We start from the raw sequence: 57,671 nt of genomic DNA, 5'->3' as shown, positions 1-57,671 counted from the left end.
TTGGATGAGCTTTTCTAACATGGGATGGGGGAGATCTGATAGGTCAAGCAGGTCGGGATTATGGGGGTTGGTTCCTTCAAAAAGCAAGATTTGATTTAAAAGTACAAGGTCATCTTGCTGGTTTTGTGAGATGAGGCCGAGTAATTTTTCAGCTAGAGACTGACGGCTTTTTAGATAAGGGAGTTGTTTATTTCTTGTGGCCATGAAGGCGATAAAAAGAGCTTTAATCTCATTATCGGTAAAGCGAACAGAGGGAAGGACAGAGTTGTTCATGACAAAGTAACCCCCAGCCCTTCCCACTTCAGCGACAAGTGGCATCCCCATGGCTTCAATTTCTCTGATATCTCGAATAGCTGTCGAACGAGAGATGTTAAATTCTCGCATGATTTCGGAAATGGTAAAGTAGGCCCGGTTGTTGATATACCGCATGATTATATTAATCCGTTCAACTTTTTTCATCGGGGCCTCCTAAACAGTATCATTTTTTGACATGATTTAAGACTATTATAAACTCATCAAGGGAAAAGACATATCATTTGATCCAAGTAAAAACGAGGAGGTTTTTGGATTATGGCAGATTATACTCTGGTAGAAAAGGATGGCTTTACCGTTTTAGGTATTGGATTTGAGATTACGAGCGAATTCAGAGATTTTGCAGGCATTAACAAGGAAAAAGCAGACTTTTGGTCGGCAATTAAACAAGATGGAAGGCTAGACACTTTAAAAGCAATCGCCACCAATGACTACATTTTTGCCGTAAACGAAGCGGTGAATAGCAAGATGATGCATTATGCTGGCGTCATGACGGAGGAAACGCTGCCGGAAGCGACTAGAGTGATCCAATTTCCCAAGGGGGAATATCTGGTTGTGAAAGGGGAAGGAAAGACGTTTGATGAAGTGAGTAATATGCTTACGGGCATTGCCTTTGGTCAAGTCTTGCCTGAAGCAAAGGATTTTGCCTATGTTGGAGGGCCAAATACAACGGTCGAGATGGGGATGCGAGACGGCTTGGTAATCGGTGAAATCTGGATTCCGGTTGTTAGGAAATAAAGAGGAGGCATGGACTTGTCCTATATCGTTGATTTTAAAAATGTGTCTACGGTTGGTTTAGAGTCTTCACCTGTAGCAGAAGCTCTCGCTGGTTTACGTGCGAATGAAGCCCGTTACTTTATGAACAAATACAAGCATGAATTTACGGTTGTACCAGCCAGCGAAAGCCAGGAGACTCTTGATTATGTGAACCGAATTTTGAAGGAAGAACGTAATATTGAGTTTTCGGCAAAACCTTTGGAGACCTCGCGTTTTCAAGTGGAAAATATCCAATTTGCCTACGTCTTTTATGAGGATGGTCTGGGGATCAATGTCATGTATACGGTTGATGACCCTAAGAAGCGGGCTGTTGGTTTTAAGCTTTCTGAGGGGATGGAGGTACCTAAGGAGCTAGAAGAGAAGTTTAAGTTTGCTAGGCAGAAGTCTAAACTGGCTGGAACCATTCGGGGCTCGTTTTTTGTCATCAAAGGAGAATATTAAAGCAAGCCTCTAGCCGCTGTTTCAAGGCACGTATTTGTGCTCTTGCAGCGGCTTTTTCATGTGAATTCGGACTTTTCCGGGTGGCGCCCCAAAACACCCAAATTTAGACCAAAAACCAATTGACTTAACAATATGCCTCGTGATACATTGTGCATACACAAAATGCACAATTTGTTGAGGAGGGATGGAATGCTGGCCTTAGACATTCGGAATTTAAATAAAAAATACCCCAACTTTCAGTTAAAAGACGTATCGTTTCAATTGGAGAAGGGTTATATTATGGGTTTTATCGGTGCCAATGGCGCTGGAAAAACGACCATGATCAAATCGATCTTGAACATGATTCAAATCGATAGCGGAGAGATATGTATTTTGGGCAAAAACATCGCTGAACACGAAATCGAATTGAAGCAGGACATCGGATGCGCATTCAGCGGTGTCGATTTCTATACGCGCAGCAAGATTAAAACGCTGACGAATATCACGAAGAAGTTCTATAAGAATTGGAGCGATGAAACCTACTACAGCTATCTTAAAAGATTCAAATTGGACGAAAACAAAAAAATCGCTGAATTGTCCACGGGAATGAAAGTAAAGTACAGCCTGGCTCTTGCTTTATCCCATGGCGCGAAGCTTCTCATCTTGGATGAACCGACAAGCGGACTCGATACGGTCGCAAGGGACGATCTGTTGGATATTTTTCAAGAGCTCATCGTTGGCGGCGAGATCAGCATTCTATTCTCCACGCACATTACATCCGACTTGGAAAAATGCGCAGATTTCATTACCTTCATCGAAAACGGGCAAATCATCGCCAGTTCGGAGAAACACGATTTTATGGAGTCCTATCGTTTGCTCAGCGGCAGCGAGAGTCAGTTGAACGAAGTGAAGGAACATTTGATTTCCTACAAAATCAACTCATTCGGCTTTACCGGATTGATTCATGCCAAAGACTTCGATCCATCCTCCGAAATAAAGTCGGCAACGCCAAGCCTAGAGGAGATCATGATTTATTTCGCGAAAAAGGAGGATGCGTATGTATAATTTGGTGATGAAGGATTTGAAATTGGGAGTAAACCCTTGGTTCTTCACATTACCCTTATTTATGGGTGCCTTGACACTTATTCCTGGTTGGATCTATTTTATCGTTCCATTTTATTTTTGTTGGATATCGGTACCGAACATATTTGGCGGATTTAAAACGCAGAACGATTTGATGTTTAGCTCGATGATGCCCGTAAACAAAAAAGACATCGTGAAAGCCAGGATAACCGTTGTTGTCATCTTGGAATTATTGCACCTTGTCTTTGCCATGATATTCAGCATATTTACGCTTCGCTTATACCCGCATCTAATCTACTATTTCTTCGCGCCGCACATGGGTTTTTGGGGATTATGTTTTGTCATGCTCGCGATTTTCAACATCGTATTCCTACCCATGTATTACAAGACGGCGTATAAGTTTGGCGCGGCATCGGTCGCAGCGATTACGGCCGCTATGCTTTTTGCCGGAGTTGCGCAATGGGTCGGCATCCAGAGTCCGTGGGTGAACGACATTTTCAATGGCTCTGGGGCTGACAATACGCTGCTTCAACTATCCATTCTGATCGTAGGCATTGTGATATTTATTGCATTCACTCTAATTGCCTACCGGATTGCGGTGAAACGATTTCTGAAAGTAGAGATATTATGAACGTATCGATTTCGAACACGTCCGAAAAACCGATTTATCAGCAGCTTTACGAACAAATAAGCGCCCAAATTCTGAAGGGCGAGCTGGAAAGCGGCTACTGTTTACCTCCTATTCGTCGAGCTGCACTGGAGCTTGGCGTTAGTGTCATTACGGTAAAGAAAGCTTGGGAAGAACTCGAACGAAGCGGGTTGATCCATACCGTAACAGGCAAAGGGTGTTTTGTAGCCGGATTCTCGTCTGAGGAGATGCTGCGATTACGCAACGATTTGATCTTAAAGCAAATGGAAAGCGACACCTTATACTACAAATCCTTTGGCCTCACACTAGGTGAAGTTATGGAGTTGTTGAAGAAGATTTATTAACAGTCCCTCTATACTGTTCGGTCACCGGAACTGGATTGTCAACACCAAACTAGACAAATTCCTTTTTAACTGAGCTAGCGATTCAAACTTGCGATTTTTCACGAACTCCGCTTTGATCGGTTTAAAGGTTGCTTCCGCAACTGCATTGTCATAAGGACAGCCTTTCATACTCAATGAACGTCTGATCTTGAATGTGGTTATCACTTCATCAATCGTGAGATTATTAAACTCGCTGCCATGATCCGTGTGAAAAAGCTGGATTTGACGCAGATCTCCTTTTACGCTTGCAAATGCTTGATAAACAAGTTCGGCATCTTTGAATTTTCCGCAGCTGTAACATTTACCAAATCGGATGTACCGGAGTTGATTGACAAACTTAACGCTTCAAAATATAGGGCGGTTTATTTGGACAATGAGATGTATCTGCGTATAACAAATGATAACTCCATACTGATTAGTAAGGATAACGGGTCAGTTTGGAAAAAATATGATACCGACGGTGTCGACGCAAAAGATTTTGCTAACTGGCTTCTGAAAAATGATCCGATTCCAGGCTATTCAATGAAAGAAATCCAGCGTCGCTTAAGAAACGGGGCAGAAGTAAAACATTTAGTGTTTGAAAATGGAAAGGAAATGTATTTTGTAATGGACGGGAACGGCGTACAGATTGAGCTTGTACAGCCTGAAAAAATAGCTTCTGTCCTGATTGATGGGCAGAGAATGATGATTACTTCTGAGAGACTTCCCATGCCTATATCAACACAGATGCTGAAGTCATTTTATAACTTGTTAGTCTCCAGCAACATACTGACAAAAAACCAAGCAGAACAAGATTATTCGGAAAGAATAAAGCATCTTAAAGAAAATGATACGATCTTTACGGTAACGAAATAAAGGGAATTACCAATCTCTAAATTGTCAATCAGCGTATTTTGGCAAACAATAGCTTACTTCCATTTACTTTTGGTAATTCGATGGTAAACATTTCCAATATTGAAGAAGTAGAAGTGTAGGATTATACAAGGTTAAAAGATAGAAGAGGCGGACAGTCGCAAAAAACCCCACATGTGTAGGGTTTTTTGCAAAAATTACAGATCCCAAGGGTTGGTCTGTAACACTTCGATAATTTTTTAATATTATGTAATACGTTTTAGTTAGGCCTATCCTGGTCTGAATCACCTTTGGTGAAATATATATTGTTTTCTAAAAGATTTAATTTCCGTACTGATTTTCCATAAAAAGATATCACTGCATTTAAATTTACAACGGATAAATCTATGGGTAGGAATCTGGATGGTAAGACGAACTGATCATCTTCTGATGTAAATTCCTTTTTAAAACCAACTGATTCTAGTCCAAAATTAAACATATCTGTCGTGCAATAGAAATCTGCGAAAAGAACATCCTCTTCAGTTCCAATCTCTACAATTTTGTTAGCTAGTGCAATAGAAGCATCCTGATTCTTCGAAATAAATTCAACTATACGTAAATTCTTTGCAGTATCATTGACTATTCTTTCAACCCTTGCAACAAACAAGCCTTCATAATTTCCAAGTTGATCTTGGACAGTATACACTAAGTATTCAAAGGTTGGATGGTTTAAATATCTCCAATTAAGAAATTCATAATTACGTGAAACACTAATAGTCTTGGGAGCGATATGCGTATAGTAAAATGTATTCCATTTATTTTCATCCAGGTCCCTATTAACTATTTTTTCCCCGAATTGTGAAACCTTTTGAACGATATTGTAATTTCTTAAATAATATTCATTTCCATTTAATAATACCTCAGCGGTTTTTTTCTTATTAAAAATGCCAATCATCCGCATTAGTTTATGTATGGGTTGCATTACATAATCCTGTGTAATAGTGGGAGGAGAAATACGCATTGCTAATTTACTAAGAGCTATTCCAAAACTGCAGAAAATAGGATATAGCTCAAAAGGTTTTCCGAATATTAGCAAACCGGCCATGGATTTTCTATATTCTTCCAATACTATAATATTTGTTACGTTAGATGCCAACTCTGTCTTTCCATTTACGTTAAATTCATATAACATCAAGCCGCCTAGCCCAATAATTTTGCCATCTTCCCATACACCTATAGCTCCATAGTTATCCTTTCCAATATACTTTTCATGCATAGGATTGTTATAAAACATGAAGTCAAGAAGAGCTCTGTCACGACTTAAAATGTGTCCCTTTTTCCATATTTGGTCAATTGCTTCCATATACATAGGAGCTTCATCTTTCTTAAATAGCCTGATCTCCATTACTCCATTCCACCTTTTGCTGCGGATTTATTGAAGTACCGTCATAATAGGCCTTCGAATTTTGGGATGCCCCTCTTATCCATTTAGGGAGATCATATCATTGACGTAAGATCCGGTAAATAACAAAACTCATTTCAATCGTAACTCGAAACAAAAAATGTTACTATAAAAGGTTAGGTTAGTATAAAGTTTTATGCAAAATCAGTCGATATTAAGTTTATAGAGATTTTTACTTTGGATTATCGTATAGTTTAACAGACATAGTATTATTGAAGGAGGATTTTATTGTGGATTTACAAACAAAATTAAACTTATTAGAGGAAATGCTAGATCTGGACCAAGGTTCATTAGAGGTAACGACAGAGCTTGAATCATTGGAAGATTGGGATTCAGTTGCGGCAATTTCTTTAATTGCTCTTGTTGATGAACACTTTGATAAGACAATAAGTGGAGCAATGATTAAAGAGTTTAAAACAATTCAGGATATTATAAATATAATGGAATGAGGATTTAATCCACTTGAATCGTTCTGTATTGATTTATTGAATGAATGTATTGGGCTTTCCTAAATGGTGCTCTTATCTTTGAGTAATGTTGTTCGAAACATCATTCCAGCAAAGACTTAGAGCACTTTTCCTATTATTCAAGAGATATCGTTAACATAGAGGGAGTAGAGCTTAGTGGCAAATGCTGTTTTTACGAATATACATATTGGCGGCATAGCGTGTGCTGTGCCTGAGAAGGTCGAGAAAATTACCGATTATATTGACCAATTAGGGGAAAATGAAGTTTACAAATTTATAGAAACGACCGGAGTCAAGGAACGTCACTGTGTGTCTGGTAATCAGACTACTTCGGATTTGTGCTTTGTCGCAGCTGAACAATTAATGAAAGAGAAACAAATTGATAAGGAGAGCATAGATGCATTAATTTTTCTTACACAGTCTCCAGATTATATTCTACCTGCGACATCACATGTCATTCATAAAAGACTTGGATTATCAAAGAATTGTATAGCATTTGATATTAATTTGGGCTGCTCGGGATATGTATATGGATTGTATTTAGCTTCTACCATGCTACAAGGTGGAAGTATTAAGAGAATATTATTCCTAGCCGGAGAAATCTCAGTTGAAAATCCGGAAGCCTCCATCAAGGATGTAATCCTTTTTGGACATGCTGGAACAGCTACAATTATCGAGCGTGGAAATACGGAAATGAAATGCTTGCTGAAAGCCAATGGAGAAGGCTACAGTTCATTAATCGTACCGGGCGGAGCCGTAAGAAATCCAATTATGGGTGGTAAAAACTATTATAAACAAACAGCCATGCATATGGATGGGGCTGAAGTTTTTGGATTTACGATTACTGAAATACCAAGAGCTTTTAAAGAATTTTTCAACCTTTACGGCGGAGATATTCATGACTATGATTATTGCGTATTTCATCAGGCCAATTTATTCATTCTTAAACAACTAGCAAGAAAATTAAAGCTGCCTCTTGAAAAAATGCCAATTTCCTTAGATAGATATGCTAACACAAGCAGTGCATCGATCCCATTGGGGATTGTTGATTTATGCGAAAGAGAGCAGGTTCCGGAGACGATTAAACTCATCACATCCGGATTTGGCGTAGGTCTATCGTGGGGAGTAACCAGTTTCGAAGTGGAATCTAAAAATGTTTTACCTATGATATATACCAGTGATTATTACGAGGAGGCCTATCGTGGATAATCTAGGTGCTTTTAATCCATTAGATTTATCAAATAGAAAAATACTCGTTACAGGAGCTTCTTCCGGAATTGGGAGGGCAACTGCTATATATTTATCAAAATTAGGAGCAAGATTAGTCATTACGGGAAGAAACCAACAGCGACTGAATGATACGATGCAGCAATTATCGGGAAGTGGTCATCTTCAGATAATTGCCGATTTATCAGAATTGGAAGATATGGGTTCATTTTTTGATCAGGCAACGAAAGATGGCGTAAAACTGAATGGGTTGGTTCATTGTGCGGGTATTACAAAAGTAATACCGCTAAATGGGTTGACTAGAATTAAGATGCTTGAGGAAATGAATATTAATTACTTTACGTTTATTGAACTTGTCCGTCAATACGCGAAGAGGAAATATAGTGATGCGGGAAGTATTGTGGGCATTTCATCAATTGCAGGGGATAGGGCTGGACAATGCCAAACGAGTTATGCCGCATCCAAGGCGGCTATGGATATCTCCGTTCAAACGTTATCCATTGAACTAGCCAAGAAGGGCATTAGGATCAATACGGTGTTGCCTGGTTTGCTTCGTACAGAAATGGTTCTACGTGATGAATATATCGGCCCTGATCTGGATGATGTGAGTAAATTCCAATTATTGGGGTTGGGAGAGGCTGATGATGTTGCTGGTGCATGTGCATTTTTAATCAGTGATATGTCTAAATTCATTACAGGCCGCCGGCTATTTGTTGATGGCGGCAGTTTCTAATAATAACAGAAGTGTAGGGGAAAGCGTAGGACTTTTTACAAATGTGAAACGAGGGAGAACAATAAGCAAACATGATAAATCCGCTGGATTTCTCTAACAAAAAAATACTTGTCACCGGAGCATCATCCGGAATTGGAAAGACAACAGCAATCTACCTATCCAGCTTGGGTGCATCGCTAGTTTTGCAAGGTAGAAATAAGGAAAGGTTGTACGAAACCAAAGAGCTTCTGAACGGAAAAAATCACATTCTGATAGAGGCTGATTTGACTGAAGTTGACAATGCGGGGGATCTTTTTGAGCAAGCTGTATCTGATGGGGTCAAACTGAATGGGTTAGTTTATAGCGCAGGTATAATTCCTATCATACCTTTACCACAATTAACCCGTGAAAAAATGCGGGCAATCATGGATATAAATTTCTATTCTTATATAGAGATGGTGCGACAGTTTGCAAAGAATAAATATACGAATGGCGGAAGTATTGTGGCAGTATCCTCAATTGCCAGTGTACAACCTGAAGCGTGTCAGACTATCTATTCTGCAACCAAATCCGCTGTCAATGCTGCAACACAATCATTATCTTTTGAGTTAATAAAAAAGAATATTAGAGTAAATACTATTTTCCCCGGAGTAGTGATGCCGGAGAATGCCACGGTAGATGATCATTTGGCTCAGGTGGCGAGTCCGCAATTACTTGGATTGATTCCTTCGAATGATGTAGCTGGTGCGATAGCATTTTTACTAAGCGATATGGCAAAATTTATTACGGGAAGAAACCTGTATTTTGATGCAGGTCGATTTTAAGTAGCTTCTATTGTAAGGTGAAAGGGGGGAAAGTCACAATGCCAAGCGCATTGTTTAATCATATCTTAGTAAGCGGAATAGCTTGTGCTGTTCCATCCAAACAAATGGACAATAACAATTATGCAGAAGTATTAGGCGAAGAGGAAGTTAAAAAGTTTATTAAAAACACTGGAGTTGTACATAGGCATGTCACTCACGAAAAACAAACAACCTCAGATTTATGCTATGAAGCCGCAAAAAATCTTTTAGCCCATAAGGGATATTCAGCAGAAAGTATAGATGCGATTATTTTTATATCACAAACTCCAGACTATATTCAACCTGCTACTTCGCATGTTTTGCATAAACGTCTCGGGTTATCGAAAAATTGTTTATCCTTTGATGTTAATTTAGGCTGTTCCGGATACGTTTATGGAATGTTTTTGTCTTCAAGTCTTATACAAAGCGGTGCTGTAAATCGCGTTCTTTTACTGACAGGGGATATCCTAAGAAAAAACAAGGAAACCAATATTAAAGATGAGATGTTGTTTGGAGATGCAGGTTCTGCCACTCTTCTTGAAAGAGGCAATACAACTGTCCGTTCCTTGTTACATTCAAATGGTGAAGGATACACCGCTTTAATCACACCGGGAGGAAATACTAGAAGGCCGCTTAAGGATAATGAATCCTATTGGGAAATTACAAAGCCGGAAATGGATGGGGCGGCAGTTTTTGAATTTACGATTACAGACGTACCACAGGCATTTGATGAGTATTTCAAGACATTTGACGGGTCTATGGATGATTATGATTACTGTGTTTTACATCAAGCCAATTTATTTATGATGAACCATATTCGAAAAAAATTGAAGGTCGATCAATCGAAGCTGCCGATTTCAATTGACAGATACGGTAATACAAATGGCGCAAGCATTCCGATTACGATTGTTGATTTATGCAGCAGAGAAGCTGTCGCGGATAAACTGAAATTAATCACATCTGGCTTTGGTATCGGGCTTTCTTGGGGTGTTGTATCTTTCGAAATTGAAACCAAGGACGTACTTCCAATGATCTATTCTGATAGTTATTTTGAGGAGGCGTATTATGGAGGACAGTAATTTTAACCCTCTTGATTTTGCGGGGAGAAAGATACTTGTTACCGGTGCCTCGTCTGGGATTGGAAGAGCAACGGCAATTTACTTATCAAAGCTCGGTGCACAAATCATACTGAGTGGCCGCAATGAAGAGCGATTAAATGAGACTATGCTGCAGCTTACGGGGGGAAATCATCAGATTCTTTCTGTAGATCTATCAAAAGAAGAAGAATTGAGTCCATTTTTCGATCAAATGGTTCAAGACGGAATAAAATTGAACGGAATGGTGCATTGTGCGGGGATTCCCTATGTAATGCCTTTGCAGAGTCTTAGTAAAAAACGCTTATCCGATGTGATGGAAACGAATTTTTTTCCGTTTATTGAGCTCGTTAGGCAATATGCTAAAAAGAAATATTCAAGCGGGGGAAGTATCGTCTGTATCTCTTCCATATTATCTGTACAACCGCGGGCATATGAGACGGGATATATTACTTCCAAGGCCGCAATGAATGCTGCTGTTACAAGCCTGGCATTCGAATTAGCTAAAAAAGAAATACGAATCAATGGAATTCTTGCAGGCAATATTATGACGGAAATGGTACAAGAAACACTTAAAGAGTATGCTAACGAAGAAAATTTTAATAAAGTTATCGAACAATCCTTGCTCGGCGTGGGTAAGCCTGATGATATTGCAAGCGTATGCGCATTTTTATTGAGCGATATGGCTAGATTCATTACAGGAAGAAATATGTATGCGGATGGAGGCTTACTATGAATGATGTGAGACTATTTAAAGATAGTAATGGAATTTGGAATACCACAAAGGATATTTTAGATAAGCTGAAAGAAGTAGGAGCTCATGAATGCGATATTTTATTTGTACATACGGACGTTGCATTTGGCGCTTTAAATCCGGAGTTGAAGAGAAAGCAATATTTGGGTTACTTATATGAAATATTACAAGAATTAAACGTTGGGACGCTGGTATTTCCTACGTATACCTTTAGTTTCTGCAACAAAGAAATATATGATGTGCGAAATAGCAGAACATCAATGGGAGCATTAAATGAATATATCAGGAATCAGCCGGGTGCCGTACGATCTATTGATCCAATTTTGTCGATGACAGCCGTTGGCGATAAAGCAAATATGTTTGAAAATATCGGTAAAAGTTCACTCGGAATAAACAGTGGTTATGATATTCTACATCAACAAGAAAAAGTGAAGTTTCTCTTTTTTGGTGCGGAAATAGGCGAATGCTTCACTTACATTCATTATGTAGAAGACATTATGAGAGTTCCCTATCGTTTTGATATGCATTTTACCGGAACAATTATAGATGCAAAAGGAAACCAATATGAGGATGACTATATATTGTATGCTGGGTGTGCTGGTGTAAAGCCAGCTTGTTCGTATTATTTTGAGGATTATTTATTTGAAAATGGTTTCTTACAAAAGACCCATATTGGTAATAAGCCGATTACTTGTATTTCAAAAGATGATGCTTATCGAGAGATTCGAAAAAAATTAGAAAGTGATATCCATTACTTTTTAGAGCAGCCTTTTACAGATGAAGATCTAGTGCATGAATACACGAAAGGTAAAAATGGAGAAAGAATTATTTCTTGTTAAGATGTTCCTAGATAATAAAGGAGGCCACGGTTTTGAAAACAAACATCATTGATTACTTAGAAGAGGCTTCTGCAAAATTTCCAAATAAAACGGCGTACGTGGACAGCTTTTCAGAAATTACTTTTAAGCAACTAAAGGAAAAATCAAAAGCAGTAGCATCTAAAATAACAGAATGTAAAACCACAAGACGTCCAGTAGTGATTTATATGGAAAAAGGAATTAATAGTATCGTGTCGTTCTTGGCAGTTGCTTATAGCGGAAACTTGTATACACCTCTTGATCATGAGATGCCGATTCAGCGAATAAATAATATTATGGATACTCTTCAGCCATTTGCAATCATAACAGATAGATCTTCGTTAGAAACTGCAAAACAGATAAAGTCCAATGCTGAACTTATTGTGTTTGAGGATGCATTAGAAACCAAGGTAAATGAAGAGCTACTACAAAATATACGCTGTAGGATGATTGATACAGACCCGCTGTATGTATTATTTACTTCTGGTTCAACGGGTACACCAAAAGGAGTAACAATCTGTCATCGATCGGTCATTGATTATATTGATTGGGTGAGTGAAACTTTTCATATAACTGAAGAGGAGCGGTTTGCAAATCAGTCTCCTTTCTATTTTGATAATTCGGTATTAGATATATATTGTACATTACGTAACGGAAGTACAATGTTTATCGTACCGAAGCAATATTTCTCCTTTCCAATCAAACTGGTAGAGTATCTAAATGAGAATAAGATAAATATTATATTTTGGGTGCCCTCTGTTTTATGTTTGGTTGCTAATCTGAGAACATTTCAAGCCAGTATTCCACAGTACTTGAAGAAGATTCTCTTTGCAGGAGAACCCATGCCAAACAAGCAGCTTAATATTTGGAGAAAAAACATTCCTGATGCTCAATATGCTAATTTATACGGGCCAACTGAAATAACAGATGTTTGTACCTATTATATTGTTGATAGAGATTTTAAGGATGATGAACCCCTACCAATGGGGATTCCTTGCAAGAATACGGATATATTGGTTCTGAATGAACAAAATAATTTGGTTGAGGTTGGGGAAATAGGAGAGGTTTGCGTTAGAGGAACATCTTTGGCACTAGGTTATTATAATAATCCAGAAAAAACGGCAGAAGTCTTCGTGCAAAACCCTCTGAACAAATCGTACACCGAGATAATTTATAGAACCGGGGATCTGGCAAAGTACAATCATCGGGGAGAGCTTTTATATGTTTCTCGTAAGGATTTTCAAATTAAGCATATGGGACATCGAATAGAGTTAGGTGAGATTGAAACGGTTGTCAGCTCTCTCGAGAACATTAACTTATGCTGCTGTATATATGATTCTGTAAAATCCAAAATTATCTTATTCTACCAAGGACAAGCAGATAGAGACTATATAATGGAAAAGATAAAACACATACTTCCCAAATACATGATACCGAATGTCTTCCAAAGGTTGGATGAAATGCCGATAAACAATAATGGAAAAATTGATCGCCTGAAACTGAAAGAATTAATGTAATCGATTTAGTTTTTAAAAAGTAAAAGGGAATTGGTGTCTGGTATGGATTTTGAAACATTGGTTAAGAAAATAAGTGAAATCCGTAAGTGCAAAGGGTTTTTAACCAATACTTTTTTCACGATGCAGCAACTCAGGGCTATGCTCGATCTGGATCATGTCACCATAATGTTGACAGAGAATGCTGTCGTTATTTTAATGGAAGAGGATCAATTGATTCGATTGTTTTTTTATGTTACTGATCTCGCATCCCTTCAACAAATCAAAAGTGCTTTGAGTGGTTTCAAAGGGAAGCCAATTATTGCAGATATTATTGGAAGAGATAAGCAAGTAGAGAATATAATAAATGGATTGAAACTCTATAATTTTCACAAGCATTCTACAATGATTAGAATGAAACGCCCCGGACTAGAAAACCAATATAAAGAAGTGTCCAATGTTACTCTAGCAACACAAGGTAGAGTGGATGAAATCATGCACCTTCTTTATTCGGAATTTGATATATATATTTCTCATCCCCCGAATAGAGAAAAGCTGTTAAGGGCGATACAAAATAATGAAGTTACACTGGTTATTCAACAAAATGAGATAGCAGGACTCGCCTATTTTGAAAGATTAGGAGAAAAGCTGATCTATCTTTATCAGCTAGTTGTGGACAAGCGTTTTAGAGGACAAGGGATAGCCGATCATTTATTAACGTATCAATTCAACCAATTATCTAAAGATGTAATATGTCAGCTATGGGTTGAGTCGAATAATACTTTTGCTATCAATAAATATGAGAAATATCATTTTGCACCAGACGGACTGGTTGATTCTATCATGATATTCAATGGAGAAGACAATGGATAAAATTTATGGGATATTAACTGAATTGCGACCGGAGTTTGATTATAGACAAAGCAATGATTTTATAGCCGATGGCTTATTGGATTCATTCGACATTGTTTCTTTGGTAGCTGAACTCGATGAGAAATTTAATGTAACAATCGATGCGCTTGATATTGTTCCTGAAAATTTCAATAGCGTTGAATCCATCGCTAATGTAATTCGAAAACATGGGGGAGCGATATGAAAACCATTTTTCGGGGTAAGAAAATAACAGGTATGTTGGGTGTACTTCCACAAACCGAAGTAAGGTTTGAAGATGAGGTGCATAATTATAATTTCCCTGAACAGCAGACCCTACGATTAAAAAAAGTTATGGGGTATGAGAAACACCGCATTGTGAAGGAGACCACAGCAAGTTCTGATTTCTGTGTCTTTGGCTTAAACTATATGTTGGAAAAAGAGCTTGTAAAAAAGGATGAAATCGGCGGCATAATAGTCGTCACGACGACACCCGATTATCTTCTGCCCCATGTAAGCAACGTCATCCACGGTGAATGCGGATTAGCGAATGACGTAATCTGCATTGATACTAATCAGGGCTGCGCTGCATTCTTGCATGGATTGATGCAAGCCTTTATGTTATTGGAACATATGGGGGATAAAAAGGTTATTCTATTTACGGTAGATACGCTAAGCAAAAAAGTATCTGTGAAGGACAGAAACAGTTATCCATTAATAGGAGATGCGGCAGGAATTGCTGTTGTGGAGAATGATCTCAATGCGAAGGATATCCATTTTACTATGTATAATGACGGGAGCCGCAGAGATGCATTGATCATACCTGCCGGAGGTTCAAGATTGGCAAGTTCTGAAGAAACAGCAGTCCTTAGGGATCTGGACAATGATGGGAATTTACGCAGTCTGGACAACTTGAAGATGAAAGGGTCTGAAGTTTTCACTTTTGTCCAGACGGAAGTCCCGACCTTAATTGGTGAAACACTAGGTTTTGCTGAACAAAGAAAAGAAGATATCGATTGGTTTCTATTCCACCAGCCCAATAAGTTTATGCTGAAAAAACTGGCGGACAAACTGGAAATCCCGTATGAAAAGCTTCCAATGAATATCGTTGAGAATTTTGGGAATCCAAGCGGCGCATCCATCCCTATAAATATCGTACATAACTTGGGAAAAGCCGTCGTTGACAACACCTATCAATGTTGTTTGTCTGCATTTGGGTCTGGGTTAACATGGGGAGCAATGACTATTGAGCTAGGGAGAATGGATTTTTGTGAAATGCTTATTTCAGATTACTGATTGTGAAACGTATAGTTACCCATTTGCTCCTATAGACTCAAGAATGTATCTAGTGATTTCGAATGACAAGGCTCTCATTATAGACCCTTGCGTAAATACTGATGCATTACAGCTGTTGAAGGATACAAATATTACGAACGTAATCGTATTGCTCACACACGAACACTATGATCATATATCTGGGGTTAACTGGTTGAGGGAAAATTTAAACTGTAAGGTAATTGCTATAGATCAATGTGCACAAAATTTGTCTGATCCTAGACGCAATGCTTCTGCCTATTTTGATGCACTTTTATTTTTTTACTCATCCGAGACCAAAATATCAGGTGAAAGTATCCAGCCATATAGCTGCAAAGCGGATGAGACTTTTCATGATTATATGTGTTTTAACTGGGAAAATCACAAAATCGAGATCATACACTCACCGGGTCACTCTGATGGAAGTGTATGTATTTTAATAGATAATAGGTTTGTATTTACTGGCGATAGTCTAATAAACGGTAAACCAACGATTACAAGGTTGCCTGGGGGAAGTAAAAAGAAATATTCTGAAATCACGTTGCCGTTTTTGAAGTCCTTACCTAAAGATTCTGTTATATTTCCTGGACATGGGGAAGCAGGCTACATTCATGAATTCTCAATTGAGTATCTATAAAAGTTAAACTAAAATCACCTTAAATGAATTTTCAGCAGAAGGAAAAGTACGATTGAGACGAATTTATACCGTTATTGTAGGCAGGGGTTAGATGGAATGCATGGGAGGGAACAATAAGTAAAAACAAGAATGACATACACGAAAAATTTCGTGAAAAAGTTATTACAGAAAAACTGAATAAAGAAGGTAAAAAGTCTGTTTGAGCAGGTGGTTGAATTAGACCAAAGCATCGCACTTCTTTGAGACTGGCGTATAGCTTTGGCCCAGGAAGATGCCACTCGAATCGCATATCCTTTTCCTCGATAATCCTCCAATGTCTCCACCCCGGCCTCCGCTGCTTTATCACTGCTTCTTGCGCTAAAACAGACTGAAACAGCCATGTCGTTTTCCGTCACCATGTATCTGTATCAGGTTAGCGGATCATCCCTTTATATAGTACATCATGGGAAATTTTTTCGTCGCTTTCTGTTGCAAAAGGCCTTCAACTTCACTTTTATGGAACGGATATCTCCATATATTAAGATCTGCAAAAAGAGTACGCTACACACGATAAGGAAAGAAATGTAGCCATCAAAAAACCCACGTAAAAATCAAGGCTTTTACGTGGGGTAGATGGTGTGCAAGCAGTTTTAGACTCGCGCTGCCCATATTTCAATTTCTATTTTTATTTCTGGTAATCCTAATTCAGAAATATAACCAATCGTCATAGCCGGATAATTACTCCCGAACAACTCTTCCCATTTTGCATAAAGATAATCCCAATCGATTTTTTGGGTAGCCCATATATTCACTTTGATAATATGCTCTGCTGTTAGCTCCTCTGAGTGTAATAGGGTTTGTATATTGTTAAAAGTATTCTCAATTTGTTCGTTCATACGATCGGGAATTTCACCATTCTGATCTGCCCCGATTTGACCAGAAGCAACATACAACTCTGCATTTCTTGGAATTTTCGTAATGTGAGTGTAGTTACCTACTGGGTTGTACATACCTGCTGGGTTTCTCCTGATTATTTTTGCATTTTCCATTTTACATTACCTCGCAATCTAAAGTTTTTCTGCCATTTTCACTAATCATTTTTGGACAGACTTCACCCGTAAAAATGAATTCTAGAAAAAAACAGCAGTAGAGTATCCATATCCAAAAGATATACACTTTAGAGACTTTTTCTTCATGGATGGAATACTCCTTTCTAGTAGATACGAAGTGAATGGTATTAATAGAATTGTAGCTAAAATAATAGGTTGAGTCAAAATCGCATCCGCCAGCAGTTTTAACAGACAGTAAGAAGCTGGAGAGAATATCCCTTTGGATTGGTGACGACCTATGTGTACCAGCAAGTTGTGAGCGCAGAATCATACCACAAGTAACGACAATTTTATTAAACATGGACAGAACGAAGCCCCTTCCATCTTGCCTTCGAAGGGGCTTCGATCTCAAACTTACAAATGTGACCCACCGGTAGCATCGATCATCTGACCCGTTACCCACCGGCCGTCGATGCGGAGAGGAAAGCGACTATATCTGCAATCCCTGCTGGACGAGGAAGAATGGTGCTTTCACGTTAACAGCAAATACCTCATCGAATGACTCGTCGATCCATCTCTTCCCCATTTTCATTGGACTTTCGTTGAAAAATTGCTCGATTCCAGCAGGGATATGACCGGCTTGAAGTACGGCTTCAACAGCGGTATGTCTTTCCTCCATAAGATCGTTGAAAGTAGGCGATATGTAAATTTGTAATTTTTTTCTCGTAGACCCACCCAAATGAAAGAAATCGTATAAATAGAATCTATCACTCTCTCACTTTATTTGTCAGAATTGACTGGGGTTTTCATGCGGCAAGCTTGGGGTGCTGGTTTTCCCGTTTTGTTCCAAAGCATTCAAGCTGTTTTTGGCAAGTAAGAAATGTAGCAAATGGCAATTAAAAATGTACCACTTGCCAACCCCTAAATTATTTACCGTGTAATAGCGATTCTTTGTATCGATGGCTTTCGCCATTGAAGACGATCAAATGAGAGTGATGAATCAAGCGATCAATAACTGCCTCTGTTAAAATTGGATCACCAAATATATGATTCCATTGGCCAAACTGTAGATTGGTCGTGATAATAATACTTTTTCTTTCGTAGCACATGGAGATAATCTGAAATAGCAGTTCTGCACCTTGTTTATGCAGAGGAATATACCCCAGTTCGTCGAGTATTAACAGATCTAGCTTCTCAATATGGTTAAAGAATCGGCTCAACGAGCCAGTCTCGTGAGCGTCTAGCAGCCGATTGACTAATCCAGCGACAGTAAAGAACTTTATCTTTTTCCCTTGCTGCTGAATGGCATTTAAGCCAATCAGAGTGGATAAGTACGTTTTCCCCGTTCCCACACCGCCATAAAAGATCAGATTTTCTTTCTCCTCTATAAATCCACCATGAAGGATATGATCCTGCGTGAGACCTTGTCCCATCTGAATATGACCCCATTCAAATGGCTTTCCTGTTATTCTTGGCAAGGAAGATTGTTTAAAGAGCAGATTGATTTTCCGTACTTCTCGTTGTTGTATCTCGTTTTCTAGTATTTTGAGTAAGTACTCTTCATTTGTAGTAGCTTCAACCTCATGGAAATGTTGCCGAACCCAACTCAACTTGAGACGCTTTGAATATTCTTTTATCAATGCATCCACTAGTGATGACCTCCCGTTCCCTTAAAAAATTCATTGTAATGGGCTAATCCTCTAGTGGCTGTTGGAACGGCAGGAACAAAACCTTTCGGTTGGATGGTATCCCTTTGTCCACGGCCATTCATGAGTTGATAATAGATCTGCTTAATAGAATCAACGGCTGGGTGACCATTCTCAGAGGCAAGCTGCAAAGCTTGCGTGGGTATTTTCATATCATCGTTTTTTAAAATGACGGATAGTAGCTGGAGAGCTTCTTGCTTCTCTGGGACCGTGCAATTCGAGAGATAGACTTGCCATTCGATTGGCAATTGTTCATAAAAACTTGTGTATTTAATAGCAGTTGGCCGTTTTGCCATCAATATCAAATATGGCTGCCAAATCACTGATTTTGGCTCTTTGCCATACAGCCTGGGATGCTGTACGATCAGCTCATATTCTTCAGTTAAAATATCGACTCGGTCAAATGAGATCTTTGCCAAAACCATACATTTGGCAAAACGGGGAGACGTTGAGTAGAGTTTATTTTCGACTCGGATATATCCGTATTTATCCGCTTTTACTCGTTCATATCGGATACAATCAAACTCTTTGGCAGGTAATTGAAGAAGGTGTTCCTTGTCTGCCAAATATAGTTCGGAAAGCATGGTTTCTTTCACATAATGAGGTCTCTCCCGATCTTTCTCGGCTTTTTTCCAAAGGGTTTCGTTTAGCTGATCAAGATTGTGTATCTGCAACTCAGGAAGCAGGAAGTTGTTGCGAACGTACTTGACCATCGCCTCTACGTGCCCTTTTTCATTGCCACTACCGGGATTGCAAAACTCGTATTCAAAGTCATAATGAAAAACGAAGTTTTGAAATTCCTCCGTCAGTTCACGCTGACCATTTGGCATGATCTTTTTCACCGCTGGTGATAAATTATCAAATCGAATGACCTTTGGAACTCCACCTATATAGTGAAAGATACGCTTTAATCCCTCCAGAAAGCATTCTCGATTCTGAGACTGGAAAACTTGAAAGTAGAACGTGTTGCTATAAGGAAACGAGAGAACGAGGAATGGCAAGGTAACACTTTCTCCCTGATATTTGAATGGTGCTTCTCCAAAATCAACTTGAGCTGATCCAGGTCTCGTTTCCAATGGCAATGCCGCAGCATCAGTTGTCTCCGCTAACTGGTGCTTACGTTGGGAAACATATTGTCTGACAGAGCGAGATGATCCTGTAAATTGGTATTCCTCCACTAATTGCGTGAACAAGCGTTGTGCTGTTCTTCGGAACTTCTTTTTCTTGTTCAAGTCCTCTTTGATCCATTGATCAAGAATAGGTTTAACGGGCTCCATGACTCTAGCTTTTCGAATTTGCTTGGGCTTTTCTTGTAGATTGAAATCATCCATTTCTGCATACTTCTGAACCGTCCTTGAATCACGATTCATTTGTTTGGCAATCTTGCTATAAGCTCGCCCTTTTTTGTTTGCCTCATGCCTGATATAATTAATTTCTGCCACTGCTAACATCTCCTAACTTTATACCTCCCGTCGTCTGTAATGCCCAACAGGAGTGTATTTTGATAAGGGGATGTTGGCAAGTGGTTTTTTAATTTATGCAGCCCCTACGGGTCTGCATAAATTAACTGCCATAACCTACATTTTTAGTCTGCCATAAACATTCAAGCGAATCGCCTGTTATTCGTTATCGGATTTCCATGGGAGTTTGGGGGAGTCTATAGTGTTGCAGTTGTTTATGGAGCTAATAATGGAAAGAAGGCTACATGGCCGGCTATCCAGATGGTACTTTCCATCCCCAAAAGACATTGACTCGAGCAGAAACGGTCACCATCATCAATCGTTTGCTGAACCGTTCACTGTTAAGTCCGGTAAATGGACAAAGCTGGCCGGATGTACCTCCAACTCATTGGGCGTACAAAGATATTGAAGCTGCAACCAAAAAGTAAAGGGGACGCTCTTTCCTAGGGCATGAGTCCGGTATTGTACTGGACTCATGCCTTTTCAATTTGTTGAAAGAGTGATGAAAACATTGCTTACAGAGGGTGTGCCCTTTTATTTCCAAGCGACTTGACAGGGGTCACCGTCAACAAGGTCACATCATGCAAAAATTCAATTATTTAGAAAGCGACTCTGCAATTTTCTTCAATTCCTCAACAGAAGTATTTGCTCTAAGCGTATACACAACGCCGTCTTCCTCCCACACCAATAGAGGAAGCTGTTTTATTTCAGGATGCGTAAAGCTTAACAGAGGAGCATTTCCGATGAAAGCAGTTCCTTGTACAAGCTGGATGGGCTTCGTTTCTGCGGTATATTCTTTTGTAAGGCTTCCTTTTTCATAATCCAGAGAAAAGTAACTTCCTGTTTCCGCGGCTGCTTGATCATAAATCGTGATTTTACGTTCGCTTTTATTGATGCTGCAGCTTATTGCAACGGATTCTTGTTTCACGCTTGATGGAAGATAGGAAGGTATTTGGATAGGTGAGCCGAACAGTTCTGAAGCGGATGTGGTATTTAACCCGCTTAACACTTGTTCCTCGCTCGATTCTTCTATTAGCTTGATTTGAACGCCTTTTTTCACGGACTCCGCTATCTTTAGCAATTCCTCTTGGGAGAGCTTGCTAACCAATCGATAGATGACCCCTTTTTCCTCTTCCCAGACTAAAACATTTACATTCCCGAAGTTTTCCTCTTGCGTCCCTTGGTAAGATGTTCCCTTATTCGTGGCGATCATGGTCAAACCTTTACTTTCTGCAGCAATATCACCGTTCCACATTTCCAGATAGAAGGGAGCTGCCGCTTGACTGAAAAAGGAAGCCACTACATGTTTGGTTTTTTCCGAAAAGTTTAGATTAATGGATGTCTTGTCTCCCGGAATGTAGCTGGGGAAGTGCAGTTCGAATCCCCCTTTCTTGGAAATTGCAGTAACCTTGTCTTGCGTGATTGACGAGATAGGTTGTTGCGACAGCTGTGCTTGGTTGGCAGATGATGCTGAAGCTTGTGCAGATGGCGATTTCCAATCGGTTGCCGTACTTGTTGGGGCAATCGAAGTGATCAACAGAGCACCTAGCACAAAGGCAGTAACTTGCTTGTTCATGTTCGTTTTCTTTTTCATGACCGAATTCCTCCGTAAAATGTGACTTGGCTTACACAACTCATTACTGGATCAAGAGCGCAATTCTTACAGTAAAGTTTAAAACTGGTGGGATGGTGTAAGTTTTTGGCTGGTTTTGTCGTATGGGATGGTAAGGGAGTGGAAAAGGAGGAACATCGATGGATGAAGATCAGGACTGGGTCCTTCAGATAATAAACGGTAACAGACAGGCGTATGCTCATTTAATTACCAAATATAAAGATAGAATTTACAACGTACTATACCGAATGGTTCATTCAAGAGAAGAAGCAAAGGATTTGACCCAGGAATGTTTCATAAAAGCGTTTCAGAAGCTTGCCAGCTATGATCAAAAGCGAGCGTTTTATCCGTGGCTTTGTCGAATTGCGATCAACCATTGCATTGATATACGGAAAAATAAAAAACTTGAAACGGTATGCTTCCATGATGTCGATCTACTCTCACTAACGAATGAACAAACTCCAGAAAGTATCTATCTTCAAAAGGAGTTTGCTTCGGAAATGCAGGAAATGCTTGATGAGTTGCCAGAGGCCTATCGCCTCGTCTTGCTTCTCCGTTACAACAATGACCTGTCTTATCAAGAGATCAGCGAAATTCTTGGTATTCCGGTAAGCACGATCCAGGTCAAGCTGTATCGCGCAAAACAAAGATTGCGAGCCAACACCATAAGAGGCTCAAAAAAGGGGTGGTCCCTGTGAAATGTCAAGCATGTCAGGCTTTGTTACCTGCTTTTGTAGACGGAGAAACGGGAGTGACCGATGAACGTAGAGTGAAAGCTCATTTGCAGCATTGTCGCGAATGTCAAGCTTTATATGCACGTCTAAACGAAGAGAATGGATTGATCAGAGATGGATGGTCGATGGAGATGTTGCCTGACGATTTTGCCAAAGAGGTGATGCAGCAAATTGAAGACGAAGGTATTGAGGTAGAACGAACAGATGAAAGACTGATTAAGGGTCAGGAGTTGACGAGGCAAAGAAGTCGTAAAGTAGTTCATAAAAAAGGAACATTACGTATTTCTTACTTTGTAACTGCTGCTGTTCTGTTTATTTCGTTAGGGGCCGTTATTTCACCCGCGTTTGCCTCATTCCTGTCCTCCTTTTTCCAAACGATGAAAGGAGAGTTAGGCTTGAGGCAGGCGGTAAACCAGGGGTACTCTACTGAAATTAATCAGACAGTGTCAGATAACGGGATCACGTTACGGGTTAAGGAAGTAGTAGCCGATCCTACACGAATCGTACTCTCGTATGTATTGGAAGATTCAAATGGGCAGATTCTCCCGGATTTATATCTCCCTTCCTTCGGATCAAACAAAATATTTGTAACCGATCAAGAAGGCAAGGTAATTCCGTCTTATGCAGTATTCCGGAGAACGAGCAACTACGCAGACTTAATGTTTCCGCTGCAAGATCCACAGTCACAGGTTATTGTCCATTTTGAGATAAAAGCGATCGGTTCGATAAAACAGCAACCTGTAAATCTGAATATGTCCATTCCTGTTGATCTGAGTCAAGGAAAGGCAGCGACGAAACAAGTAACGGTTAGTAAGCAGTACACAAACGCAAATGGCATTGACGTTGAAATGAGACACGTAACTTATGCACCAAGCGCGACCCAAATTCATTTGCGAGCAGATTGGTCGAAGAGTTCAAAAGAAACATTACTGCAACAGGTTGAAGAACTAAAAGCAAAGAAAGTAAAGACAGATGAAGCAATTTCACTGCTCACGGATTATTCAATTGGATTTACAATTGAAGATAAAGAAGGCAAAATTCTCGCTGATTCCCGTAAAAACAATTATGAAGCTGAGAACGGGTTGATTTATACCTACATGAAACCGGATGAACTGCAACCAGGCATTATCGAATGGTATCATTCCTTTGCGCCATTTGGGGAGCATCCAGAAGATGTATTTTTCCATCTGGATGAAATGATCGTTACCCAGAAAGCGGAATTTTCATTAGCGATTCCCCTTCATGACAAAGGCAAATGGGGCGGGGAATACGAAGGAAATTACTATGAAGTACAGGAGGTAAATGAGGAAAAACCGGTTAATTCCTCAATGTCTTCCTACATTCTCACGATTGATTCCATCTTGAAAATTGACGACTTCCCAAAATGGTTCGTCACAGATACAGAGGGAAGGGCGTACGAAGTCGAATATGATTTGGAAAAAACAAACAACTATTCAAATTCGAAGGGAGACCATACCGTACAAACGTTAATCGTTAAAGAGGTACCCAAGGGGGTAAATGAGTTGATGCTGGGCCTTGTCTCTGTGAAGAAACAACTACCCAAAGTGGATTGGAAAATAAAGCTTCCTAGGTAAACTCTTCACCTGCTTTTCCAAAAGACAACCGAGGTACTCTAAAAATAATTCGGTTGTCTTTTGGTCTGTATATGAGAGCGTAAAAAGTTTTGTGTAAATGGTTAAACTTCCCATTATTCGATGTAACTTTTCTTTTCTTAAAAACCCATTTACACAAAATAATTTACAATCCCGATAGACACTATTTTCTTACGTGCTTTTAGGGCATGAGTCCGGTATTGCACTGGACTCATGCCTTTTCAATTTGTTGTAATCCTACATCCAGCTTACAGCCCAAACTTTTTTTTCTTGCGGACAAGGGTGGCCAGGTCGATTTGAAGTATTTCGGCACACCGTTTCATGGGACGATAAGTGGTTAAATAGGAAGCTAATAGGGTCTTTTCATATTCATTTACCATTTCTTTTAGGGAATGCTTTGGGGCCCTTGCAGCCCCTATGTTCTGGGATACAGGAGACGGCTTGTTCTGATAAATAGTAGGCGGAAGCAAGGATTCATGGATGAAATCGTCATCGGATAAAATGACGAGCCGCTCCACTACATTTCTCAGCTCACGAACGTTTCCAGGCCATGAATAGGCAAGAAGCTGATCGATGACATGGGGGGGAAATGCTTTTTCCCTGCCATGTTTTTTGTTAAACATCTTAAGAAAATGCATAAGCAATACAAAAATATCCTCCGGCCTCTCCCTTAGCGGCGGTATGTGGGTGGGCAGTACGTTGATTCGGAAGAAAAGATCCTCGCGGAATTTTTTTGCTTGGATCAGCTCTTCCAGGTTTGCGTTCGTGGCCGCGATAATCCGGACATCGATGGGAATCGATTTCGTTCCACCCACTCTTTGAATCTTCATATCCTGCAAAACCCCCAGCAATTTCACCTGCAAGGAGAGGGGCATCTCTCCGATTTCATCCAAAAATAAGGTTCCCTTATCGGCTACCTCGAAAAGCCCCGCTTTCCCCCGTCGTGCCGCGCCTGTGAAGGCACCCGGTTCATAACCAAATAATTCGGACTCGAGAAGATTCTCCGGAATGGCCCCGCAGTTGACTTTTACGAAGGGGCCTTTGTCATGCCGATCACTGATAAAGTGGATATAGTTGGCCAGCACATCTTTTCCCACCCCGGATTCTCCCAAAATCAGGACAGGAGTATCGATGGAAGAAACTTTTTGGGCAAGGGAAACGATCTTTTCCATTGTCGGGCTGCGGTAGATGATCTGCTTCCCATCCATACTCGGCACTTGCATTTCCTGCAGTGTTTTCCTGAAGCTCTCGGTTAGGCTGTTCGTTTCGTCAAGCTGTCTTTTTAATCGATTCAGCTCGGTTAAATCTCTTATATTGCTAATCACAAAAAGCAAATTTCCCTCTTCATCCATGACAGGAGTAGACGTAACCAAGGCTTCGATCCCTGTAGAATATTGGTTCAGCTTGGTAATCGTCTTCTTGTGGATGAATGCTTCCTTCGATACCGCCAGCTTGACGAAGCCTTTTTCCATTACTTCATCGACGGTTAAGGTATCTAATAAATGGGGGGCTAATCCCGATATGCGCAAATAAGCTTTATTGTGCCAGATGATTCTTCCGGACGGATCCATTATCGTGATGCCATCATAGGAACTATCAATTAAATGCGAAAGTAATAATTGTGACTGGTAAAGCTTCTCGGTGATTCGAGTTTTTTTGATGCTTGTCATGGAATCAATCCTTTATTTTACGTGTTTGAATAGATTTTATATTTAGAAAACTATATAGGCAAGTATGCGCAAATAATTAAAAAACTTGAGCGCTTTTGCATATGCGAAAATGCATATATCCTTGAAAGCGCTTAATTTCCTGTGCATAAACTTTTGGCGTGATATTTGCAAAGTACATTCTTTAAATGGAGAGGGGTTGTGCATATGTGGGAAATAAGCCATAACCAAAGCTTGAAAGGTCAAGTAGCCATCATTACAGGAGCGGCACGGGGAATTGGCGCAGCCTGCGCTAGAGCCCTGGCTCGAAACGGATGCCATATTGTCATAGTCGATATTATATCCGGTGAAGAAACTGTACAAGCCATCCAATCGGAATTTCCTGATATCAGGGTCCTGGCGATGCAGGTTGACATACGCAAGAAAGAGGAAGTACAAAAGGCTGTTACCGAAACGGTTGAACGCTTGGGTAGAGTCGATATCCTGGTCAATAATGCCGGCACTGCCTCTCGACTGGGATTGGAGGAAATGACTGTGGAGGATTGGCAGCGCGATATCGATACGAACCTCCTCGGGACTTTCTTGTTTACGCAAGCGGTGATTTATCCTTATATGAAGAACCAAGGCTACGGCAAAATCATTAACATCAGTTCGATTTCCGGCATGATTGGGGGGGTTACGTCTGCCCTTCCCGGCAGCGATCGGGGAAGATCCGGCCCGGCTTATGCCGCTTCCAAAGGAGGCATCATCGCCCTGACGAAGTGGGTGGCCAAGGAGGTAGGTGAGCTGGGTATTTACTGTAACAGCATTGCCCCAGGGTCCGTCGTCACGGAACTGACCAGAGGAGTGGAGTATCCTTTGGATCAACAGCCGATCAAGCGGATGGGCGATCCGGCCGATATTGCCGAGGCCGTCGTCTTCTTGGGTTCTCCCGCTTCCAATTATGTGACCGGTCAAGTTTTGAAAGTGTGCGGAGGGCTGGCTATTGGATAACGTAGCAGGGCAATCCATCATGACTACTGGTGCCGACAGAGGCATCGGGTTAGGCCTGGAGGGGGAGGATCACATGTCTGCCAAAAGGCCGTCGGTCTATAATCGCGATCAAGGGGTCATTTGGGGAACCCTGGCAAAAGGCCAGGATTTAATGCAAGGGCTGCTCGAGGAATGCGAGTTCCATGGGGTCGATACCGGCATGGTGACCTGTATCGGATCCCTTGAACAGGCCCATTACGTATACGGGATCAAATGCCCGGACGGACAGCCCGCCTACAGCGATCCCGTGACCATCCAAGGCGTCATGGAAATCCTTCAAGGCACGGGATTCATCTGCCGCAATCAGGAAGGGGAACTTGACCTGCATTTTCATGGATTGATTATTGATCAGAACGGTCAGATACAGGGAGGGCATTTTCTCAAGGGAAAGAACATTATCTTGGTTACGTTGGAATATTCTATCCTTGTTGGACAGGAAATAGATGCTGTACGGGCGTATCGCCCTGAACTGGGCTTTCAAACAATTCAATATCGAAGGAAGTGATGATGGCATGGAAACGATAGCGAGCCTTGCCAGAAAGACCTGCCTTAGCTGTGCAAACAAGCCGGCGCTATCCAATGGAAGGACTACCTATTTATACAGGGAGCTGTGTGAGCGGACCGCCCGCCTGGCCCAAGCCCTGCTTGACCGCGGCTTGCAGAAGGGGGATCGGGTCGCGATCCTGATGTCAAACCGATTGGAGCATATCGAATTGGATGTAGCCATTGCTTGGGCGGGGCTGATTAAGGTTCCACTCAATTACCGACTCCATCCAAAAGAGCATGAATACATTCTGGAGCATTCGGGGGCCATCCTGTTGATAGCTGAACCCCATTTGTTACAGGGAATCGAGACATTGGGTCCCATTGTGACCACAGAGGAATACGAGGAGTGGATTTCGCCGTATCCCGACACCATTCCGGATATTGAGGTGGACGAAGACGATACCTACGCCATTATGTATACATCCGGAACAACCGGAAGGCCCAAAGGTGTAATGCTTACGCATCGCAATTTCATTTCCGGTGCGCTTTCTTTGATCATGGGCTGCGGGATTACTCAGCAGGATGTGATTGGCCATGTCGCTCCACTCACCCACGGCAGCAACTTCCTGGCTCAATGCGCTCTTTTATTAGGATGCAAGCAGGTGGTATTCAATAAGTTTGAACCGGAGGATTTTCTTGAGGCCATTGAAAAGGAGAAAATTACTACAGTCTTTCTCGTGCCGACGATGGTAAATCTGATGATTCATGAAGAGAGCTTCCGTTCGCGAGATCTTTCCTCCCTAAGGACGATCAATATGGCAGGTGCCCCGATGGCCGCGGAGAAAATCAAGGAAGCATTAGAACGGATCGGTCCTAAAATTGTCGAAACGTATGGACAGGTCGAGGCTCCCATGACCATTACCATGATGCCGAGGGACGAGTTGGCAAATAAGCCCGATTCTTGCGGGGCAATCGGTCCTTTTGTGGACGTGAAAATTGTAGATGACCTGGGGATGCCATTGTCCGATGGAGAGATAGGCGAGGTCATTTGCCGGGGATCGCTCGTGATGAAGGGGTACTGGAATCAGCCAGAGGCCACAGCCGAAACGCTAAAGGACGGATGGCTCCATACCGGGGACCTGGGGTGGCTTGATCCGCAGGGATTTTTGCATCTTGTGGACCGCAAAAAGGATGTGATCATTAGCGGAGGAGCGAATGTGTATCCGCGGGAGGTCGAAGAAGTGCTGAATCTTCATCCAGCGGTCAAGGAGACCTGCGTATTTGGCATCCCCGATGAGAAATGGGGAGAAGTTGTGTACGCCCATGTAGTGCTGAGAGATGGCCAAAAGGTGACAGAGCAGGAGCTGATTGAGCTGTGCCGGAATCACTTGGGCGGATATAAAAAACCAAAAGGGATTCACATCGTGGATCAGCTCCCGAAAAGCTCTTACGGAAAAATCATGCGCAAGGAAATTCGTGCAGAGTATTGGAGGGCATCCCAATGAGAACGGTTTCCGTAACAGGCATCGGTATGACGAAGTTCGGCAAGCATGATCGCAGCATCAAATCGCTCGGCGTGGAAGCATGCCGGGAAGCGTTGCGAGACGCCGGCCAGCCGAAGATCGATGCAATCTTTGTGGGCAATTTCATGGGAGGAAGCTTGGCCAGACAAGAAATTCTGGGCTCTATGCTGGCCAGCGAGCTGGGATTGGGTGCGATTCCCTCCGCCAAAATGGAAGGAGCCTGTGCTTCCGGAGGGATTGCCTTCCGGCAGGCCTACCAGCTCATCACTGCCGGAATCTATGATCGAGTCCTGGTTGTGGGGGTTGAAAAGATGACACTTGCCGGAACGGAGGCGGTGACACACGCCATTAACACGGCAATGGACAATGACTCCAATGAGGGACCTGCCGGATTGACGTTCCCGGGATTTTTCGGCATTGTGGCCAATCGTTACTTCTATGAAACAGGTGCACACAGGGAGCATTTAGCCATGGTAGCCATGAAAAACCGCCAATATGCACGAAATAACCAAAAGGCCCAATTCCAAAAAGAGACCTCCATGGAGGAGATCCTGCAAGCCCGAATGATCTGTGACCCGCTCGGATTATTTGATTGTTCTCCGATTACGGACGGCGCTGCTGCGGTGGTTCTTTCAGCAAAAGAAGAGGGTGTCCAGGTGCTTGCCTCCGGTCAGGCATCAGGCCCGCCGCTCATGCAGGAGATTCCCGAGCTGCTGACGATTTCCGCCACGGTGGAAGCGGCGCGGCAAGCGTATGCCCAAGCGGGATTGGGACCCGAGGATATCGATGTGCTCGAGCTTCATGATTGCTTCTCCATGACCGAGCTTCTTGCAATTGAAGACCTTGGCTTTTTCGAAAAGGGATCAGGCTGGCAGGCCGTCGAGCAAGGACTGACACAGCACGGCGGGAAGATTCCGGTCAATACGAGCGGAGGCCTCCTTTCCCGAGGACATCCGATTGGCGCCACCGGTGTTGCACAAATCATTCAGATTGTTTCCCAGCTTAGAGGAACAGCATCCAACCAAGTGCCGGGAGCCCGGATCGGCATGGCGCAAAATTTGGGCGGAACGGGAGCGTATTCCGTAGTCCATCTTTTTGCTGGAAAGGGGGTTTAGCGCATGGAAATCACGGTAGTAGTTTGCGAGGAATGCGGCCATCAAGCCATCCCGCCTAAATACGGCTGTCCAAAATGCACCTCCGATCATCTTGTTGAAAAGAAATACACAGGCACAGGCATCATTTATTCCTACACTACAATTCGAGTAGCGGCAGGAAAGTATGAATCACAGCTGCCTTATATCGTCGCCTTGGTCGAATTGGACGGGGGATTGAGAGTCACGGCCCGATTGGAGGGAGATCAGGCTGCAATCGGACAGCGTGTGAAGATGAACCGGGTAGAGGAATCGATTTATTGGTTTGAGTAAAGGGCATGGATTTGAGTAAGGCATCTCCAGTCAAAAAACGACCGCGTTTCGCGAACGTATGCTGGGGATTACGAAAACCTTGATTCAAAAGCAGATCGATATGGGGGGAGTCAACTTAGGCATGGATGCGGCACGACATTTATTGCGCCCAATCTGTGGTTCAACTCGCAAGGTGAAGGCATTGCTTCAAACGAAAGCGAAAATCGATATGAGTTCGTTAGAGCAAGCATACGAGGGGTAATGGATTCCCATGATGTAAAGGAAAGGCCGTCCCACAAGGATGGCCTTTAATCTTCTGTTACAAACAACGTAGAGAGCCTTATCATAAGAAGACGTTTACTTTTTTTTATACACCAATCGCCTTAACAATATTTCCAATGGACCATTCAAATTATTTTTTTCCAATAACGTCGCCAACACGACAGAAAAGATCCAAATCGCCACTGCAATCATAGCAGCTATCCCGTTACTTACATGTCCGCCTAAATCAAGTGCGACTGGTGACAGGAATAGAACGATCATGGCCTCATTCCAAACAAAGAATGTTAAAGAACGCTTCCCTAAAGCTATAAAAGAATAGCTAATGTGCCCTGGCTTTTTTAACCTGGCCCCGATTATTCCGAAAATCGCCGCATAGGCTAATCCTCCGGCGATTCCTGTTAACATGTGGAGTCCGGATAGTAAACCCGCTGTAAAGAAACCTGGATGCCATACGCTTCCTAACAAGGATAAAGGTAACGCTCCTAGTAAGGAGACAGTCAATCCCACAAAGATTATGAAATAAAGTGTTCTTACATGCTGCTCAGGTTTTGTTAATAACTGATATCGAGCGATCCACATTCCTGCTAAAACGGAAGGAAGAATGGGGAACAAAAAATGAATCATGATCGGAATCGTAGGAAAATAAATCAGGGTTACCATCGTTGTATGCAGGTATGTGTCTGTGGCCGAAACATCTGGAGCAAAACCGTAACTTCCGATCTTTTGCATGTTGAAGCCCCATATGATGGGAGTAAAAAGACAATAGAATAAAGTGACAATCGAAAACGTTCGTATGAGTGTTTTGATTTCACGTGTTAATAGCCAGCTAACGAGAAGCCCTGCTAAACCGTATGCCATTAGAATATCTTGGCCGCCAATGAAGATCGCTAACAGGATTCCAAACAGAATCAAATACCAGGAACGTCGTCGTATCGTTTTTAAGGTATCTTTTTCTGTTTTTCCTTTAGAGATTTGACTTTTAAATGACAGTACTAAACCATACCCGAATAATACGGCAAACATCGCTCTTGCCCGGTTATCAATAAAGAACATACCAAAAAGGTTCACGATTTGATCAAAGAAGTTTATGCCCGCGGCCCTTTGCATGATTCCAGGTTCTGAGTTGTACAAATACAGGGGGGCATGTGCGAGTGCAATGAGCAGTAACATGACACCTCTTGCCAGATCCAATGAAGTGGCACGATTTTTTCCTTCAGTTGTTTTATTGTTTAATGGAACGGACATACTGATCTTCTCCTTGGTCTTTGACAAATACCTCCAGCTCATTCAAATCTTTGCGCAAATGCTTCGCTTTTTTCGTATTTCCGTCCCGAATGGCATTTCGTCTTTCATACAAAATAGTATTTACACGTGAACTGAATCGCTCATCCTCTAATTTCCATAGGCCATATTCCTGTTGGTAAGGATCTTGTTCCACCCATGGGAATCTGTGCATCAAAAAAGCATCTTTAATTTTGCTTGGGGGAATATCAGATGTTTCACGTAACCATTCTCGACCTGCTTGATCAATGACCACTACTTGACGATTGTCTACAAAAACGGCTTTTACTTGAGACCTTGTGATTTGTTTTTCTTGGTCATCTTTATTAATATGAATGCTTTCCGAAGTAATCCTCATCTTTAAAGCATCACTATAAATGATGAAAGAAAATAGAATCCCAACAATGACACCAACAAACATAAGAATGACGGATAACCAAAAAGGATAGCTCTTCACCGTAAAACGTGCTTGATCTCCCTCTATCGCAGTTTTTCGTAGTTATGTAGCCGGTTTACACTCCAGTCTAATGCGAATCTTGAATCTCTCTAGATTGCGGTAGCCGTAGGCTCTTCGTTTGATCACCTTCACTTTGTTGTGTGTCCCTTCAATCTTGGCATTCGTTACCCGAAAGGAGAAATAATTCTGAATGGGCTCTCGCCACTGGACAATCGTTTTGGCAATGGAACGAACCGCAGGAGTCGGAGAATAGAGATGGTCGTCAATCCATTTCTGAAGTGCTTCCTCGCCTGCCTCTTGGGTTTGAACGGCATACACGGTTCTTATGTCTTGAAGCGCAAAGTAGAGTCGTTTGAGGTGTGGATCTTCTGCTAACCAATTCTTCAGTTCCTGAAGCTCTTCGGGCTTCAGCTTGTCAGGGATCGTATGGAGCAGGCGTTGCTCATGTCTGCCCCGACGATGTGTTCCACGAGCATGAGTGCGTTTTCGGGTAGCTTCCAACGCTTTCGAGAAAAGCTGGATCACGTGAAATTTATCTGCTACCACAAGGGTATGCTTCCAGACTTGGCGTACTGTTTCAGCCATTCCTGGAGCCAAATCCGTGACAACTACATGGGGAGCCTTACGAAAGGGCCATTGCTGCAGGGCGTTTCGTACCTGTTCACGTGAACGTCCTTCTGTGACTTGCCAGATATGACCGGTTTGAGCATCCATGAGGTTCACGCCGTACTTATGTCCTTTTTGCAACGCAAACTCATCCAGACAGACCACTTCAGGAGCTTCATGTTCTTTTGGTTGAGCAAGGCGTTGGGGGGCCAGTTGGTAGTACCAGCGTTCGAGTGTCGAGTAGGCCACACTCAATTGCTTGGCAACCGAGAGCAAATCCCGGCCGCGGCACATATCCACCGCCATCTCTTGAAAAGCAGAGGTGACCAATCCTCGAGGCGGGATACCGTTCCATTCCACTGTCCATGTAAGCCCACAACTCGCACAGCGCTGGCGATACACGGGAACGGATACCCAGACGGTCCCCCAAGAAGGAACGAAACGATGACGAAGAATACGCCGTCCAGGACGGGCATGGTTGGTACTGGCTCGGAGACAGATCGGACAAAGATAACAAGCAGAATTCGGTTCCAGAACAGCGATCCAATCCGTTTCCGTTGTTTTTTCCCAATGAGTGAGATGGAATGATGGAAGTCTGACAAAGTCTGTGCTAAAATCAAGGCACAACGCAGATTTCCTCCTTTTCAGTGGTTGTCTCGACAACTCCCACGATAGAGGAACATCTGCGTTTTTTCAATGTCTAGCACGGGTTATGGTGATGAATCAAAAGGATGAATAAAAATCAAAAGATCGATTAATTTTGAATCAGATAAAAAAGGGATTTTTTTAATGATTTCTAACAAACTGGGTAAAAACCATCCAATTATTCCTAAAATGATCGGATTTACGATCACAAGCAGCTTTTCCAAAAAACTTAGTCCAATGACAGATGTATTTTTCATGGGCAGTCAATCCCTTCTTGTTGGGGTTCGCTGTTTAGACAATGTGTTTCTTTACCATTTTGATGAGTTCGTCTGAGTAATTTTCCATTGGGATAGATGAATTTGCCTTCAACATTCGTTCTTCGATCGCCCCTAAAATAAATGAAGCGACGATTTCAGTTTGAAAGGATTGAGTAAACTCGCCATTTTGCCTGCCTTCCTTGAGAATTTCCACTAACATCATTCGAAGCGCGTCTTCTTCATTTTCTTCCTCCATTCTGTAATAAGCCATGCCCTCTTCATTTCGGGCAGTAAAGACAATCTCGATTAAAGCGATATTATGTTTATGATGAGTTTCTTGATAGGCCAAATGCGCTTCAATAAAAGTCTCCAGTTGTTTCGCGGCAGATTGGGCTAATGTAACCTTACTGCTGATAAAATCATGTTGCTTTGCAACTAAAAACTGTAAGGTGTGATTCATCAGGTCATGCTTGTCATTAAAATGATAAGAAATAAGTCCGGTGCTGATCTTAGCCTTTTTCGCTACCTTCGTTAAGCTTAAATTGTTATATCCAACCTCTTCTAAAGTATCGATGCATGCGAGAATAATTTGCTCTCTTCTAGCCTCTGCGATAAAAGAATCGGTCATGCTATTCATCTCCTGAACTACATTTTTGATTGAACGGACAAAAAATTGATTGGTCATTCAATTAGATTCTAGTAAGGAATTAAGATCTTGTCAAATGTTTTAGATAAATAGCATGACAAAATCCCGACGAGCGTATCGTCGGGACTTTTTGTATGCCTTGCGATTAGTCCGGTCGTCCTGCAGTGAAAGCAAACATAACCAAGCTTTTTGCATTGATAAGAAAATGATTGCTCATCAAACTCCCTATGCTCCATCTCCGAAAAAGTCTCCCAAGTTCTCCGTGTGGGTGAGGAACCGGATAAAAACGAACAAGATTTGACAGTAACAAACTCCCCTGCTAAAATGAATGATATTCAGTCATTTCTGCCGGAGGCTCTGCATATGGATAAAAAAACAAAGATCGTGCAAGCGTCGATCGAGGTTTTTAAAGAGAAAGGCATCGAAAAAACCAAGATATCAGACATCGTCAAAAAGGCGGAGATTGCCCAAGGGACATTTTATTTGTATTTCCCTTCGAAATTATCGGTTATGCCTGCGATTGCAGAGCAAATTGTGTTGCAATTGATCAAAAAGGTGGAAGCCAACGTCGCTCTGGAAGCTCCTTTACAGGAACAGCTCAGCCAGCTGGTGGATGCCATTTTTCAGGTAACGGGCGAATTTCGTGATGTCACCGTTCTGGTCTATGCCGGTTTTTCAACGACGGAGAATATGAGTGAGTGGGAAACCATCTATACGCCGTTTTACGATCTGCTGGCGTCTCTGCTGGAAACGAATAAAAGCCGCCATCTCATTCGTGAAACGATCGATGCTGCTCGTACCGCCAAATTGGTTCTTGGACTGATTGAAACTGCTGCAGAGCAGGTCTATTTATATGATGCGTACGACGCTCAAAAAGAAGCAGAGCAGAAGGCGGAATTGCTGACATTTTTAGAACATGCTTTGCGTCCGTAAAGTATGTTGGATTTTAGACAAAAATGACTGAATGTCAGTCATCAGGGAGTGAGTGGAATGAACAAAAGTTGGATGTATGTAGTCATGACGTGTTTGTTGGAAATGGTATGGGTTTTTGGCTTTCGTACCGCAGAATCTGCCTGGCAGTGGGTGCTTGTGGTAGGTGTGATCGTCATAGATTTTTATTTTCTCTCAAAATCCTGTGAAGGGTTACCGACCGGAACGGTTTACGCGGTGTTTGCCGGGGTCGGTTCCATCGGGACGGTATTCATGGATTCCTTTTTGTTTGGCGGAAGCATGAACTTGCTGAAGGTCCTCTTTATTGGAGTGCTTGTGGCTGGTGTTGTTGGTTTGAAGCTGGCTGATAATCAGAAGGAAGAAAGGGTGCATCCATAATGGGTTGGGTATTTGTCGTCTTGGCTGCTATCAGTGAAATGGTTGGGGTTGTGGGCTTGAAGCTATTTAGCCGGGTAAAGAACATTCGCCACGGGGGATTATTTATCGGCGGGTTTACGCTGTCATTTGCTTTGCTCTATCAGGCATTTGACTACCTGCAATTAAGTATTGCTTACGCTGTATGGATTGGTTTGGGAACAGCAGGTGCCGTGTTGATCAATATGATCTTTTTCGGAGAGTCCAGAAGCGCAGCTCGGATTGTCAGCTTACTCCTGATTATCATTGGTGTTACCGGACTAAAGGTTGTTTCGTAAATAAAAGACCTTCAAGGGAGCTGCAGTGGCCAGCTCCCTTTTTTCGCTTTATTTCGTATGACTCCTTTGCCATTAAACTTTCACAATCTGGTTCGTGCAAACAAAAAAGCCAGAGAAAAATTGGAAGAGCCATTCTACTTCATGTAAAATGTGTTCCATGGTTTCGACATATTTCGATGGGTTGGTGATGTTTATTAAAATGGCTGCGAACGATCAAACACTTCCGTTATGAATAAACAAAAAGGTCCAATATGAGCTTCCAGACTAGTTATATGAGGTGCAGCCAATGCTTGGAAAATTTGTATCGCTGAAAACAAAGCTGACAGCGATTATCTCGCTTTTTACGATGATAGTGGTATTCGCTATTTCGGTTATTGACTATTTCCAGTTAAAGCAAAACATCATTACAGAGAAAGCCATGCAGTACCAGATGGTCAATGATCAAATCATCCATTCGGTAAAAAATGTAGATTTGGTGTACGGTGTCTTTGAACAGGATATGGAAAGCCAGATGCGGAAGGCGCTGGAGGAGCTGACGAAGAAGTATCAGAATGAACCTGATTTGAACAATTGGGATTTTGGCGCGTTAAAAAATAGTTTGAATAACATGGATATCTTTGTGATTGATCGAAGCATGAAAGTCGCCTTTTCGAATGTAGAAAGTGACGTTGGGCTAGACTTTAGCAATGCAGGAGCGTTCACCAATCTTCTGAAAAAACGAATAGATGGAAATGAATTTACCGCCGACGGCATGGAAGTATCCGTGACTACCGGAGCAATCAAAAAGTTTGCTTACCTCCCAACCCCTGATCATCAATACTTGCTTGAGGTAGGCATCAATCTTCAGGACAGCAGCCTGTTTAAAGCTTTTAATTTCCTTGATGTTTCTGAGGAGATCCTCAAGAAATACGATATCGTAAAAGAGATTACGGTCTATTCCCACGATGGGTACGCGCTCGGAAAACAGGGGGAAAACGGCAAAGCATTGACGCTTGCTGAACATCTCAAGCCTGCTTTTACCGAAGCGTACCAAACCCAGGAGATCAGGGAGTATACAGAAACGGTGGACGGACAGGAGCTGGTGCATCGCTTTTCCCCGTATCGATTGGATGAAAAGTCGAGCGACCTTAGCCGATCCAGGGTCATTGAAATCGTCTTTGATAATACCGAACTCAATGAACTGCTTTCCAACAAGCTGACGGGTGCCGTCATAAAAATATCCGTGGCTGTCGCGGCGGCGATCGCAATCTCGTTTGCCATCAGCCGCTTGATCACGGGTCCGATCGTCCGTATGAAACACCTGGTTGAAAGAACGGCCCAATTTGATTTGCGGGACGGCGCTTCGCAAAAGGTACAAACACAAGATGAAATAGGGTTCATGGCCCGTTCGATCCTCACCATGCGGGAACAATTGCACGAGGTCGCTCAGAAGCTGGTTTCAGCCTCGCATTCTCTTGCCGATAATGCGCAAACCATCCAAACCTCTACGGCCCAGGTGAGCGATCAATCGAAGGAAACGGCGAAGGCAGCCCAAGTATTGTTAAAGCATGTGCAGGAAACCATGGCCACTACGGAGGAAATGAACGCAACGTTAAACGACATTCAAGCGGTCATCCAATCTGTTTCCATGCAAACCGCCGAGGCGGCTTCCGCGTCGCAAGAAGTCAGCTCCCGGGCTGAAAACATGAAGCAGACTGCCACTGCTGCCAGAGAAACCGCGGATCAAATTTATCAAGAAGTAAAACAACAAGTGGAAACGGCAATCGAGCAATCTACCGCATCGATGGAACAAATCCATTTATTGGTTGACGCGATCTTGAATATCTCGCAGCAAACGAATCTGCTGGCCTTGAATGCCGCGATTGAAGCGGCCCGCGCCGGGGAAAGCGGCAAAGGTTTTTCAGTCGTCGCCGATGAGATTCGAAAACTGGCTACTCAGTCATCCAATTTAGTTGGGAATATACAAGGTGTTATTGAAATTGCACGGGAATCGGTGGACAATCTATCCAGCAGTTCGTCGAAAGTCTTGGATTTTATTGATCGTAAGGTTCAGGCGGATTATGGCAGTCTCATCGACATTTCCGAACAATATGATGGGGACGCAAACTATTTTGGCACACTGCTCTCCGAATTCAGCGCTGCATTCGAAGAATTGAATGCCTCCATCACCAATACCGTTGCTGCCGTAGAGCAGATCACGAACTCTGTCAGCATGAATGCCGAGCAAATTGAAACCATATCCAAGCAGTCAGGGTTCATTGCGGATAATAACGATCAAGTTGCCGCCATTTCTCAAAAGAATGCCGATTCTGCCCATATATTGCGAGAAGTTGTGGAAAGGTTCAAGTTATAATCGATGGCAGCCGGAACAAACTGGCTTCCGTTTCCTTCGTTCCCCAACGTGCAAGCACGTTTGAAGTGAGTACGACATGCCCCCAAAAACCGCTGAACACATAGAAATCTGGTGTTTAGCGGTTTTTCGCAAAAATAAACAGGAAAGGACACGTTGAAACTCAACGTCATACAAAAACATGCGCGTAGTACAGTGCCCGGAGAGCGATGCGGCGCTGCAGCATGAGGTTCTTGCCGCTATTTCGGGGATGCTGCAAAACGGGAAACAGATATTCAGTGAGGAAGAGGATGAGCGGATCGCTACTATCGTAGATACGATGATTGACCAAGCCCTGCTGCCGCAGCAGGAGATCGCCGATTGGATTACCGGTTTGGCACAGTGCGGCAGTTGGCCGAGAAGCCGAAGTCAGGCTATCGCCCGGGTGAACAGCAAGAACTTTCTGCGCAGTCTTTATTTTCGAGGGAGACAGGATCGCTACGGGGATAGTCATCTCTCTGCCATACTCACCGCCGAGGCGGCATTGAACAAGTTTGGTTGAACATACCCCCACTTTGTCAAACTGGGTAAGAATTGGAAGTAGGCGTCTTCTCGGCTAAATACGATAAAACAGGAGTAGTCTTTTTTGGCATAACACCATCTTGTGCGTAGGAGGTTATTTCTGTCTCAGAAGGCCGGTGAAACCACAGGCGTGAAAAAAAGCATAGAGAGAAAAGCAAGACCTTCTTACACACGCTCATGTAAGAAGGTTTTGCTTATTGACCTTCTTGGCAACGAAGGAATAGGCATGTGTGTATTGACAGATAGTGTATCGTTTGTGTATTCTGTGTATGTCGTTAATACACAGTTATCTGGAGGGTAAATGAAAATTATCATTTCCAACGTGTCCGATCTGCCTATCTATCAGCAGATCAAAAATCAGATAAAGGATGCAATCCTGCGCGGTGAACTGGAAGAAGGAGAGATGCTTCCATCCATACGCGCATTGGCAAATGATCTGCGTGTGAGTGTTCTGACTACCCGAAGAGTCTACGACGAGCTTGAATCGGAAGGCTTTATTACAACCAGAGCGGGGAAGGGGTCATTTGTAGCCAAAGAAAACCTGGAACTGCTGCTGGAATCGAAACGACATATGGTGGAAGTAAAACTGATGGAGGCGTGGAATACTGCACGTACGCTTGGGATTGGCAAAAACGAGTTGTATGCCATGATGGATGTACTTTTTGAGGAGGGAGAGGAATGAAGCCGGTTCTAGAGGTAAAAGGATTGAAGAAGGACTTGGGTGCTTTCGCCTTGAAGGACGTTAGCTTTTCCTTGCTTGAAGGCTGCATTACCGGATTTATCGGTGTCAACGGTGCTGGAAAAACGACGACGATCAAATCGATTCTCGGATTAATCGGAAAGGACGCCGGAGAGATTCTCTTTTACGGCAAAGAGATTGAATCCGTGGAGCGAGATTTCAAAAACCGCATCGGGATCGTATTGGATGAAGGGTATTTCTATGAAGATCTCACGTTGCTGGATATGAAAAGGATTATGGCTCCAGCATACGCCCATTGGGACGAAGCGCTCTTTCAGAAGTATATGAAGGACTTCGACCTGCCAGCCGGTCAGCAAATCAGCACGTTGTCCAAAGGCATGCGCATGAAATACGCGATCGCACTGGCCATGTCCCATCATCCAGACTTGTTGATCATGGATGAACCGACAAGCGGACTCGATCCTCAAGTGAGAATGGAATTGATGGATATCCTGCTTGCTTTTATCAAGCAAGAGGGAAAAAGTGTTTTCTTTTCATCCCATATTACCTCTGACTTGGACAAAGTGGCAGACATGCTGATTTTCATCGAGAATGGCCGAATCATCTTAAGTGAAGAAAAAGATGTTCTGTTAGACAGACACTGTCTGGTGAAAGGAGATCGAAAAGAACTGAATGAACATACGCGGGGATTGTTTTTGACTCTTCATGAAACCGACTACGGCTTTTCCGGTTTGACAGACAATAAAACGGCTGTTCGCCAGCAGATGGGAAACGTGATTGTGGAAAGACCCGCCATTGAAGACGTCATGTTGGCGTACATCAGGAGGTAATGTAGATGGTATATCATCTGGTCAAAAAGGATTTCCTTCTCGCCAAAAAGTATTGGACCGTCATGTTAATCGCCGGATTGGTGCTGCCGATTTTTATCAAGAGCAAAGTCGATTTTATGCCGGGAGGTTTTCTCGCATTTTTTCTCAGCACTCTTTTTATTCAATATTTGCTGTTCAATACCGTGTCGATGATTGAGTATAAAAGCAAAGGCTCAGCCCTTCTTTGCGCAACACCATATACAAGAAGGACCATCGTGATCGCAAAATACTTCTTTCTCCTCGCCATTTTTGCGGGCTGCTATCTTTTATATTCCTTTGCAAGCCTGCTGATTCCGGCCAAGATGGAAATGCTGAGTTTGTCAGAGGTTGGCGTGTCCATCCTCGTCATGGCAGCTGTTTTCGGGGTGATGATCCCTGTCCAGTATCGCTTCGGTTATGAAAAATCCAAGTATATCTTTATGTTTCTGATCTTTTTATTCCCATTCGTATTTCCACAGATGATCAGAGCCATGCAATTCCAACAGATCGGACTGCAAAATCTGCTTCCTTTACCTGGAGTCGTTCAAGTGTTGTTCCTGGGTCTACTGGCTCTCTCCATTTCTTGGATCTCGATGGAGTGCTCTGCGAGAATCTACGCGAAGCAGAACTTGTGATCACGCGCTGAGAGATAACTCTCAATTCACCAATGATAGCTCCAAAACGGGGCTATTTTTCATTCTTGCATGTCTGCGCTGATATTGAACAATATAGATGTCCAGTTCTTGGCTCAAGGCCAAGACGGAAGTATCTGAGATTCCTTTCTCTTTGACCATCTTGCATAATTGCAGACGCAGCTGTTCAATCGTGAGTTTCAGTTTATCTTCCTCCAATATAATTCCTCCACAATCATATAGTAGGGTCCGTACTGCCGTAGATTCCCTCTGAAAAATTTTTTCCATTCTATAAAGAGAGGCCAGGAAATGCCTCTTTTCGCGTAACATCGGCATTCATTTGATCTATGAAACGCATTTCATGTAGGCTCATATCAGAACCTGTAACTACATGGTAAAATATGTCTCAAAATTTTTTTGACAATAAAAAGCAGCAGACGTTTTACAAAATTCGACCAAATTCGAGTATATGGATATAAAAAAGCATCCCTTTCCTGTTAATGAGGAAAGGGATGCTTTTGTTATTCTGCACAAATTAACCTCGTGGGTCGTCAGTATTTACTTTGATTTTTGTCGCCTGTGACAAAGCTAGTTGGTTATCTTGGGCTCCGAAATTTGGTGCAAAGAGTAGAGAGCAAGCCAGTGTCAACGATAACGCTGTAAGAATAGTGAACTTTTTCTTCATTTGTATTCCTCCTTAATATTGCCATTATTGACATTATTATACACTACTTTTAGTTTTCCTAGAAGATCTAATTTTATTTCTTTTCCTTGATCATAGTGAAAGGTATAGATATGCTCCGAACATTCCATCATGTCTTTCCGGGCATTGATTCTACCGAAAAAACGCATGGCTTGTAGAAAAGCTTCAATTCCATCAGAAAAAGCACCTTGGCCAATAAGGAATGTTCCTTTTTGTTTAAAGTACCTCCCTATCTCAGAAAAATAGTAGGGAGTGGTAAATTCAGTTGCAAGATTTTTCTCCTCTTGTTCCAAAAGCTGTTGGATAGCATTTACGTCGTTTTTTTTGAGGAGTGTCTCCAATAAAATATTTACCCGATGCAATCGATTGATTTTGGTTGCTTCCTCCAAACACTCTTTTAACAAGGGGATTGCTTCGTCATAATGTCCGTTTTTAGAAAGGATGATTGCTCGATAATACTTTAATCTTCGAGTAACAAAGCGGTATTCTAATTCTTCGTATAGTTTCAGATGTTCTTCCAAACCTGCAATATCATCCATCCGATAGTATGAATTGCAGATCGCCCAGGCCACCCTTTCCTTGGTCTCATTAACCGTCGCATCCTCGGCATGTCCCATTTTTCCAAGCTCAATACACTTCTCATATTTCTTCAGATCATGCGCCTGAAAAGCCATCTGATAGTAAAAATGGATTCTTTCTTCTTGATCCAGGAAATCCGTGTAATGAAGAACCTCTTCCCCGAGCCGAAAGGATTCTTCCAGCAGATTTAAATCATGCATTTCGATGAGAAATTTCTGCATTAATCCCTTGGCCAGGTATCGCTGCATGCCGCGTTCCCTTGCGTATTTAATGATGACGTCGTACAAAGGAAGCTGGACGCTTTTCTCTTTCAGGGAACCGACAAAATCATAGAGTCGTTCCATCAAGGTATGACTTTCTTTATAGGGAGTCTGCAGAAAACGCAATGCAACTTTTGCAACGAGCGGTATATTGGACAAATGAATGGCCTCATTGATCAGTTCAAACAGGACTTCCGGACGGCTGTCAATCTCGATGTAGTGTTCAATGATATCGGCAGTGGGAATGTCCAGGGTTTTCGCGATCGGCATGATCGTTTTTAATTCCGGGCGCTTGGTACCGCCATTTTCGATCTTCGCAATCACTCCTTTGTGAACCCCGGTCACTTTCGCCAGATGTGAAATGCTTAAGCTTGACTGTTCTCTATATCTTTTTATGACATCACCGATGGTCGTAAATCGAAGAGTCCTTACAGTTGCCTCCATAGGCCTTCACCTTCCAATCAGATCGATGCTTTATTTTTGTTCACTCTCTTTTATATCGGTTGATTTATCCAAATATTAACATTATGCGGGTTTTTTGTAAAATGCTGATTGTGCGGCAAAGGGATAGCTTTGGAAGAAATAAAAAAATCCCCTGGCCAAGGAAAATGAACGGAAGTTCCTTTGGCAGGAGATTTTCTGTTTTCACTACTCTTTTATTTCTCCAATAAATGCTCTTTCAAAAATTCCACCGTTTGTTTAATGATCTCTCGGGAGGTATCGTTATCATTTTCAAAATCAAAGCCGTGATCGCCGTCCGGGTGTTCGAGAAGCTGTACGTTTGCCTGTTTTTCTTTCGCTGTTTTCATGAAGTTGTCGATCGACGTGTTGATTTGCTCGCTGTCTTTACCCGCTTTGACGACCAGCATGGGAGCAATTTTTTGCGGTTCCCGCTGAAGCTGTGTGATCGGGGCAAACTCGTTCAGCTTGTCAAAGTCAGCCGGCTCCGTAAATTCTCGCATATGCTCCAAATCCAGCCAGTTGTAATAGGAGACCATCGCCTTGATGAAGGGCGGCCGTTCTTTCAGCGGCATATACAATCCGGCCGCTCCGGAAGCCGAGTACGTGATGATCGCCATCCGGTCTTTGTCGATCTGGAGGGAGTCGGCATGCTGGCGGACATAGGAGACCAAATCCTTGATATCCTCATAGGATTCTGCCGTTCTATCAAAGGTGGATAGTCGGTAGTTGAATGTGACGGCCGCCATCCCTGATTTGGCGATCAGCTGTCCCCAGGTAATGTATTGGCCGCGGCTTTTCAAATTGACGGGATTTCTCCCGCGCCCGTGAACGATGATGACGGTAGGATACGTTTTCTCTTTGACCGCATCCTCGGGCAGATAGACATCGAGCATGAGATCGTCTCCGTCCGGTAAGGTCTTGTAGGTCTGATTTTCCTTTACCTGGACGTTTTCCATCCCGTCTATGGTATACACGATGCTGTTTGGCAATTTGGGTTTGGCGGGCTGACTGGCCGGCTCTGTGGCAGCCGTCGTTTGTGCTGGCGGGGCCGATGTTTGGGTTGTGGCGGGCGGCGTGGCTGGTGTTTCGGTCTGTGGCGTTTGCTGTGAAGCAGTCTCTACACCAGCACCGCAGGCAACGGTTACCATGCTGCTTGCCAGACAGGAGGCAAGCACGAGTTTGTGCAGCTTTTTCATTATGAGCTCCCCCTTATTTTCGATCTCATTATTTAATTTTCATCTGGAAACGCAGCTGGAAAAAGAGTACAGTTTTTATAAATATTTCGTCTTTTAAAGGGGTGGCTGGTATGCAGCTTGCCGAGTACTACCTGCGATTGCGTACCGCTTTGGCGGACGTGTCGGAAGGGGAAGAGACCACTGTTACGTTAGCGCAGCTCACCGACATCTTTGTCTGTACGAACAGGAATTGCCAAATTCTGCTGCAAAAGCTGGTGGGTGCAGGCTGGATCACCTGGATACCGGGGCGGGGGAGAGGGAATCGTTCTCTGCTGTCTTTTCTCGCAAGCCGGGAAAGTATTTTGCTCCAGGTGGGCCAACATCTCGTCGATAAAGGAGAAATGAAGGAAGCCATCAGCTTTGTGGAAACCTATGCGGTCTCCTCCTGGGAGAAAGCGCGCTTCCACGAGTGGCTAGGCAAACAATTCGGCTACCAACCGCTGTTTATCAATAACCAACGGGTAGAAAAACTGCGCCTTTTCTTTCCCTATCCTTTCTTTTGTCTGGATCCTGCACAGATTCAATATTCGTTCCAGAGGCATATCGTCAAGCAACTGTTTGACGGGTTGGTTCGCTACGACAGCGAAAAACAGCGGATGGAACCCGCACTGGCCCATTACTGGGATGTGAGTCATGACGGGAGGATATGGAGATTTTTTTTGCGAAAAGGAGTCTTCTTTCATCATGGAAAGGAAATGAACGCGCGCGATGCAGCCTATACACTGCTCCGATTAAGACAGCTTTCGGAAACCATCCCTGACTTGTGGATGTTTAAGCAGATCGGCACGGTTACGTGTTCCGAGGAGTATTCGTTTGAGATTGTACTGGATGCGCCCAATCATGGATTCATTCATTATTTGGCCTCTGAACGCGCCTCCATCATCCCGGAGGGCATCTGCGAGGAAATGAACGATCGCTTTGCTCTGGAGCCGCTGGGAACAGGTCCCTTTCAAGTGGAGCGCAATGAATGCAAACTGCTGGTTTTGCGTGCGCATCACACGTATTTTCAGGGACGCGCCCATCTTGATCAAATCGAGTTATGGGTGGTGGCAGAAAATGAAATCGAGGGGAAAACGGTCCATATGGATGGCTATGATCTTCGCTGGGGGCCCAAGACCGCGGAGGAAACGGATTGGAAGTCTGTCTCCAGACAGGCGGTTGGCTGCAAGATGCTGTTGTTGAATCTGAAAAAATCGGGTTTGCTGCAAAACAGCGCTTTGCGGCAAGCCCTCTGTGCGGCAATCGACCGGGAGGCCTTCCTTGAAACGGTCGGGAGTGGGGATGTAAGCCCGGCAACCAACATTCTTGCTGATCTGAAGAAGAGCAGCGATCCGGAACAAAAGCAAGATGTAGCAGCGTTGCTTCGGGAAGCCGGGTACAATGGCGAAGGATTGCAGCTATACTCATACACGTTTCAACAGAATGAGCAGGAAGCCCGTTGGCTTGCACGGCAGTGGGAAGAGGCGGGTGTCAAGGTAGAGGTGAATATTCTGCCCGTTCAAGAGTTTGCTTCCGCCGCCTATCTGGAGAAGGCTGACCTGATCCTTTATTACCAGGTGACAGATGACAATCGGGAGCTGTTTCTGCATGAGATGTATCTCTCACCGAAGAGTCTGCTGAGCCGATACTTGTCAACAGAGTTGTGTGAGACTGTGCGCCAGCAGATGCCCGGCATTATGCAAGAGGCGGCAGCGGAGAAGCGGATTGCCCGCCTCCTCGCCTTGGAGGATCAGCTCAAACAGGAGAGCGCCGTCTATTTCCTGTACCATCGGCATGAAAGCGCAACGTATCATCCCGCGCTAAGCGGCGTGACGCTCAATGCGCTCGGCTGGGTGCCGTTTAAGGATGTCTGGTTTCAAAGCAGAAATGATAGAATTGACAGCCGTGAAAATAGTCCCAGGTTGACAGAATTAACATAACATTGTAAACTCAAAAACAGAATTGAATAAGACCTCACTTGAAACAGTGAGGTAGAGGTGCGATATTTAACAGTCCTTAGACGGAGTTTGAGAAGGCAGTGATGCTAAGGAGAAGGAAATGTCGCCGAAGCTTGTAATATTTCTCGGTATTACTTGCTGGGTCTGCAGTTAAGAGCTGCAGGACTGTCTCAATAAATGACCTGATTTATTGAGTTGTGCTATCTCATATGGGAAAAGAGAGGTATGTTGGGCAACTATGTAATTAGTGCGACCTGAGTTTATCTCAGGTCGCTTTTTGCTTTCATAAAGCTCCCAAAAACGACAAAACAAAAGGAGATAAGTAATATGAAAAAACATTCACCCTTTATCGCTCTGTTCCTATCTGCCATGCTGTTGGTCGCTGGCTGTGGGACAAGCAACCCAACACAATCCGCTGCAACAGACGAAGGAACCTTTAAGGTGGGGATGGAAGCAGGATATGCTCCATTCAACTGGACGCAAATGAATGATGCCAACGGTGCTGTGAAAATCGACGGCAATGCCGAATATGCAGGCGGTTACGATGTAGAAATCGCGAAGAAACTGGCTGAAGGTCTCGGCAAAAAATTGGTGATCGTGAAAACGGAATGGGATGGACTCGTCCCTGCACTCACTTCCGGCAAAATTGATGCGATCATCGCCGGGATGTCACCAACCGCAGAACGGAAACAAACCATCGATTTCTCTGACAACTACTATAAATCCAACCTGGTCATGGTCGTGAAAAAAGGCGGAAAATACGAAGGCGCGACGTCGATCCAGGATTTCAAAGGCGCAAAAGTAACGGCTCAACTGAACACCTTCCATTACTCTGTCATCAATCAGATTCAAGGTGTCGTCCAGGAGCCGGCGATGGACAACTTCCCGGCAATGCGCGTGGCGCTCGAGTCCGGCATGATTGATGGATACGTCTCCGAGCGTCCGGAAGCCGTCAGTGCTTCTTCTGCCAACCCGAACTTTGCCATGGTCGAGTTTACGGATGGCTTCACGACCTCAGAAGATGACACCGCCATTGCGGTTGGCCTGAAAAAAGACAGTGAATATACACAAAAAATCAATGAAATTTTGAAAGGGATTTCTGAGGAAGAACGTACGAACATCATGGATGCTGCTATCAAAAATCAACCAGCAGCAAATTAATCGGATCGGAAAACCGGCTGCATCTTGTATGCAGTCGGTTTTATGACTGTAAACAGGCAGAGCGAATGGAGGAAAATGATGAGCGTTGACTGGGTTGTAAAAATCATTTCCGAAAACTGGCCCATGTTCCTTCGCGGAGCGGGAATGACCCTGCTCATTGCTTTAGTCGGAACAATGCTGGGTGCTTTGATTGGACTGCTGATCGGACTGATCCGCACGATACCCGTGCCGGAACGTGGAGTAAAAAAAGCGATTCTCAAAGTAGTAAACGCCCTGCTTTCCGTGTATATCGAATTTTTCCGGGGAACGCCGATGATTGTCCAGGCGATGGTCATCTATTACGGTTCGGCTTTGGCATTTGGCGTGGATATGGACCGGATTTTGGCAGCCGTCTTTATCGTTTCCATCAATACAGGTGCGTACATGGCCGAAATTGTTCGCGGCGGGATCATTTCCATTGAAAAAGGACAATTTGAAGCTGCTCATGCGATTGGGATGAATCACGTGCAAACGATGCTGAATGTCGTATTGCCACAAGTGATTCGCAATATTCTGCCTGCTACGGGAAATCAATTTGTCATCAATATCAAGGATACCTCCGTACTCAACGTCATTTCGGTTACCGAGCTCTATTTCACAACCAAATCGATTGCCGGCAATAACTTCCGCTATTTTGAATCCTTCTTTGTTGCGTGCGTGATGTACTTTATCATGACCCTGATCGTCACCAGGATCTTGCGCTATTTCGAAAGAAAGCTGGAGGGTCCCGCCAATTACACGATGATGCCGAATCACGTGCAGACAGAAGGGAAGAAATAATCGAAGAAGGAGGAGAGCGTATGGACACGATCATTGAGATTAAGCATGTACACAAATCCTATGGGGCTCATGAAGTATTGAAGGACATCGATTTTTCCGTGAAAAAAGGAGAGGTCGTGACGATCATTGGTTCCTCGGGCTCGGGTAAATCGACTCTTCTTCGTTGCATCAATCTGTTGGAAAAGCCAAGCGGCGGGGAAATCATCTATAAGGGAGAAAATATTCTCGACGACAAGCATGACATTTTCGCATACCGCCGCCATCTCGGCATGGTTTTCCAGCAATTTAACCTGTTTTATAATCACGACGTTTTAAGCAATTGTGTGGTCGGGCAGGTAAAAGTCTTGAAACGTTCCCGGGAAGAAGCGGAAAAAGTAGCCATGAAGTTTTTGAAAATCGTGGGGATGGACAAATATATCAACGCCAAACCCAATCAATTATCGGGCGGGCAAAAACAACGTGTGGCGATTGCCAGGGCGCTTTCCATGGAGCCGGATGTGGTGCTGTTTGACGAGCCGACATCCGCGCTCGACCCGGAGATGGTGGGAGAGGTTCTGAAAGTGATGAAGGAGCTGGCCGAGTCAGGATTGACCATGCTCATCGTCACGCATGAGATGGAATTTGCCAAGGAAGTATCGGACCGCGTGGTATTCATGGACAAAGGGGTCATTGCGGAAGAAGGACCCCCGGAGCAAATTTTCAATCATCCCACACAAGAGAGGACAAGGGAATTCCTCAAACGTACGTTGAAAAGCTCCTGAGCGGATGGAAGCTGTTTCGCTGTTTCCGAAACTGCGATGGAGACGTAGTTTTCCTGGTACAGGATTCTCATATCGATGAAAGACTAATTCCTTTCGTTTACGAAAAAGGGAGTAGTCTTTTTTCTTTGCTTGGGAGACGGAGTTCCTGGGGAGGACAAAAGTATGGGTTTTGCGTTTGAAAAGAGAATGGATCGAACGCGAGTCTTGCCGTGCAGTTTGATACAGTTATCCCCTCCGGGAAAATTGAAATGTACAGAGAAAAGTCTCAAAATAGAGAGATGATATATGGATAGCATGCTCCTTCCCAAATAGGAAGTGTTGAAGGTAAATGAGCCAAACAGGAGGAATGATCAGTGGAGATCGGAATCAGTACGTTTGTAGAAACGACGCCGGATGTGAAAACAGGCGAGGTGATCAGTCATGCACAGCGTTTGCGTGAAGTGGTGGAGGAAATCGTGCTGGCGGACCAGGTAGGGCTGGATGTGTTTGGTGTAGGCGAGCATCATCGCAAAGATTATGCGGCATCTTCTCCGGCTGTGGTACTGGCCGCAGCTGCATCGCAGACGAAACGAATCCGGCTGACAAGTGCGGTCACGGTGCTCTCATCCGCCGATCCCGTACGCGTATTTCAGGATTTTGCGACGCTGGACGGCATTTCGAACGGACGGGCCGAGATTATGGCAGGCCGCGGGTCTTTCATCGAGTCTTTTCCCCTGTTTGGCTACGATCTGCAAGACTACGATGAGCTGTTTGATGAGAAGCTGGAGCTGTTGTTGAAGCTTTGCATATCGGAGAAAGTGAGCTGGAGCGGCAAGCATCGGCCGGCGATTCACAATCTCGGGGTGTACCCCCGCCCGGTGCAGAATCCTTTGCCTGTGTGGATCGGCAGCGGCGGTACGCCGGAATCGGCAATTCGCGCAGGTCTGCTTGGATTGCCGCTCGTTTTGGCGATTATTGGAGGCAGGCCGCTGCAGTTTGCGCCGCTTGTACAGCTTTATAAGAGAGCGGCAGCGCAGGCCGGCCATGACGTATCGAAGCTGTCGGTGGCATCGCATTCCCATGGCTTTATCGCGGAGGACGCGCAGTTGGCCGCGGATCAATTTTTCCCTTCAACCCAGCAGGTGATGAATGTGATTGGGCGAGAGCGGGGATGGGGGCATTACGACCGACACAGCTTTGACGCTGCCCGAAGCTTTGAAGGAGCGCTGTACGTTGGCGACCCGGAAACCGTCGCGAAGAAAATCATTCACCTTCGCCAGCACGTCGGGATTACTCGCTTCATGCTCCACGTGCCAGTTGGAACCATGCCGCATGATCAGGTTATGAAAGCGATTGAGCTGTTGGGGACGAAGGTAGCGCCGCTTGTTCGGGAGGAAGTCTCCAAGTGGGAAGCCATGCAGTAAAAATAGTGATTTTGTCCCTTGCTATCATGGAGAATAAGCAGTTGCATGCCAGAGGATATGGTACAATATTACATAAAATGAAAGAGCTATCTGGTAGCTTCAGGAGGGGTAGCGGGGAAGCATGGAGATCCAAAAACAATCAATCATGAAAGCAATCAAGTTTCTCTTCCCGGAAACGCAATTATTTAGCTTGGTTCGACAAGAAGGGTTTTTTGCGAAGAAGGAGCCCGTCGTCAAACCACCGAAGGCGCAAAAATCGGTGAAATCGGTTCAATCATCGCAGACTCAAAAGGCAGCGGGACCTTCCGATCAAGCGGATAACAGTACGTTTGAGGGCTCCGTTACTGCGGAGACTATCAAACAAAGTACGCTATCTACTCCATCCTCCAGCAGACAATCCCGTAAAAAACGGAATGCCGGGAATACTCCTCAGTACTTGATCAAAGATGCCACTTGGTCAGCAAAAGAACTGGATCAAATATTCCAGGATGCAGAGAATGAAGTAAATCGCTATGTCATTGGACAAAAGCCTTTTATTACCGATTTGATGGCGGCATTTAAGCAAGGATTCATCAACGGACGCAAGGATAAGCCGCGAAATGTGATTTTGCTGGCAGGAGCTGCGGGCACCGGAAAGAAGACTGCGCTTGACGCTCTGGTAACAGAGATGTTTATTCACAAACTGACAGCTTCGCCGATCGTGGCGGATATTGATCTCAGCCGCTACGAAGAGGATGAGATCTCGGGCAATTTTATTCTCGATATGGCCTCGGCTTTTCAAGAGCTGGAGGGCACGGTCATGTTTCGCGGGATCAAGGAGGCAGACTCCTCTATACTCAGCTTAGTCTCACAGCTTGTGACAGAAGGCAGCTTTCGAACCAAAGAAGGGGTGCGGGTCAGCGCATCGGGCTACTTCCTAGTCTTTTATCTCGATCATGCTGTCACAGGGGGCAGCGAGTATGGACAGATTCCTGCTGAGCTTGCGAGTCAGGTGCCCATCCCGATCCTGCAAGGCATTCAAGCAGCGGCAATCTCTTCCACGGTTGATAAGGAAACGATGCAGCAAATCGCCAAAAATTTGTTGGACAAGGCACTTTTAGACCTTGCCACTGACACGCAAACGACGTTTGTCGTCAGCCCGAGGGTGTATGAAGTGCTCGCTGGGATGGCCACGACCAATAAAACTTTCGGAGAAGCTGTCCATCACTGGATTGAAAAGGAATTGATTGCAGTTGTATCAAATCTTCGTGCGCGAAACGAGATTCGCCGGAACGACAAGGTAAAGATCAAGTTCGAGAACGATTCTTTTTGTGTGGAGACACGGTCTATCGAGGTGCCGATCAGGGCTCTTTCCTTCGCCCGCAAAGAGTCCGTTGATGATGTCCTGGCCGAGCTGAATGAGCTGACCGGCTTGGAATCCGTGAAAATGTTCGTGAAAGAGCTGATCAAAACGGTCCAGGTGAACAAGATTCGGGCAAGAGATGGCGGAAGTTCTGTAGCGATGGCGCTGCATATGGTGTACACCGGAAATCCAGGGACAGGCAAAACGACAGTAGCCCGTCTCATCGCCCGCATCCTCAAGGCAATGGAGCTGCTTCCGCAGGGACAGCTTGTCGAGGTATCCAGACAGGATCTTGTCGGACAGTACGTGGGCTCAACCGCACCCAAAACGATGGCAAAGGTGAACGAAGCATTGGGCGGCGTACTGTTTATCGACGAGGCCTATACGCTTGCCCGCAGTGATCACGATACATTTGGTCTGGAAGCGATCGACACGATCGTCAAAGCCATGGAAGATCATCGCGACAATCTGGTGGTTGTCTTGGCTGGATATACACAAGAGATGGAAGGCTTTCTGCGCACAAACCCCGGTTTGCGCTCGAGATTTCCCTTCATCGTGGAATTCCCCGATTACAAGCCTGCTGACATGCTGGAGATTATGCTCCGGATGGCAAATGCCAAGGGCTTCCGGATTGATCCGGACATTTACGACGGGCTGACGGAGCTATTTGATCAGAAACAAATTCCTGGCCGTAATGACAGTGGAAACGGGCGGCTTGTCCGCAATTTGTTCGAGGAGGCTGTCCGCAAGCAAGCCACGCGACTGGTCGAATCCTCTTCCGAAGAAGATGCAGATCTGCAACTGCTCACGGGAGCAGATTTCGGGATTGGCGAGCGGGCTGCGTTCAATCTGGAGGGAGAGCTTGCTGGCATCGTTGGACTGGACAAGATCAAAGCCTTCGTCAGAACGCTGGAAAAACAAATGATTGTGGATCGCAGGAGAAAGGAAGCCGGTATCCAGGTAGATACGGGGCAGATGATCAACATGATCTTTTCCGGAAATCCTGGCACAGGGAAAACGACGATGGCCCGTCTTTTGGCGAGCATGTTCCGCTCGATGGGGTATTTGAAAAAAGGGCATCTGGTTGAGGTGGATCGCTCTGATTTGGTGGCGGAATACAGCGGACAGACGGCAGCGAAAACCAAGCAGGTCGTAGAATCGGCCCTCGGCGGCGTCTTGTTCATCGACGAGGCATATGCCCTTGCCCAGGATGGCGGAGGGGGCTTTGGCAAAGAAGCGATCGATATGCTCGTTCGCTTGATCGAGCTGCACAAAAACAATCTGGTCGTGATCTTGGCTGGCTATACGGAAGATATGGAAAAGTTTCTCCAGGTCAATCCGGGGATGTCATCCCGTTTTCCGCTGCACATTGAATTTCCGGATTACACAGCCGAGGAAATGGAGCTGATTTCCACCATTATGGTAAAGGCGCGCGGATTTACCATGGCGGAAGGAGTAGCCGAACAGCTGCGAGGGTATTTTGACAAAAAGCAAATTCCCGGCAAAAAGGACGTTGGAAATGGACGGCTTGTCCGCAATACGATCGAAGAGGCAATTCGGATGCAGGCGGAGCGGTTGGCTGATCATCCCGAGATTGAGACGGATAAACTGAATGAGCTGATCGCAGAGGATTTTGGTTTATCGACTACAGGAGAAGGAGCCAGCCCCAGCGTGAATGCACTTGGTGAACTGGATACCATTATTGGTCTTGATGCAGTCAAGGATTTTGTCAGAAGCATTTCAGCCCAGATCGAAGTGGCGAAGCGGCGGGAGGAGCTTGGTCTGCCAAGGGCTACCGCTCAGACCCTCCACATGGTGTTTAAAGGAAACCCTGGAACCGGAAAAACAACGATTGCCCGCATTTTGGCCCGCCATTTCAAAGATTTGGGCGTGATCAAAGCCGATACACTAGTCGAAACGGATCGCTCTGGACTGGTCGCTGGCTATGTTGGCCAGACTGCGCTGAAAACGCGGGAAGTGATCGAACGAGCCCTCGGCGGTGTCTTGTTTGTCGATGAGGCGTATGCGCTGGCAGAGGGAGATCAGTTCGGTCAGGAAGCAATCGATACGCTCGTGAAGGCGATGGATGATTATCGCGATCGGCTCATCGTGATTTTGGCCGGCTACGATCAAGACATGGAGCGTTTCCTCGATCGGAACGCGGGACTTCGGTCCAGATTTCCCAACATCATCACGTTCCCTGACTATTCGGCGGAGGAGATGCTGCAAATCGCGCAAGTATTGGTAGAGAAACAGGGATACATTTTAGTGCCCGAGGCGGAGGAGAAACTGCTTTCCTTATTCAGGAGCTACGAATCAGATACGACGGCAGGGAATGGGCGACTCGTACGGAACATGATCGAAAAGGCGTTTCGAAGCCATGCGCTGCGCATAAGCAAGAAGGCCAATGCGACAACCGAGGAGCTATCTATGCTGATGCCGGAAGATTTTGAAGGGTAAAAGGAGAAAACTCCATGAAAACGGTCTTGATCACGATTTTGAAATGGTTGTTTGCCATCGTCGTCTATCATCCCCTCATGCTTTTCTTTATGTTGTCTCTTTTGCTTCAACCGCTGTTACTCTTTCCAAATATTGGTGAGATTCTCACGAACGGGGTGCCGGCATATCATTTTCCATTTTTTATCCTGGGATTGCAGGCCTTCTGGCTCTATATTGCGATGAAAAGCAGATTTTATGGGTTTCCGTACCGAAAGTTGACGATGCTGCTCCCCTTGTTGCAGATGTGCTTGTATACGTCCTTGGCTCTAAATGTAGGTATCCTCGCCCTAAACGGCTGGGCCGACCAGGCATATTATTCCAAGTGGGTCGCTGTCGTGTTGGCGATCCTTGCGATTCTTGGGGTTCGATTGCTGATGTCGTTATTTTATTGGAAATACCCGCTAGTTCAAAGCCCTCATCAGACGGACAGGGTCATTGGGAGGTAGTGTCGCTTGCAAGATAACCCGAGACATTCAGAATTAGGCAAGAGAGATAAGAAATACAAACCTACGGAACGACGAGAGTCCGAAGAGGCAGACCTGTATACGGAACAACAGGAGTCAGAAGAGACGGAACTGTATAGTGAACAACAGGAGTCAGAAGAGACGGAACTATATAGTGAACAACAGGAGTCAGAAGAAGAAGGGCCGAATCCCGAACCACCGGGGGGAAGTGAAGAATCAGAGCAGCAGCCTGTAAAACGGAAGAATAAGCACGTATTTTGGATCGGAATTATCGCATTAGTATTGACATCGTACGGTCTGTTTTTTGATAGGGATAAGATCGAGTTTGTCGACTCGCAGACCGGGATTGGCATGGCAGCCGGGACTACACTTGCCAACTTTGACTCGGACGTAGACATGGAGCCCAGGAATTTCACGGTTAAAATGAAGGAAGGAAAGACTACAAGCCGTATGCTGATTTGGGATTTTGCGGCTGAAGATGGGGATATTGTCACCGTGAAGGTGGATGGAAACATCATTGCAGAAAATGTGGGGCTTCTTCGCAAACCAGCCGCCATCGATATTCCCGTTCCCAGTGTTGTGGAAATTGTCGGTGTAAAAGATGGTGTAGGAGGAATCACATACGGCGTCAAGTTTCCCGGGGAGATCGCCAACCATACCTATTTCAACGTAGCGCCGGAAGGAAGCGCTAACGTTTACACGATTACCGGGCCATGAGTGTGAAATATAACCAAAGTAGAGTAATTCCCTCGTCAAACGCGGATGTATGTTCCGCGTTTTTTTTGCGTTCAGCGATGCGCCTTTTCCCTTCTTCATGTCATCCCGGGTTGCCGGAAGATTTGTACAGGAGAGGTTGCGCATCCATCACGCGTCGCTCATGTTATCTACATGCAATTTGAATTTTGTTTATGTTTAGGAACAAGGGAATGGCGGAGGTGAGGGGCCTTTATCCTGGTTTCCCTTTCGTATTCAGGACGAAGGAGGAAGGGATAAGACATTCAGACTATAGAGAAAAAAAGAAACCAAGCCTTGGGAACGGTTTTTTAGCTTGGCTGTTTACGAATTCCCGTATTATTGGTAGCTTTGTGGTTAAAAATGGTTGATTTACAGATCATTCCCTTTGTACTACGAAAAAATATACGTCAACAGAATAGGAGTTAATGAGGTATGCGAATTGTATTGGAGGAGCTATTCGGCATTACAGAACTCCCATTTTTACAAGGCAGGCTCAAGATCAAGCCAACTGTCTTAAAAAAGGAGCATACGCTTCGGGAGTTCATCGAAAAAACGAAGCCTGGTTTTTTTTCAACAGCAGTGCCTCTAGAGCCCTACTCCCTTTCCGAAGAGCTTGCCTTTTTTCAGGATGCTGCGAAGCAAACACAGATGATCTTACACTTCTATGACCCCGCTTATACGTCCATTCAGAATCTGAACCGCGTTCGCAATCTCCTCACGCCAGACCTCAGACTGATTCCGATCCCGTTTGATGCAACAAAAGGCAACAAAGCAGAGCTGATTTATTTGATCCATACGTTGACGGAGTGGCTTGAAAAGCAAGAACAGCATTTGACGTATGAAAAAATTCTCATTCATACGCAGTATTTCAAAAGCCGTTGCACGCCATGGAGCTTTGTTGCTGAGGTGGGCCCCTTTGCTGTTGTAAAAAAGCATCGGAGCATGTACAAACCACCTGCCAAGGCAACATTTAAACAGGTCTATACGCAGGAAGACGGGAAGCTGAAGGTACATAAAACAGGAGAGCTATCCGAATTGTGGCAGCAAATACTGGCGGCCAAGACAGAGGGGAAGCAGGTATGGGTCGTGCGGAAGGGTGTGACAGTCGACCTGCCAGGCAGTGATATCGTCGTCGATCTGGAGAATCAGACACTGCCGTCTCATATTCCCTATGTCCAGGCGATTTTTGCACCGACAAAAATGAGCAGTTTGTAGGGCGGAAGACTTTCTGCCTGCGAAAAGTCATCAGGCCTGCGAAAAAAATTCCCAAATTCAGCAACATTTTACCAAATCCATCCGTTTAGATAGGAAAGAAGCCTTACCGGAAGGAGGGGAGTCACTTTTTGGAATGGGTACTCATCGTCATCCCGATGTGCCTGATCATGGTCATTGCCACCATCACGGACATACGCCGACGCATGATCTATAACTGGCTTACTTTGCCGGGCATCGCCTATTTTTTAATTGTTCATGCCATTTTACACCCCGGACAATGGTTCACGTATATGCTCGGTATGCTCCTTTTGGGGGGAATCAGCTTGCTGATGGCCATTGTCAGCCGAGGACAACTGGGCGGAGGGGACATCAAGCTCCTCGCGCTGGTGGGAGCAGCAGTGGGATGGCAGGCAGGAATCTATGCACTTGTTTTTACGTATATCCTTGCTTGTCTTGTCGCCATACCGATCTGGATTGCCAGCAAATTTTCTCGAAAGACGGGAGGATCCCAGGCGCTGCCAATGGCCCCTTTCATTGCAGGGGGAACGACGGCTTTGCTTTTGCTGTCCCTTGGCTAAGGCATCTCTCATTCACCAGATTGAGCAGCCAGTGGACAGAACATTCAAACAAGGAGAGGTATCCTTCTGATGCTGGAGTCAAAACGAAGAGCAATTCTCTTTCTTTCCTTATCTTTTTTACTTGCAGTGACTGCCGGTTTTCTCATTGTGAACAAGATCAAT

59 protein-coding genes, 4 pseudogenes and 1 riboswitch (2 of these 64 running past the window's edge) are annotated in these 57,671 nt (G+C 44.0%); of the genes and pseudogenes, 45 read left to right on the top strand and 18 right to left on the bottom strand.

Features of this window, described 5'->3' with window-relative positions; translation table 11 throughout:
* Positions 1-459, bottom strand: partial view of a helix-turn-helix transcriptional regulator gene (locus NDK47_RS27225; RefSeq protein WP_251872835.1) — the beginning only. The gene continues 516 nt to the left of window position 1, outside the view; 459 of the gene's 975 nt are visible here — the first part of the coding sequence; its start codon is at positions 457-459; the stop codon falls past the left edge of the window.
* Between the two features lie 111 nt (positions 460-570).
* On the opposite strand from NDK47_RS27225, the gene NDK47_RS27220 reads away from it, so the two are divergent.
* The 6 genes from NDK47_RS27220 to NDK47_RS27190 all read left to right on the top strand — a co-directional run bounded on the left by NDK47_RS27220 (position 571) and on the right by NDK47_RS27190 (position 4,479).
* Positions 571-1,050, top strand: coding sequence for a GyrI-like domain-containing protein (locus NDK47_RS27220; protein WP_251872834.1), 480 nt, complete (start codon positions 571-573; stop codon positions 1,048-1,050).
* 15 nt (positions 1,051-1,065) lie between these two features.
* Positions 1,066-1,530 carry a DUF8821 family protein gene (locus tag NDK47_RS27215; protein WP_251872833.1) on the top strand — a complete coding sequence of 155 codons (465 nt, stop codon included), beginning with the start codon at positions 1,066-1,068 and terminating at the stop codon, positions 1,528-1,530.
* A 189-nt stretch (positions 1,531-1,719) separates the two neighbouring features.
* Positions 1,720-2,574 (top strand): ABC transporter ATP-binding protein, encoded by an 855-nt coding sequence (locus tag NDK47_RS27210; protein WP_251872832.1) that lies wholly within the window; start codon positions 1,720-1,722, stop codon positions 2,572-2,574.
* The gene (locus tag NDK47_RS27205) at positions 2,567-3,223 is read left to right on the top strand and encodes an ABC-2 transporter permease (protein ID WP_251872831.1); all 657 of its coding nucleotides are present in this window, start codon (positions 2,567-2,569) and stop codon (positions 3,221-3,223) included. The genes NDK47_RS27210 and NDK47_RS27205 overlap by 8 nt, the downstream gene beginning before the upstream one ends.
* A complete protein-coding gene (locus NDK47_RS27200; RefSeq protein ID WP_251872830.1) occupies positions 3,220-3,585 on the top strand; it encodes a GntR family transcriptional regulator in 366 nt (121 codons plus the stop codon). The genes NDK47_RS27205 and NDK47_RS27200 overlap by 4 nt, the downstream gene beginning before the upstream one ends.
* A 363-nt stretch (positions 3,586-3,948) precedes the next feature.
* Positions 3,949-4,479 (top strand): hypothetical protein, encoded by a 531-nt coding sequence (locus NDK47_RS27190; protein ID WP_251872829.1) that lies wholly within the window; start codon positions 3,949-3,951, stop codon positions 4,477-4,479.
* 256 nt (positions 4,480-4,735) lie between these two features.
* Here NDK47_RS27190 and NDK47_RS27185 read toward each other — a convergent pair whose 3' ends face one another.
* The gene (locus NDK47_RS27185) at positions 4,736-5,860 is read right to left on the bottom strand and encodes a GNAT family N-acetyltransferase (RefSeq protein ID WP_251872828.1); all 1,125 of its coding nucleotides are present in this window, start codon (positions 5,858-5,860) and stop codon (positions 4,736-4,738) included.
* 287 nt (positions 5,861-6,147) lie between these two features.
* Here NDK47_RS27185 and NDK47_RS27180 point away from each other — a divergent pair, with 287 nt between their 5' ends.
* The 12 genes from NDK47_RS27180 to NDK47_RS27125 all read left to right on the top strand — a co-directional run bounded on the left by NDK47_RS27180 (position 6,148) and on the right by NDK47_RS27125 (position 16,184).
* Entirely contained in the window at positions 6,148-6,366 is a 219-nt protein-coding gene (locus NDK47_RS27180) for an acyl carrier protein (protein ID WP_251872827.1), read from the top strand.
* Positions 6,367-6,540: 174 nt separating this feature from the next.
* Positions 6,541-7,593 carry a 3-oxoacyl-ACP synthase III family protein gene (locus NDK47_RS27175; RefSeq protein ID WP_251872826.1) on the top strand — a complete coding sequence of 351 codons (1,053 nt, stop codon included), beginning with the start codon at positions 6,541-6,543 and terminating at the stop codon, positions 7,591-7,593.
* Positions 7,586-8,344, top strand: coding sequence for an SDR family NAD(P)-dependent oxidoreductase (locus NDK47_RS27170; protein WP_251872825.1), 759 nt, complete (start codon positions 7,586-7,588; stop codon positions 8,342-8,344). The genes NDK47_RS27175 and NDK47_RS27170 overlap by 8 nt, the downstream gene beginning before the upstream one ends.
* Before the next feature lie 71 nt (positions 8,345-8,415).
* Positions 8,416-9,147, top strand: a complete 732-nt coding sequence (locus tag NDK47_RS27165) for an SDR family NAD(P)-dependent oxidoreductase (RefSeq protein WP_251872824.1) — start codon at positions 8,416-8,418, stop codon at positions 9,145-9,147.
* Between the two features lie 38 nt (positions 9,148-9,185).
* Positions 9,186-10,244: a 3-oxoacyl-ACP synthase III family protein gene (locus tag NDK47_RS27160; RefSeq protein WP_251872823.1), complete on the top strand. Its 1,059-nt coding sequence runs from the start codon at positions 9,186-9,188 to the stop codon at positions 10,242-10,244.
* Complete coding sequence (locus tag NDK47_RS27155; protein ID WP_251872822.1) at positions 10,231-10,995, top strand: SDR family NAD(P)-dependent oxidoreductase; 765 nt, start codon at positions 10,231-10,233, stop codon at positions 10,993-10,995. The genes NDK47_RS27160 and NDK47_RS27155 overlap by 14 nt, the downstream gene beginning before the upstream one ends.
* On the top strand, positions 10,992-11,852 hold the full coding sequence (locus NDK47_RS27150) for an AAC(3) family N-acetyltransferase (RefSeq protein ID WP_251872821.1): 861 nt from the start codon (positions 10,992-10,994) through the stop codon (positions 11,850-11,852). The genes NDK47_RS27155 and NDK47_RS27150 overlap by 4 nt, the downstream gene beginning before the upstream one ends.
* A gap of 32 nt (positions 11,853-11,884) precedes the next feature.
* Positions 11,885-13,387: an amino acid adenylation domain-containing protein gene (locus NDK47_RS27145; RefSeq protein ID WP_251872820.1), complete on the top strand. Its 1,503-nt coding sequence runs from the start codon at positions 11,885-11,887 to the stop codon at positions 13,385-13,387.
* Positions 13,388-13,429: 42 nt separating this feature from the next.
* Positions 13,430-14,236, top strand: a complete 807-nt coding sequence (locus NDK47_RS27140) for a GNAT family N-acetyltransferase (RefSeq protein ID WP_251872819.1) — start codon at positions 13,430-13,432, stop codon at positions 14,234-14,236.
* On the top strand, positions 14,229-14,459 hold the full coding sequence (locus tag NDK47_RS27135) for an acyl carrier protein (protein WP_251872818.1): 231 nt from the start codon (positions 14,229-14,231) through the stop codon (positions 14,457-14,459). Before NDK47_RS27140 ends, NDK47_RS27135 begins: the two co-directional genes overlap by 8 nt.
* Positions 14,456-15,529: a 3-oxoacyl-ACP synthase III family protein gene (locus NDK47_RS27130; protein WP_251872817.1), complete on the top strand. Its 1,074-nt coding sequence runs from the start codon at positions 14,456-14,458 to the stop codon at positions 15,527-15,529. Before NDK47_RS27135 ends, NDK47_RS27130 begins: the two co-directional genes overlap by 4 nt.
* Positions 15,504-16,184: an MBL fold metallo-hydrolase gene (locus NDK47_RS27125; protein WP_251872816.1), complete on the top strand. Its 681-nt coding sequence runs from the start codon at positions 15,504-15,506 to the stop codon at positions 16,182-16,184. Before NDK47_RS27130 ends, NDK47_RS27125 begins: the two co-directional genes overlap by 26 nt.
* Before the next feature lie 71 nt (positions 16,185-16,255).
* Here the strand turns inward: NDK47_RS27125 and NDK47_RS27120 are convergent, their stop codons facing one another.
* From NDK47_RS27120 to istA, 6 genes and pseudogenes are all read right to left on the bottom strand, one after another.
* A complete protein-coding gene (locus tag NDK47_RS27120) occupies positions 16,256-16,564 on the bottom strand; it encodes a GNAT family N-acetyltransferase (protein WP_251872815.1) in 309 nt (102 codons plus the stop codon).
* A gap of 249 nt (positions 16,565-16,813) precedes the next feature.
* Positions 16,814-17,212 carry a RidA family protein gene (locus NDK47_RS27115; RefSeq protein WP_251872814.1) on the bottom strand — a complete coding sequence of 133 codons (399 nt, stop codon included), beginning with the start codon at positions 17,210-17,212 and terminating at the stop codon, positions 16,814-16,816.
* Between the two features lie 414 nt (positions 17,213-17,626).
* Positions 17,627-17,724: pseudogene (locus NDK47_RS27915) on the bottom strand (short-chain dehydrogenase); the annotation flags it as partial.
* A gap of 47 nt (positions 17,725-17,771) precedes the next feature.
* A pseudogene (locus NDK47_RS27110) lies at positions 17,772-17,951 on the bottom strand (DUF4062 domain-containing protein); the annotation flags it as partial.
* Between the two features lie 187 nt (positions 17,952-18,138).
* Complete coding sequence (istB, locus tag NDK47_RS27105) at positions 18,139-18,861, bottom strand: IS21-like element helper ATPase IstB (protein WP_122915621.1); 723 nt, start codon at positions 18,859-18,861, stop codon at positions 18,139-18,141.
* Complete coding sequence (gene istA / locus NDK47_RS27100; protein WP_251872813.1) at positions 18,861-20,369, bottom strand: IS21 family transposase; 1,509 nt, start codon at positions 20,367-20,369, stop codon at positions 18,861-18,863. The genes istB and istA overlap by 1 nt, the downstream gene beginning before the upstream one ends.
* A gap of 254 nt (positions 20,370-20,623) precedes the next feature.
* On the opposite strand from istA, the gene NDK47_RS27095 reads away from it, so the two are divergent.
* Positions 20,624-20,806 carry an S-layer homology domain-containing protein gene (locus tag NDK47_RS27095; protein ID WP_251872812.1) on the top strand — a complete coding sequence of 61 codons (183 nt, stop codon included), beginning with the start codon at positions 20,624-20,626 and terminating at the stop codon, positions 20,804-20,806.
* Positions 20,807-20,973: 167 nt separating this feature from the next.
* Here the strand turns inward: NDK47_RS27095 and NDK47_RS27090 are convergent, their stop codons facing one another.
* A complete protein-coding gene (locus NDK47_RS27090; protein ID WP_251872811.1) occupies positions 20,974-21,972 on the bottom strand; it encodes a DUF4367 domain-containing protein in 999 nt (332 codons plus the stop codon).
* Positions 21,973-22,130: 158 nt separating this feature from the next.
* On the opposite strand from NDK47_RS27090, the gene NDK47_RS27085 reads away from it, so the two are divergent.
* A complete protein-coding gene (locus NDK47_RS27085) occupies positions 22,131-22,688 on the top strand; it encodes an RNA polymerase sigma factor (RefSeq protein ID WP_251872810.1) in 558 nt (185 codons plus the stop codon).
* Entirely contained in the window at positions 22,685-24,319 is a 1,635-nt protein-coding gene (locus NDK47_RS27080) for a DUF4179 domain-containing protein (protein WP_251872809.1), read from the top strand. The genes NDK47_RS27085 and NDK47_RS27080 overlap by 4 nt, the downstream gene beginning before the upstream one ends.
* A 266-nt stretch (positions 24,320-24,585) precedes the next feature.
* On the opposite strand, the gene NDK47_RS27075 is transcribed toward NDK47_RS27080, so the two are convergent.
* Positions 24,586-26,007, bottom strand: a complete 1,422-nt coding sequence (locus NDK47_RS27075) for a sigma-54 interaction domain-containing protein (protein WP_251872808.1) — start codon at positions 26,005-26,007, stop codon at positions 24,586-24,588.
* Between the two features lie 204 nt (positions 26,008-26,211).
* Here NDK47_RS27075 and NDK47_RS27070 point away from each other — a divergent pair, with 204 nt between their 5' ends.
* The 5 genes from NDK47_RS27070 to NDK47_RS27050 are packed head-to-tail and all read left to right on the top strand — an operon-like array spanning position 26,212 to position 30,469.
* Positions 26,212-26,997 carry an SDR family NAD(P)-dependent oxidoreductase gene (locus NDK47_RS27070; protein WP_251872807.1) on the top strand — a complete coding sequence of 262 codons (786 nt, stop codon included), beginning with the start codon at positions 26,212-26,214 and terminating at the stop codon, positions 26,995-26,997.
* Positions 26,990-27,541 carry a PPC domain-containing DNA-binding protein gene (locus NDK47_RS27065; protein WP_251872806.1) on the top strand — a complete coding sequence of 184 codons (552 nt, stop codon included), beginning with the start codon at positions 26,990-26,992 and terminating at the stop codon, positions 27,539-27,541. Before NDK47_RS27070 ends, NDK47_RS27065 begins: the two co-directional genes overlap by 8 nt.
* A 7-nt stretch (positions 27,542-27,548) precedes the next feature.
* A complete protein-coding gene (locus NDK47_RS27060) occupies positions 27,549-29,027 on the top strand; it encodes a class I adenylate-forming enzyme family protein (RefSeq protein WP_251872805.1) in 1,479 nt (492 codons plus the stop codon).
* The gene (locus tag NDK47_RS27055; protein ID WP_251872804.1) at positions 29,024-30,160 is read left to right on the top strand and encodes a thiolase C-terminal domain-containing protein; all 1,137 of its coding nucleotides are present in this window, start codon (positions 29,024-29,026) and stop codon (positions 30,158-30,160) included. The genes NDK47_RS27060 and NDK47_RS27055 overlap by 4 nt, the downstream gene beginning before the upstream one ends.
* 3 nt (positions 30,161-30,163) lie before the next feature.
* Positions 30,164-30,469 carry a Zn-ribbon domain-containing OB-fold protein gene (locus NDK47_RS27050; protein ID WP_251872803.1) on the top strand — a complete coding sequence of 102 codons (306 nt, stop codon included), beginning with the start codon at positions 30,164-30,166 and terminating at the stop codon, positions 30,467-30,469.
* 336 nt (positions 30,470-30,805) lie between these two features.
* Here the strand turns inward: NDK47_RS27050 and NDK47_RS27045 are convergent, their stop codons facing one another.
* From NDK47_RS27045 to NDK47_RS27030, 4 genes and pseudogenes are all read right to left on the bottom strand, one after another.
* Complete coding sequence (locus NDK47_RS27045; RefSeq protein WP_251872802.1) at positions 30,806-31,975, bottom strand: DUF418 domain-containing protein; 1,170 nt, start codon at positions 31,973-31,975, stop codon at positions 30,806-30,808.
* Positions 31,953-32,456 (bottom strand): annotated as a pseudogene (locus NDK47_RS27040) (YqeB family protein); the annotation flags it as partial. The pseudogene NDK47_RS27040 and the gene NDK47_RS27045, both read right to left, overlap by 23 nt.
* 54 nt (positions 32,457-32,510) lie before the next feature.
* Complete coding sequence (locus NDK47_RS27035; RefSeq protein WP_172920624.1) at positions 32,511-33,701, bottom strand: ISL3 family transposase; 1,191 nt, start codon at positions 33,699-33,701, stop codon at positions 32,511-32,513.
* 309 nt (positions 33,702-34,010) lie between these two features.
* Complete coding sequence (locus tag NDK47_RS27030) at positions 34,011-34,604, bottom strand: TetR/AcrR family transcriptional regulator (RefSeq protein ID WP_251872800.1); 594 nt, start codon at positions 34,602-34,604, stop codon at positions 34,011-34,013.
* 381 nt (positions 34,605-34,985) lie between these two features.
* Here NDK47_RS27030 and NDK47_RS27025 point away from each other — a divergent pair, with 381 nt between their 5' ends.
* The 8 genes and pseudogenes from NDK47_RS27025 (at position 34,986) to NDK47_RS26990 (ending at position 41,359) form a co-directional block, all read left to right on the top strand.
* On the top strand, positions 34,986-35,555 hold the full coding sequence (locus NDK47_RS27025; RefSeq protein ID WP_251872799.1) for a TetR/AcrR family transcriptional regulator: 570 nt from the start codon (positions 34,986-34,988) through the stop codon (positions 35,553-35,555).
* Positions 35,556-35,612: 57 nt separating this feature from the next.
* Positions 35,613-35,951 (top strand): DMT family transporter, encoded by a 339-nt coding sequence (locus NDK47_RS27020; RefSeq protein ID WP_251872798.1) that lies wholly within the window; start codon positions 35,613-35,615, stop codon positions 35,949-35,951.
* The gene (locus NDK47_RS27015) at positions 35,951-36,265 is read left to right on the top strand and encodes a DMT family transporter (protein ID WP_251872797.1); all 315 of its coding nucleotides are present in this window, start codon (positions 35,951-35,953) and stop codon (positions 36,263-36,265) included. Before NDK47_RS27020 ends, NDK47_RS27015 begins: the two co-directional genes overlap by 1 nt.
* 286 nt (positions 36,266-36,551) lie before the next feature.
* On the top strand, positions 36,552-38,618 hold the full coding sequence (locus NDK47_RS27010) for a methyl-accepting chemotaxis protein (RefSeq protein ID WP_251872796.1): 2,067 nt from the start codon (positions 36,552-36,554) through the stop codon (positions 38,616-38,618).
* A 178-nt stretch (positions 38,619-38,796) separates the two neighbouring features.
* A pseudogene (locus NDK47_RS27005) lies at positions 38,797-39,156 on the top strand (DUF2785 domain-containing protein); the annotation flags it as partial.
* Between the two features lie 321 nt (positions 39,157-39,477).
* Entirely contained in the window at positions 39,478-39,858 is a 381-nt protein-coding gene (locus NDK47_RS27000) for a GntR family transcriptional regulator (protein WP_251872795.1), read from the top strand.
* On the top strand, positions 39,855-40,706 hold the full coding sequence (locus NDK47_RS26995; protein WP_251872794.1) for an ABC transporter ATP-binding protein: 852 nt from the start codon (positions 39,855-39,857) through the stop codon (positions 40,704-40,706). The genes NDK47_RS27000 and NDK47_RS26995 overlap by 4 nt, the downstream gene beginning before the upstream one ends.
* A gap of 5 nt (positions 40,707-40,711) precedes the next feature.
* Entirely contained in the window at positions 40,712-41,359 is a 648-nt protein-coding gene (locus NDK47_RS26990; protein WP_251872793.1) for an ABC-2 transporter permease, read from the top strand.
* Between the two features lie 21 nt (positions 41,360-41,380).
* Here NDK47_RS26990 and NDK47_RS26985 read toward each other — a convergent pair whose 3' ends face one another.
* From NDK47_RS26985 to NDK47_RS26970, 4 genes are all read right to left on the bottom strand, one after another.
* Positions 41,381-41,575, bottom strand: a complete 195-nt coding sequence (locus NDK47_RS26985) for an aspartyl-phosphate phosphatase Spo0E family protein (protein ID WP_251872792.1) — start codon at positions 41,573-41,575, stop codon at positions 41,381-41,383.
* A 316-nt stretch (positions 41,576-41,891) separates the two neighbouring features.
* Complete coding sequence (locus NDK47_RS26980; protein ID WP_251872791.1) at positions 41,892-42,041, bottom strand: hypothetical protein; 150 nt, start codon at positions 42,039-42,041, stop codon at positions 41,892-41,894.
* Complete coding sequence (locus tag NDK47_RS26975; protein WP_251872790.1) at positions 42,038-43,342, bottom strand: helix-turn-helix domain-containing protein; 1,305 nt, start codon at positions 43,340-43,342, stop codon at positions 42,038-42,040. Before NDK47_RS26975 ends, NDK47_RS26980 begins: the two co-directional genes overlap by 4 nt.
* A gap of 212 nt (positions 43,343-43,554) precedes the next feature.
* Positions 43,555-44,556, bottom strand: coding sequence for an alpha/beta hydrolase family protein (locus NDK47_RS26970; RefSeq protein WP_251872789.1), 1,002 nt, complete (start codon positions 44,554-44,556; stop codon positions 43,555-43,557).
* A 110-nt stretch (positions 44,557-44,666) separates the two neighbouring features.
* Between NDK47_RS26970 and NDK47_RS26965 the strand changes: the two genes are divergently transcribed.
* The 11 genes from NDK47_RS26965 to NDK47_RS26915 form a co-directional block, all read left to right on the top strand.
* Positions 44,667-46,514, top strand: a complete 1,848-nt coding sequence (locus NDK47_RS26965; RefSeq protein WP_251872788.1) for an ABC transporter substrate-binding protein — start codon at positions 44,667-44,669, stop codon at positions 46,512-46,514.
* A 44-nt stretch (positions 46,515-46,558) separates the two neighbouring features.
* Positions 46,559-46,743, top strand: a riboswitch (Lysine riboswitch).
* 116 nt (positions 46,744-46,859) lie between these two features.
* Positions 46,860-47,693: a transporter substrate-binding domain-containing protein gene (locus NDK47_RS26960; RefSeq protein ID WP_251872787.1), complete on the top strand. Its 834-nt coding sequence runs from the start codon at positions 46,860-46,862 to the stop codon at positions 47,691-47,693.
* A gap of 78 nt (positions 47,694-47,771) precedes the next feature.
* Positions 47,772-48,512, top strand: a complete 741-nt coding sequence (locus tag NDK47_RS26955; protein WP_251872786.1) for an amino acid ABC transporter permease — start codon at positions 47,772-47,774, stop codon at positions 48,510-48,512.
* A gap of 20 nt (positions 48,513-48,532) precedes the next feature.
* A complete protein-coding gene (locus NDK47_RS26950; protein ID WP_305883356.1) occupies positions 48,533-49,273 on the top strand; it encodes an amino acid ABC transporter ATP-binding protein in 741 nt (246 codons plus the stop codon).
* A 353-nt stretch (positions 49,274-49,626) separates the two neighbouring features.
* Positions 49,627-50,676 (top strand): LLM class flavin-dependent oxidoreductase, encoded by a 1,050-nt coding sequence (locus NDK47_RS26945; RefSeq protein WP_251872785.1) that lies wholly within the window; start codon positions 49,627-49,629, stop codon positions 50,674-50,676.
* A 121-nt stretch (positions 50,677-50,797) separates the two neighbouring features.
* Entirely contained in the window at positions 50,798-54,478 is a 3,681-nt protein-coding gene (locus tag NDK47_RS26940) for an AAA family ATPase (RefSeq protein WP_251872784.1), read from the top strand.
* 14 nt (positions 54,479-54,492) lie between these two features.
* Entirely contained in the window at positions 54,493-54,963 is a 471-nt protein-coding gene (locus NDK47_RS26935) for a hypothetical protein (RefSeq protein WP_251872783.1), read from the top strand.
* 6 nt (positions 54,964-54,969) lie between these two features.
* Positions 54,970-55,698, top strand: a complete 729-nt coding sequence (locus NDK47_RS26930; RefSeq protein WP_251872782.1) for a hypothetical protein — start codon at positions 54,970-54,972, stop codon at positions 55,696-55,698.
* 450 nt (positions 55,699-56,148) lie between these two features.
* A complete protein-coding gene (locus tag NDK47_RS26925) occupies positions 56,149-56,931 on the top strand; it encodes a hypothetical protein (RefSeq protein WP_251872781.1) in 783 nt (260 codons plus the stop codon).
* A gap of 128 nt (positions 56,932-57,059) precedes the next feature.
* Positions 57,060-57,509 carry a prepilin peptidase gene (locus NDK47_RS26920; protein WP_251872780.1) on the top strand — a complete coding sequence of 150 codons (450 nt, stop codon included), beginning with the start codon at positions 57,060-57,062 and terminating at the stop codon, positions 57,507-57,509.
* A 69-nt stretch (positions 57,510-57,578) separates the two neighbouring features.
* Positions 57,579-57,671, top strand: partial view of an SAF domain-containing protein gene (locus tag NDK47_RS26915; RefSeq protein WP_251872779.1) — the beginning only. The gene runs 675 nt beyond the window's last position; the window shows 93 of its 768 coding nt (coding positions 1-93); the start codon lies at positions 57,579-57,581; its stop codon lies off the right edge, out of view.

The organism is Brevibacillus ruminantium, from assembly GCF_023746555.1.
Classification (GTDB): Bacteria; Bacillota; Bacilli; order Brevibacillales; family Brevibacillaceae; genus Brevibacillus; species Brevibacillus ruminantium.
Note: the sequence above shows the minus strand (reverse complement) of the source record. Positions and strands in the feature narration are given on the sequence as shown.

What these genes read in the sequence shown, in the direction of transcription:
- NDK47_RS27010 (WP_251872796.1), top strand. Translation starts at nt 36,552, where the DNA reads ATGCTTGGAAAATTTGTATCGCTGAAAACAAAGCTGACAGCGATTATC.
- NDK47_RS27115 (WP_251872814.1), bottom strand. Translation starts at nt 17,212, where the DNA reads ATGGAAAATGCAAAAATAATCAGGAGAAACCCAGCAGGTATGTACAAC.
- NDK47_RS26995 (WP_251872794.1), top strand. Translation starts at nt 39,855, where the DNA reads ATGAAGCCGGTTCTAGAGGTAAAAGGATTGAAGAAGGACTTGGGTGCT.
- NDK47_RS26940 (WP_251872784.1), top strand. Translation starts at nt 50,798, where the DNA reads ATGGAGATCCAAAAACAATCAATCATGAAAGCAATCAAGTTTCTCTTC.
- NDK47_RS26990 (WP_251872793.1), top strand. Translation starts at nt 40,712, where the DNA reads ATGGTATATCATCTGGTCAAAAAGGATTTCCTTCTCGCCAAAAAGTAT.
- NDK47_RS27210 (WP_251872832.1), top strand. Translation starts at nt 1,720, where the DNA reads ATGCTGGCCTTAGACATTCGGAATTTAAATAAAAAATACCCCAACTTT.
- NDK47_RS27060 (WP_251872805.1), top strand. Translation starts at nt 27,549, where the DNA reads ATGGAAACGATAGCGAGCCTTGCCAGAAAGACCTGCCTTAGCTGTGCA.
- NDK47_RS27160 (WP_251872823.1), top strand. Translation starts at nt 9,186, where the DNA reads ATGCCAAGCGCATTGTTTAATCATATCTTAGTAAGCGGAATAGCTTGT.
- NDK47_RS27155 (WP_251872822.1), top strand. Translation starts at nt 10,231, where the DNA reads ATGGAGGACAGTAATTTTAACCCTCTTGATTTTGCGGGGAGAAAGATA.
- NDK47_RS27200 (WP_251872830.1), top strand. Translation starts at nt 3,220, where the DNA reads ATGAACGTATCGATTTCGAACACGTCCGAAAAACCGATTTATCAGCAG.
- NDK47_RS27015 (WP_251872797.1), top strand. Translation starts at nt 35,951, where the DNA reads ATGGGTTGGGTATTTGTCGTCTTGGCTGCTATCAGTGAAATGGTTGGG.
- NDK47_RS27025 (WP_251872799.1), top strand. Translation starts at nt 34,986, where the DNA reads ATGGATAAAAAAACAAAGATCGTGCAAGCGTCGATCGAGGTTTTTAAA.
- NDK47_RS26970 (WP_251872789.1), bottom strand. Translation starts at nt 44,556, where the DNA reads ATGAAAAAGCTGCACAAACTCGTGCTTGCCTCCTGTCTGGCAAGCAGC.
- NDK47_RS26950 (WP_305883356.1), top strand. Translation starts at nt 48,533, where the DNA reads ATGGACACGATCATTGAGATTAAGCATGTACACAAATCCTATGGGGCT.
- NDK47_RS26980 (WP_251872791.1), bottom strand. Translation starts at nt 42,041, where the DNA reads ATGAAGAAAAAGTTCACTATTCTTACAGCGTTATCGTTGACACTGGCT.
- NDK47_RS27070 (WP_251872807.1), top strand. Translation starts at nt 26,212, where the DNA reads ATGTGGGAAATAAGCCATAACCAAAGCTTGAAAGGTCAAGTAGCCATC.
- NDK47_RS27150 (WP_251872821.1), top strand. Translation starts at nt 10,992, where the DNA reads ATGAATGATGTGAGACTATTTAAAGATAGTAATGGAATTTGGAATACC.
- NDK47_RS26965 (WP_251872788.1), top strand. Translation starts at nt 44,667, where the DNA reads ATGCAGCTTGCCGAGTACTACCTGCGATTGCGTACCGCTTTGGCGGAC.
- NDK47_RS26975 (WP_251872790.1), bottom strand. Translation starts at nt 43,342, where the DNA reads ATGGAGGCAACTGTAAGGACTCTTCGATTTACGACCATCGGTGATGTC.
- NDK47_RS27030 (WP_251872800.1), bottom strand. Translation starts at nt 34,604, where the DNA reads ATGACCGATTCTTTTATCGCAGAGGCTAGAAGAGAGCAAATTATTCTC.
- NDK47_RS27000 (WP_251872795.1), top strand. Translation starts at nt 39,478, where the DNA reads ATGAAAATTATCATTTCCAACGTGTCCGATCTGCCTATCTATCAGCAG.
- NDK47_RS27090 (WP_251872811.1), bottom strand. Translation starts at nt 21,972, where the DNA reads ATGAAAAAGAAAACGAACATGAACAAGCAAGTTACTGCCTTTGTGCTA.
- NDK47_RS27095 (WP_251872812.1), top strand. Translation starts at nt 20,624, where the DNA reads ATGGCCGGCTATCCAGATGGTACTTTCCATCCCCAAAAGACATTGACT.
- NDK47_RS27075 (WP_251872808.1), bottom strand. Translation starts at nt 26,007, where the DNA reads ATGACAAGCATCAAAAAAACTCGAATCACCGAGAAGCTTTACCAGTCA.
- NDK47_RS27020 (WP_251872798.1), top strand. Translation starts at nt 35,613, where the DNA reads ATGAACAAAAGTTGGATGTATGTAGTCATGACGTGTTTGTTGGAAATG.
- NDK47_RS27055 (WP_251872804.1), top strand. Translation starts at nt 29,024, where the DNA reads ATGAGAACGGTTTCCGTAACAGGCATCGGTATGACGAAGTTCGGCAAG.
- NDK47_RS27205 (WP_251872831.1), top strand. Translation starts at nt 2,567, where the DNA reads ATGTATAATTTGGTGATGAAGGATTTGAAATTGGGAGTAAACCCTTGG.
- NDK47_RS27085 (WP_251872810.1), top strand. Translation starts at nt 22,131, where the DNA reads ATGGATGAAGATCAGGACTGGGTCCTTCAGATAATAAACGGTAACAGA.
- NDK47_RS27135 (WP_251872818.1), top strand. Translation starts at nt 14,229, where the DNA reads ATGGATAAAATTTATGGGATATTAACTGAATTGCGACCGGAGTTTGAT.
- NDK47_RS27185 (WP_251872828.1), bottom strand. Translation starts at nt 5,860, where the DNA reads ATGGAGATCAGGCTATTTAAGAAAGATGAAGCTCCTATGTATATGGAA.
- NDK47_RS26960 (WP_251872787.1), top strand. Translation starts at nt 46,860, where the DNA reads ATGAAAAAACATTCACCCTTTATCGCTCTGTTCCTATCTGCCATGCTG.
- NDK47_RS27050 (WP_251872803.1), top strand. Translation starts at nt 30,164, where the DNA reads ATGGAAATCACGGTAGTAGTTTGCGAGGAATGCGGCCATCAAGCCATC.
- NDK47_RS26925 (WP_251872781.1), top strand. Translation starts at nt 56,149, where the DNA reads ATGCGAATTGTATTGGAGGAGCTATTCGGCATTACAGAACTCCCATTT.
- NDK47_RS27140 (WP_251872819.1), top strand. Translation starts at nt 13,430, where the DNA reads ATGGATTTTGAAACATTGGTTAAGAAAATAAGTGAAATCCGTAAGTGC.
- NDK47_RS27130 (WP_251872817.1), top strand. Translation starts at nt 14,456, where the DNA reads ATGAAAACCATTTTTCGGGGTAAGAAAATAACAGGTATGTTGGGTGTA.
- NDK47_RS26955 (WP_251872786.1), top strand. Translation starts at nt 47,772, where the DNA reads ATGAGCGTTGACTGGGTTGTAAAAATCATTTCCGAAAACTGGCCCATG.
- istA (WP_251872813.1), bottom strand. Translation starts at nt 20,369, where the DNA reads ATGTTAGCAGTGGCAGAAATTAATTATATCAGGCATGAGGCAAACAAA.
- NDK47_RS27220 (WP_251872834.1), top strand. Translation starts at nt 571, where the DNA reads ATGGCAGATTATACTCTGGTAGAAAAGGATGGCTTTACCGTTTTAGGT.
- NDK47_RS26935 (WP_251872783.1), top strand. Translation starts at nt 54,493, where the DNA reads ATGAAAACGGTCTTGATCACGATTTTGAAATGGTTGTTTGCCATCGTC.
- NDK47_RS27120 (WP_251872815.1), bottom strand. Translation starts at nt 16,564, where the DNA reads ATGGCTGTTTCAGTCTGTTTTAGCGCAAGAAGCAGTGATAAAGCAGCG.
- NDK47_RS27165 (WP_251872824.1), top strand. Translation starts at nt 8,416, where the DNA reads ATGATAAATCCGCTGGATTTCTCTAACAAAAAAATACTTGTCACCGGA.
- NDK47_RS27045 (WP_251872802.1), bottom strand. Translation starts at nt 31,975, where the DNA reads ATGTCCGTTCCATTAAACAATAAAACAACTGAAGGAAAAAATCGTGCC.